Genomic DNA, 57671 nt, shown 5'->3' with positions numbered 1-57671 from the left:
CAGTTTAATTAACCGCGCGAACCTTTCATCAAATCACGCTTCATATCGATGATGTTCTGGTAATCAGCCACGGTTGCAGGACCGATGTGCTGCGCACCGCCAACCGCTTTAACAAAGCAGCTGTGCTGTTCTTTATCCAGCTTCTTGATGGTCGCAACCACTTTCTCTTTGAAATCAGCTGGCAGATTGTTGCTGACCAGAATTGGGCCGTTTGGAATCAGCGGCGACTGCCAGATGATGCGGATTTGCTTCATCAGATCTGGGTGATCCATACGAATCAGACGACCAAAAGCACCTGAGGTATAACCGGTTTCACGATCGCCGATCAGTGAAGTCCAGGTGACCGCGCCTTCGAACTGACCGTTCAGCACACCAAGGATGTCCTGCTCGTGGCCGCCAGAGAAGGTCACGCTAGAGAAGGTGTTGTTGTACTTGTCATCAACTGTGCCGCCGAACTCTTTCTTAAAGGCCTGGTTTGGCATCAGGAAGCCCGAAGTAGAATCAGGATCGGCCATACCGAACGATTTGCCTTTCAGGTCTTCCAGCTTTTTGTATGGGCTGTCGGCTTTCACGATCACTACCGAGTGATAACCTTGTGAACCGTCTTTGTCGTCTACCACGATACCGACCACATCAACTGCTTTCGGGTTTTGCAGGTAAACAGAAGCGTAAGAGGCCGGTGACATGCTCAGCACCAGGTCAATTTTGTTACCCAGCAAACCCTGAATCACGCCTGAATAGTCAGACGAGTTGCGCAGTTTGGTATCAACCTGCAACTCCTTGTCGAAGAAGTCTTTCACACATTGGTTATCACCAATCTGCTGCGTGGCGTTCTGGCCACCAAGAATCCCGAGGTTCAACTCTTTTGGTGCATCCGCTGCGTTTGCGCCAAATGCCATCGCAATAGTCAGTAAAGCTAAAGAAGTCAGTTTCATTCTTAGGTTTTCTCTTGCCGTGGGAGTTAGTGGAGCTGGTTAATTTCGTCGCCGTACAGCTCATGCATCAAGCCATCGGTCAACTGGGAAGGATGTCCATCGAACAGGATTCTGCCGCGCTGAATGCCAATCACGCGGGTGCAGTAACTTTTCACCAGTTCGATGGAGTGCAGGTTCACCATCACGCTGATGCCCTGCTCGCTCACCTGACGCAACACATCCATGATGCGCTTGGTGTTTTTCGGATCGAGTGACGCCACCGGTTCGTCGGCCAGCAAGATGCGCGGGTTCTGCATCAACGCACGGCAAATCGCCACACGCTGCATCTGACCGCCGGACAGGTTTTCGGCACGTTGCAGCGCCTGCGGCAGCATGTTCATCCACTGCAACAGTTCAATGGCGCGCGCACGGTCGGTTTCGGAGAACACTTTGAAAAACGATTTCAGCGTTGAGGTTTGGCTCAAGCGACCGAGCAGCACGTTGGTCAGCACGTCGAGGCGCGGCACCAGGCAGAAATCCTGGAAAATCATGCCGCATTCGGTGCGCCATTCGCGCATCTGACGGCTATTGAGCGTCACCACATCGCGGTCGGCTTGTCCCTGATGAATGCTTTGAATCGCGCCTTGCGAAGCGCTTATGGTGCCATTCAGCATATGCAGCAGTGTCGATTTGCCTGCGCCAGAGCGACCAATCACGGCCACCAGCTCGCCCGCATGCAGATCGAAACTGACATTATCCAGCACCTTGTTTTCACCGTAGGCTTTGCACAATCCTTGTACCGACAGCACCTTGCTGCTCTGGCCTACAGGCGGGAACGGATTGTCGACGACGGTCTTCAGTAATGCCTGTGCCATGTTGCGCTCCATCTCTTCTGAGGTGTTGATTGCCCGCTATTACGGCCAAATCGGATGAAAGCTTGATGACAGTAAAGTGATTAAACCGTGACAGCGTGTCATCGCGCACACGCCGTCGAATAATCGTCAGCGGTTAATCGGCGAGCCATTGTCGTAGTTGACGCAGCGTGTCGCTCAGCGCGCCATCGTTGCTCAGCGCATGGCAATGGGCGGGCAGCGGCTCGGCAGCACGCGCCAGGCGTCTGGCGATTTCGGCATCATCTTCGCGGCCACGCTGGCGCAGACGCGCTTCCAGCACCGCAGGCGACACCTGCAACACCAAGGGCAACAGCTGCGCGCCATAATGCTGCTGCACAATCGGCAGATGCAGCCGCGATCCGTTGACCAGCACATTCAAACCGCGCGCCAGCCACAAGTCGATCTCCTCGCCCAGGCCGTAATACAAGCCATGCGCCTGCCAGCTCACCGCAAACAAGCCCAGCGCCTCACGCCGTCGGAACTCGGCTTCGCTCAGCGCCACATGGTTCTCGCCACCGGCATCGGCGGCGCGGGTTATGTAGCGATGGGCGATCAGCAGATTGTCCGGCGGCGCTTCACGCAGCGCATTCAACAGGCTGTCTTTTCCCGAGCCCGAAGGCCCGGTTAGCCAAATCAGGCGCGCCATCAGAACACCAGCTTGCCTTGCGACCAGACGTGACGAATATGCGGATGGCCGTGCGCGGTGTGTGCCAGCACCAAGTCGGCGCGCATCCCTTCGGCGATAGAACCGCGATCGTGCAGGCCAATGGCACGGGCCGGATTGCGCGTCACCAACGCGGCGGCTTGCGGCAGCGTCAGGCTGTTGCGCTCATCGGCCACTAAGCGGAATACCGCATCGAGCAAGCTGGCTGGATAGTAATCCGACGACAGAATATCCAGCAGCCCGTGGCTGGCGAGATCGGCCGCCGCGACGTTGCCGGAGTGCGAACCACCGCGCACGATGTTCGGCGCGCCCATTAACACTTGCATGCCGCATTCGCGTGAGGCGCGTGCCGCCTCGATGGTGGTCGGGAACTCGGCAATCGCGCTGCCCACCTCGTGCGATTCCGCCACGTGGGCGGCGGTGGCATCGTCATGGCTGGCAATTGGAATACCGCGTGAACGACACAAGCTGGAGATGGCGTTGCGGTTCGGCGTGGAGAACTCGGCCGCCAGCGCCAGTTGCTCGCGCTCAAACTGATCCATCTGCTCGTCGTTAAGCTGATATTTGCCCTGATAATAGGTGCGATACATCTCCAGCGAGGCGTACTGGCGCTGGCCCGGCGAATGATCCATCAACGACACCAATGACAACTCTGGCGTGCTCATCAGCTTTTCAAACAGCGGCAAAGTAGTGTGATGCGGCAACTCGCAGCGCAGATGCAAGTGGTGATCGGCGCGGTTAATGCCTTTGCGATTACTGTCCTGAATCGCCTCGATCATCTTGTTGAGATTTTCGATGCGATGCCCGCCATCGCGCACGTCGCCGACACCAATCGCATCCAGCACCGTGGTGATGCCGCTGGCGACCATCAACGCATCGTGACTGCTCATCGCCGAATGCGCAGGCCAATCAACTTTCGGACGCGGAGTAAAGAACTTGTCGAGGTTATCGGTGTGCAACTCGACCAAACCCGGCAGCAGGAAGGCATTTTCGCCATCCAACGCGCCCGGCAACTGGCTGGCGCTGTCGCTGAAGCTGGCAATACGACCGTCACGGATCTCCAGGGAGCCGCTCACCACTTCCTGATCCAGCACCAGCTGGACGTTATTCACGATCATGCTTCTGCTCCTGTGTTCACTGGCTGCATGACGTGCAGGCGATCGGCAACGCGGCTGCGCACCACTTCGTCATGGAAAATACCTACGATGGCGGCACCGCGAGTGCGGGCCTGTTCAATCAGTTCCACCACAGCCGCGCTGTTGGCGCTGTCGAGTGAGGCGGTTGGTTCATCCAGCAGCAGCACCGGATAATCGGCGATGAAACCGCGTGCGATATTTACACGTTGCTGTTCGCCGCCGGAGAAGGTCGATGGCGCCAGCGACCACAAACGCTCTGGCACGTTGAGACGCGTCAGTAGCTCTTTGGCGCGTTTCTCACAGAAAGCACGCTCCACGCCGCGTTCCAGCAACGGCTGCATGACGATCTCCAGCGTGGGCACGCGCGGAATCACGCGTAAAAACTGGCTGACCCAGCCGATAGTGTGGCAACGAATCGCCAGAATCTGCCGCGCTGGCGCTTGCGCCATGTCGATCCATTCGCCTTGATGTTGCAGCCAGATGTGGCCGCTGTTGGCCTGGTAGTTGCCGTACAGTGCGCGCAGCAAGGTGGATTTGCCGCTGCCGGAACGTCCGTGCAGCACCACACATTCCCCGCCGTTGACTTCAAGATTGGCGTCCTGCAACACCGGCAGCGCGGCGCTGCTCTGGTTGTGCAGCACAAAAGTTTTGCTCAGATGCTCTACGCGCAATAAAGGTTGCATGTTGATGTCCACCATTAATTAAGCACCGACGAAACCAGCAGTTGGGTATAAGGATGATGTGGATCGTCCAACACCCGGTCGGTCAATCCGCTCTCCACTACGCGGCCCTGCTTCATCACCAACAGGCGATGCGCCAGCAAACGCGCCACGCCGAGATCGTGGGTGACAATCACCACCGCCAGATTCAACTCACGCACCAGCGTGCGCAGCAGATCCAGCAAGCGTGCCTGCACCGACACATCCAGACCGCCGGTCGGCTCATCCATAAACACCAGCGTCGGCTGCGTCACAAGGTTGCGCGCAATCTGTAAACGCTGCTGCATGCCGCCGGAAAAGGTGGTGGGCAGATCGTCGATACGGTTGGCGGGGATCTCGACATCCTGCAACCAGCGCATCGCTTCTTTGCGGATGTCGCCGTAATGGCGTTGTCCCACCGCCATCAAACGTTCGCCAATGTTGCCGCCCGCCGTCACTTGGGGACGCAAACCGTCGAGCGGATGCTGATGCACCACGCCCCATTCGGTGCGCAGCAATCGGCGACGATCGCTCTCACTCAGTTGATAAAGATCCTGCGCACGATAAAGAATGTTGCCCTGCTGCGGCGCCAAACGTGCCGACAGGCTGCGCAGCAACGTGGTTTTCCCGGAACCGGATTCGCCGACAATACCTAACACTTCGCCGGGATAGAGTTCAAAGCTGACATCTTCAAAACCTTTGCCTGGCGCATAGAGGTGCGTCAGATTGTTGACCGCGAGCAGCGGCTGTTCACTGTGCATGCTGTTGTTCCTGCTGCTGGTGGCAAAAATCGGTATCGGAGCAGACAAACATGCGCGTACCGGCATCATCCATGACCACTTCATCGAGATAGCTGTGACGTGAACCGCACAGCGCGCAGGGTTCTTCCCAGCTTTGAACGCTGAACGGATGATCGTCAAAATCGAGGCTTTCGACTTTGGTAAACGGCGGCAGCGCATAGATGCGTTTTTCACGCCCGGCACCAAACAGTTGCAGCGCCGGCATCATGTGCATCTTCGGGTTGTCGAATTTGGGGATTGGCGACGGATCCATCACGTAGCGATCATTGACCTTCACCGGATACGCGTAAGTGGTGGCGATGTGGCCGTAGCGGGCGATATCTTCATACAGTTTCACCTGCATGATGCCGTACTCTTCCAGCGCGTGCATGGTGCGGGTTTCGGTCTCACGCGGCTCGATAAAGCGCAGCGGTTCTGGAATCGGCACCTGGAAAATCAGGATCTGATCTTCTTCGAGCGGCGTTTCCGGGATGCGGTGACGCGTCTGGATCAGCGTGGCATCGTGCGTCGATTCGGTGGTTGCCGCGCCGCTGACGCGCTGGAAGAAGCGACGAATCGACACCGCGTTGGTGGTGTCATCCGCGCCCTGGTCGATCACCTTCAGCACATCGGCATCGCCAATAATGCTGGCGGTGATCTGAATGCCGCCGGTGCCCCAGCCATACGGCATCGGCATTTCACGTCCGGCGAACGGCACCTGATAACCGGGAATCGCCACCGCTTTCAAAATGGCGCGGCGAATGGTGCGCTTGGTCTGCTCGTCCAGATAACCGTTGTTGTAGCCGGTTAACTCACTCATGGTTCTGCTCCTGATGCTGTTGGCGCAGCCGTTTCAGCAGCTCAAGCTCCGCCTGGAAATCGACGTAGTGCGGCAGTTTCAGATGCGAAACAAAGCCCGCCGCTTCTACGTTGTCGGCATGCGACAACACAAACTCTTCATCCTGCGCCGGGCCAGCAATGCGCTCGTGGTACTCCGGCGCTTGCAACGCACGATCAACCAGCGCCATCGCCATCGCTTTGCGTTCGGAGCGACCAAACACCAAACCGTAACCGCGCGTGAAGTGCGGCGCGCTGTCTGTTTCAGTGGTGAAGCCGTTGACCATTTCGCATTCGGTCAGCAGGATTTCGCCAATCTCGATATCGAAACCGAGCTCTTCCGGGCAGATCGATACGCTGAGATAACCGGTACGGATTTCACCGGCAAACGGATGGTTGCGACCGTAGCCGCGCTGCGTTGAATAACCCAACGCCAGCAGGAAACCTTCGTCGCCACGCACCAGCTGTTGCAAACGGGCAGCACGCGTCGCCGGATAACCAGGCGGTTCGCGGGTGATGTCGCACGGCTCGCTGCCGTCATCTTCTTCACGCGCCGCCAATCCTTCGTTTGTCATCATGCTGAACACATGCGGACAGCGCTCAGGCAGCGCCTGATCGTCACGCGGTGCTGCAGGCGTTTCGCCATTGGCGAGTAAGGTGAAATCCAGCAGACGATGGCTGTAATCGGAAGTCGGGCCAAGCACCTGGCCGCCGGGCAGATCTTTGTACACCGCCGAGATACGACGTTCGATGCGCATCTCATCTGTTGCCAGCGGCAAGCTGTCGGCGAGGCGCGGCAACGTGGTGCGGTAGGCGCGCAGCAGGAAGATCGCTTCGACCAAATCACCGCTGGCTTGTTTAATCGCTAACGCCGCCAGCTGGGGATCAAAAATGCCGCCTTCGGTCATCACGCGATCCACCGCTAAACCGAGTTGTTGCACGACCTGATCGCAACCCAGTTCAGCTACGTCGCGGTCACCACGGCGTAAATCCGCCTGAAGTTCATGGGCGCTGGCAATCGCCTTTTCGCCCCCTTTAACCGCAACGTACATCAGCACACCTCCACGTCGGTGGTGCGCGGCAAGGCCATCATCGCTTCACCACAGGTGAAAATCAGATCCACGCCCTGTGGGAACGGATGCGGGCGCTCGCGCAGATAATGCAGAATCGCGTCTGGCAGTTGTGGCGCGATGGCGCGTGATTCACGCAAACCCGGCCCACTTAAACGCAGCGTTAAGCCGCCATTCAGTGAAGGCACTTCGACAATCAGCGTGGTGCTTTTTTCCGGTGACATATTGTCGCCCGCCGCGAACAGCGCCGGATCGGGATTGGCGGCGGCATGCGTCAAAGCAAACGGCGCATCGCGCTCATCCACAATCGGTACGCCGGTATGGAAACGCAGGTTGTTGCGCACCACTTCATTATCAATGCGGCTATCCAGCCACAGCGCGCTCTCTTGATCGACCAGCGTCAGCAGCACGGCGGTGGCGGCAGGCGACAGATCGCCCCAGCCTTGTTGGAGCGGCAGCGACACCATCACGCCCGGCTCGCTCATCGCTTTGAGAATGCGGCGGAAGGCACGTTGTGCATCAGCAACCGGATGGTTAAAACTTGCCAGTAATGTCATTAGTTATCTCCGCGAACCAGCGTAAAGAAATCCACTTTGGAGCTGGCGATTTCACGCGCTCGCAGCTGACGCTGCTCTTCACGCAGTGCCGCCAGCGGGGCAATCAATTTTTCCTGCAACAGCGCCTGGGTTTCCGGCTGTTGCAGCAGCGCATCAATCAGTGCACAACGTTCGGCGTGCGGCTTATCGCGTCCCAACACATAGCTAAAACCCAGCGTGCCATCGTGCAGTTTCACTACTGCACGCGTCACCGTGGCGTCGCCCATCACGAAGCGTTTGCCGCTGCCGCCCATGCGCGCTTGCAGGCGGGTTAAGCCGGTTTCTGCCGGGCGAATCGCTTCAAAATCGGCATGCAGATTCAGCGGCTGCCAATGCGCTTCAAGCGTGCTGGCATCGCTGTGTGCCAGCACCGAGAGCCAATGTTGGCGGGCGGTTTGCTGTTTCATTCGTGCTCCAGAGTCAGTTCAATCATGTCGCCACGCGTCAGGCTGACGGAGTATTCCGCTACCTGGCCGTCGCTGTGTTTATTCAGGGTGCGCACGCACAACAGCGGCGACTGCAACGCAATCTCCAGCTGCTTGCACTCTTTGGCCTGTGCGCGGCGGGTGCTGATGCGCGTTTGGCTGCGCGTCAGGAATAAGCCGAGGTTTTTCTGCATATAGTCGTGCAGCGAACCGCTGTGGAACTGTTGCAGCGTTGGCCACCAGCTGAGATCGGCGAGGAAGTGGTTGATCACGCACACCGCCACGCCGTTGACGCGACGCAGCGTGCGCAGATGAATCACGTTGTCGCCTTCATTAATTGCCAAAGCGCTCGCCACATCGCTACTGGCCGGACGCACCACCGCCAGCAAACGTTCGCTGGTTGGATGGCTGCCCTGCTCCATCAGGTTCTGACTGAAACGCGCCTGCGCATGCAGCGGATAATCGTAAGGACGCATCAGCACCAAAATGCCGACGCCGTGACGACGTTGCAGCAGCCCTTTATTGACCAACTCATCGACGGCGCGGCGCAAGGTGTGACGATTCACTTCATAGTGATCGGCCAGCTGTTGCTCGGAAGGCAGATAGTCGCCACAGCGATAACGTTCCTGTAGCGCCTGTTCGAGTTGCGCGGCGACTGCCTGATAGACAGTGGTCGGATGTCTGGATATCTCCATCACGCTCAATACCTCATTCACATTGGTTGAGGAGCGCAGCGAGGGTTGCTGCGGGATGGCGATTACATTGCGCGAGCCAGATGACAGCGCCGTGACGGCTCAATGACGCGCTGATGAATTTGCTTTAAGACAGGAGGATGTGAGCGAAACGGCAACCAATTTAATAAAAAATTTTTAACTATCACCTTTGTGACAGTGTTCAAAAATTTACCGCTTAATTACATCTCTTTTGCACTGCCCTTACATCACGCAGCTTAAGAAAAGTCTGCTAAGTTAAAAGATGAATCCTATTTGTTAAGCGAATATTAAAATGATTAACGCGTTGAAACTATCGGATGGTTTTCGCCGCAACTTTGTTCGTGAAGTTATTTTGCCCTTGATGGCGATTCTTATCCTGACCTTTGCCGGTGCCGGCATGGGTTTGTTCTGGGGCACTTCGCTCACCAATAATGAAGCGCGCGATCAGCAGCAGCGCATGATCGAAGCCTCTTTTACCCAAAGTTTGTCGGAACATTTGCGCCAATTGCGCAGCCTGACGCGCTGGTCGCCGCTGGCCGATCAGCTGGCGCTGGCCCATCCCGATGAAAGCTGGCTGACACAAAATGTCGGCGGTTGGCTGTATGACATGTTTGATCATCAGCTGGTCGTTTTGTTGGATCGCGATAATCAACTGGTGGATGTGTGGCGCAACGGGCAAACCGTGCCGGACAAAAATATTGGCCCGGTGATGCAGGACATCCTCAATAATCCGCTGGTGCAAAACAGCGATGTGGTGGTCGGCCCCAACGATCACGCTGATTTCGTGCGCATTGGGCAACGCGCGGCAGCGCTGGCGGTGGGCGACATCAGCAGCACCAAACAGGCCGGACGCTATCGTTTGGTCAGCATCAAATTCCTTGATGATGGCTATTTGCAAAACCTCGCCGATCGCAGCCAGTTACGTGAACTGACTTTTACCGACGCCGAACCGGCAACACCTACCAAAGCGCGCTATTTACTCAATTCGCAGCAAGGCGAACCGGTGGGCTATCTCAGCTGGCAGCCGGATAAACCCGGCGCGCAGATGCTGCGTACCATCGGCCCCACCACGTTGATTTCGGTGCTACTCATCACCTTGCTGTGCATGTTTATGGTGAGGCGCATCTGGACCTCTTCGCTGAAGCTGTCGCAATCGATGCTGAAACTTGGCGCCAGTGAAGCGCAGGCGCAGCATCTGGCGTTTCATGATGTGCTGACCGGTTTGCCGAATCGTTCATTAGTCGAAGACCGTTTAACCCAGGCGCTGGCGGCGGCTTCACGTCACGATCATCGCGTGGCGCTGCTGTTGCTGGATCTCGATCGTTTTAAGAACATCAATGACACTTACGGCCATCACGCCGGTGATGAGTTGATTATTGAAGTGGCGCGCCGTCTCAATGAGATTGTGCGTTCCAGCGATACCGTCGGGCGCATCGGCGGCGATGAATTCATTATCGTGATGCCGGATGTCGATAATATTGGGCAAGTGCAATCGCTGGCGAAGCGCATCATTACGCGCTTAAGTGAGCCGTATCCGTTGGTCGGCAGCGAGTTGTGGGTTGGCGTTAGCGTCGGTTTAGCGCTGGCTCCGAAAGATGGCATTGACCGATTGGATCTGATGCGCAAAGCCGATATCGCGTTATACGAAGCTAAAAACCACGGACGCGGCCAATATCGCCAGTTCGAAAAAGTGATGGATGAGTCGCTGCGCACCCGCCAGCAAATGGCGGCGGATTTACGCCAGGCGATTTTGAATTTTGCCGGGTTGGCGGTGTGGTATCAACCGTTGATGGATATCAGTGGACAGCGCGTTGTCGGCCTCGAAGCGCTGCTGCGCTGGCATCACGCCGAACGTGGCGATGTGGCGCCGGGTGATTTCATCGCCATCGCCGAAGAGACCGGCATGATCATTCCGCTCGGCGAATGGGTGCTGCGCGAAGCCTGTAAAACCTCGCTCAAGCTGCCGCAGATTGTGGTAGCAGTGAACGTCTCGCCGGTGCAGTTCCGCGCCAGCAATTTTGTCGAGCGCATTATTGAAATCGTTGAATCGGAAGGCGCCAATCCGCAGCATATGGAGCTGGAGATCACCGAAGGCGTATTGATTGAGGATGAACATGAAGCGCGCAATAACATCATCGCGCTGCGTGCCGCCGGTTTCCGCATTGCGCTGGATGATTTCGGCACCGGCTACTCCAGCCTCAATTACCTCAGCACCTTCCCGGTGGATAAAATCAAAATCGATCGCTCGTTTACCCAGTCGCTCGGCGTGGCGCAAAATTCCACCGCGATTGTTGAATCCGTGGTGCGTTTGGGTCACGCAATGGGCTTGACCGTCACAGCCGAAGGTGTCGAAACCGAAGGGCAAAAAAACGCGCTGGCCGATGCCGGGTGCAATCAGTTGCAAGGGTATTTGTTCAGCCACGCCGTGCCGTTCAGTGAGATTGAGAAGATGATGTGATGAATGTAAGTGCAGATGTTGAGTCGTCATTTACTTACCGCAGAGACTTGTAGCGGCGCGATTTATCGCGTTTTGTTGACCTCTAAAGGCAAACTGAACGCAATAAATTGCGCCGCTACGGTATGTGCGGATGTTGAGTTCATCATCGACTTAACGCAGAGGTTCGTAGCGGCGCGATTTATCGCGTTCTTTCGTTATTGAGCGTTAATTTGGAAAGCAGCTCGTAATAATAAATGTTAAATCTGACAAATAATCCTTTTTGACAGATTCTCCATAAAAAGGAGACTTCATTGAAAGGACGAACGAATACCCGCATACCGCATTATGATTACACTTCTCCCGGTGCTTATTTCATTACGTTGGTCACGCGGTTACGCGCACCGCTTTTTGGTCATATCGAATACTCAACCCTGGTCTGTTCGCCCATTGGCATTATTGCTGAGCAGGAGTGGCAAGCTCTTCCGACACGCATCGTTGGTTTAAGATTGGATGCGTTTGTTGTGATGCCTAATCATGTGCATGGCATTCTCTGGTTAAGCGAGGCAAATAAATTATCTCTGGCAAAAATTATTGCGCTCTTTAAAGCCGGTGTGAGCCGCCGTTGTCAGCAATCAATCTGGCAACGCAATTTCCATGAACGTGTTATTAGAGATGAACGGGAATTGTTTTTTGCCAGACAATATATTCAGCAGAACCCGTTACGTTGGGAATGTGATCGTTATTATTGAGCGTAAAAATGCACATTACCGTAGCGGCGCGATTTATCGCGTTTATTTGAATTTAAAAGGTCAACACAACGCAATAAATTGCGCCGCTACAGTGTGTGCGGCTATTTAGCTATTAAGACGGGAAATCGGTATCAATCGAGGTCTGTTTCCATGCCTCGATCTGCGCTAAACGCTCTTTCAATTTGGCGGTCACCGCATCATAGCCCCATGCGCCCATCACTAAATGACGTGGTGGGTTGTCGTGCTCGGTGATGGCGATCATCGCTTTGGCTGCACGTGCTGGATCACCCGCCTGAGTGCCGCTGTATTCCGAGGTGGCTTTCATGCGGGCTGCGGCCGTTTCGGCGTACTCCGTCAAGGTGCTTGGCGTTTGATGCAGCGAACGTCCTGCCCAATCGGTGCGGAACGGGCCGGGTTCGACGCAGGTGACGTGAATGCCGAGCGGTGCGGTTTCCAGTGCCAGCGAATCCGACCAACCTTCCACCGCGTGTTTGCTGGCTGAGTAATAGCCCGAACTGGCGAAGCCAATAAATCCCGCCACCGAGGTGATGTTGATGATGTGGCCGCGGCGTGCTTTACGCATCGATGGCAACACCGCGCGCGTCAAGGCAAACAGGCCAAACACGTTGGCATCGAACTGGGCGCGGATCTCTTTTTCATCGCCCTCTTCCACCGAACTTTGATAACCGTAACCGGCGTTGTTCACCAGCACATCCACGCCGCCGAATTTCTCCAGCGCGGCGCTCACCGCCTGACCGATGCTGCTTTGATCGGTCACATCCAGCGCTAGCGCTAATGCGTTTTCATGTCCGGCGACCAGATCCTGCACTTTACTGGCATCGCGCGCCGTGACCACCGTTTTGAAGCCGCGTGCAATCGCCTGCTGTGCCAGCTCGCGGCCAAAGCCGGTTGAGCAACCTGAAATGAACCATACCGGAGTGTTTGCTGAAGCCATGATGACGTCCCCTTCAATCACGCCCAATGAACCGCCATCGGGCAAAGAGAGTAACTATGGCAAACGCCTTCCGTGGCGATTAGCGTTGCGTGCGCCTATGGCGTCATCGCCGGATAACGCTGCTTAAGCTGGTCGAAGATGGTCTGCATTGGCCTGTCGTTATCCGCGGCAACCGCCGTAAACACCTGCTGCTTGAGGAAGTGACGCCAGCCGATCGGCGCTGCCGCCAAAAACGCGGTGAGCAGGCGATAACGTTCCGGCGTCCAAATCGCTTCGAATGCGCTCCGTGCCGCACCATGATCGAAATGCTGCGTAGTACGCGTCGGCATCTCCGCGCGCAGTTGTTCGGTGGCGGCATGATCGATCTCGCCATCGCGCAGCGCCACGCCGTAACTGTCGCGCGCCCTCTGTTCCGAGAGGAACCCACAACGAATATCCTGCAACACCGCGTTTACATCACGCTCTACCGGCAAACCGTAACCGCCAGCGCCAGGGCCGCGTACTTCAACGATATCGCCCGGCTGGCAGTGGATCACATCGGTGTTGCCATGCTCAATCGCCACGCCGTTGCGTAAGGTGCGGAAATCCGACAGGCCGCCCGCCTCGCCGCCCAGCACGCCCGCCGAAGCAAATACCGAGCGATTGCGATTACGTGCGGTGACGGTGGTATTCGGCGCGAAGATTTCAAACGCCATTTCAGTGGCTAATCCACCGCGATAACGCCCGGCCCCGGCGCTGTCGGCGGCTAGACCGTAGCGATGGAAATGGATCGGCACTTCCGCTTCGTTGATCTCAATCGGCGTGTTTTTCAGGAATGCCGACAAGCCACCCGATCCATCCGGGCCATCATGCCGTGGCGTACCGCCCGCGCCGCCGCCCACCGGGCCGAGCGACGCCACCACGTTGCGATTGGCGCTATCGCTGGTGCGAATGTTCATGATCGAATTGCCGCCAGGCGAGTTGGCGGGCAAACGCTCGGGAATCGCCTGTGAAAACACCCCGAGCGTGGCGATTTGCGACAGCGCGCAGGTCAGCGATCGCATACCCACTGCCGCTGGCGCTTCGCAGTTCATCACCGTGCCCGGCGGCAGAATGGCGCGCGTTGGCCGCAAGGTGCCGGCATTCAGCAGCAGATTGCGATCCAGCGTCGAAAGCACATACGTCACGCCAACCAGCGCCAGCGGATGCCGTTCGCGTCCACCGGTCGGCATGTTCAGTGACGAAGCCAGTTGCGGATCGCTGCCGGTGTAATCAAGTTCCAGCGTGTCGCCGTTGACGCGCAAGGTAATCGCCACGCGGCAGGGAAAACCGCCTTCGCCATCTTCATCAGCAAAATCCGCGTAGAAGTATTCGCCATCAGGAATGGTGGCGATGATGCTACGCGCCTGCGCTTCGGCGTAATCGAGAATGCCATTAATGCCTTGCAGGAAATCATCGATGCCAAAGCGCGCAATGATGTCGTGAATCTTACGTTCGCCGACGTTAACCGACGCGATCTGCGCTTTGAAATCGCCCCAGTTTTGCTCCGGCGCACGCACGTTGAGACGCATGATGCGCGCCACTTCTTCATTCAATTCACCGTTACGCACGATTTTCAGCGGCGGAATGCGAATCCCTTCCTGCACGATATCGGTCAATGAACGCGACAGCGATGCTGGCACTGCGCCGCCGACATCGGTGTTGTGAATGTGTCCGACCACAAAGCAGACGATCTCGCCGCGGTGAAACACCGGTTTCCAGATATGGATATCCGGCGAATGCGTCGCCACGTTTCCGGCGTAGGAATCGTTGGTGATGCAGATATCGCCCTCTTGATAGCTGTCGATTAGCGCCAACACCGGGCCGTAATCGATGCCGCTGTACCACGGCGCGCCGAAGCTGCGCGGCGAGGCAAATGCCAAACCGTCACGGCTGACAATCTGACAGGAGAAATCTTCCGTCTCTTTGACGAATGTCGAATGCGCGGTGCGCATCAAAGTGAAGGCCATGGCATCCGCCGCCGCCGCGCAGTAGTTGGCCAGAATTTGCAGGTTACGTCCGTCAATCGCCATGTTAATGCGCCTCCGTTGGCGTGATCAGCAAGTTGCCAAAACTATCCACGTCCACTTTCATCTTCGGCGGCACGCAGGTGGTGCAATCGTCTTGCGCGATGATCACCGGGCCGATCAACTGATGCCCAGCACGCAACGTGGCGCGACGCACCACATCCACCTGATGCGTGGCACCATCAATCCACGCGCTAACCTGCTGCGCCACTTTAACCGGCGCATCGGCGACGGCGAGCGGATTGAGCGTCGGTTTCGGCGTCGGCGAGGTGATGACCAAGCGCAGATTGATAATTTGTACCGACGCATCGCCATCACAATGACCAAATAGCTGCTGATGCTGGCGATCAAACGCCGCGTGCAACGCGGCAACATTGGCCTGCGCTAACCATGCTGGTTCCAGCGCCACTTCGATTTCAAATGACTGGCCGCGATAACGCATATCGGCGCTGTAATGCAGCGTAAATGGCATGTGTGCGCCATGCTGCCCGCTGAGCCAATGGCGCGCGCGTTGACTGAGCGCATCGGCTTCGCTCGCCAGACGATCGGCCAGAGTGGCATCGAGATCGCTGTATAGCGTGCGGATAAAATCATTGCGGATATCCGCCACCAATCCGCCCAGCGCCGACAGCACGCCCGGCGTCGGCGGCACAATCACCCCTTTCATATTCAGCTCGCGCGCCAGAAAGCAGCCCATCATCGGGCCCGCGCCGCCAAAGGCGAGGAACCAGAATTCACGCGGATCGAGGCCGAAACGCGACAGCAAGCCGCTGGTGTCGCCATACATGCTGGAGATCGCCAACTCAATGGCGGTTTCCGCGGTCTCTTCAACGCTGATGCCCAGTTGCTCGGCCAGCGGTTGCCAAGCCGCGCGTGCCGCCGCGACATCCACTTGCACCGCGTTATAACCGAGATTGCCATGACCAATCATGCCGCAGGCAGCAAACGCATCGGTGGCGGTCGGCTGCGTGCCGCCACGCTGGAAACACACCGGACCGGGCAGCGATCCGGCGCTGTCTGGCCCCATTTGCAGTACGCCTTGGTTATCGATCCATGCCAGCGATCCGCCGCCTTGTCCGACCGATGTCACCGCGACGGAAGGAATATAGATCGGGAAATCACCGATGATTTCGCCGTTGCCCTGAGCCACTAGCCCATCAACGATCACCGCCACATCGGCGCTGGTGCCGCCAATATCGAGGCTGAGAATTTTATCAAAACCGCAGGCGCTGGCGAGGAAGCTGGCACCGATTACGCCCGACGCAGTGCCGGATAACACCATCTGCACACATTCGCTTTTCGCCTGCTCCACGCCCATCACGCCGCCGTTGGATTTGGTGATGCGTGGCGGCGGACGCACGCCCTTCTCTTTTAATGCACGCTCAAACGATTCCAGATAATGGATCACCATCGGCTGCACGTAGGCGTTAATGGTGGCGGTGATGGTGCGCTCGTATTCACGAATAATCGGCCAGATATCGGCGGAACAGGACGTCAGTAATTCCGGCGCATGCTGATTGATAATGGCCTTCACCGCCGCTTCGTTATGGCGATTGCGATAGCTGTGCAAAAGCGACACCACAATGCCCTGACAACCGGCGGCGCGCGCGGCGGCGATGGCATCCAGCACGCTTTGCGTATCCACCTCGGTTAACACCTTGCCGTGGCGATCGGTGCGCTCTTTAATGGCAAACACCCTATCGCGCGAAATCAGCGGCGCCGGTCGGCGTGAGAACAAATCGTGGATGTGTGGGATCTTCAGACGTGCCAGCTCCAGCACATCGCAAAACCCTTCAGTAGCGAACAGCGCCAGCCGCACGCCACGACGCTGGATCACCGCATTGATGCCGACCGTGGTGCCGTGCGTGAAGTAATCAATCTGCTGCGGCTCAATGCCATCGCGCTGCTGCAACTGCGTTAACCCAGTGAGGATTTCACTGCCCGGCGCATCCGGGCGCGACAGCACTTTTAGCGTGTGAATCTGATTTGTCTCTTCATCCAGCACGGCGAAATCGGTAAACGATCCGCCAATATCGACGCCAACGCGGTAACCCATGTCAAAACTCCAGTTTCAGGAGAGAGGAAATTCCATCAGCTTGTGTGGATCCTGCACCACGCGCCAGCCGAGGCGCTGATACAGCTGATGGGCATCATTGGTCGAGAGCATCCAGCGATGGACCGTCGCCAGTTCCGGGTGCTCGCGCACACAGGTCGCCAACCAGGTTCCTAATCCATGTCCGCGCCAGTTTTCATCAATCATCACATCGCATAACCAGCCGAAACGGGTGTAATCGGTCACCAGCCGGGCGAAACCGATTTGCTGGTTTTGGTGATACAGGCCAAACGGCAATGAACCGGCGAAGGCACGCTCGGTTTTGGCGCGCGGCTGATCCTTGGCCCAGTATGATTTTTCCATTAGCTGGCAGTGGATGTAATCAAAATCCAATTTGGCGCGCTCGGTGGAGAGCGTGAATGCGTCGCGCTGCCAGATGTGATCGGGAATATGAAGTGTGCTCATAACAACTCCTTGTATCGGATGGATTCAGTGTAAAAGCGTTGGGTTTTACCGCGTGGCTGAAGCATGGGTGAAATCCAGCAGGATCAGGGGAATTTCGTGATGGCAAGAAATTTTATGCTGTGAACCATTTATACACTCAGCTCGCATTTTCCTATCCAGCTTTAAGACCTTTCTCGTCAGCAGAAATTACATCTTCTATTACCTTTCACGCCTGGATTGGTGTTTTCACTTTACGCCTCGCTGCGCAGCAGGCTCGCCACTCATCCTCTTAAACCCAACTTATTGATAACCAGGACGTTTGAACATGAACACAATAAATTATACTGGCACAGCTTATGCGCAGAGGGATACATCGCTGCCCACCATCAACGCCACCGCGTCATCCGAGATCGGTAAACAAGGCTCTATTGCGCTAATTACCGTTGGAGGTGAATCCTTTGAAGTTGAGATTGATTCAGTAACCGGAAAATATTCCTGGACGTCTAAAGTTGCTATGCCAGATGGTGATTACAGTGTCTCAATGGCGATCAAAGATCGTGCAGGCAATGTGGGAAAACCAAATCTCTTTACTTTGCGCATTGATACAACCCCGCCAGAAGCACCCGAGTTGCTTAATCTGTTTGATGATCAGGGCGCGATTACTGGCAGTTTCGATGCAGGTAAAACCACTGATGACAAACGCCCAAGACTCACCGGCATAGCACAAGAAGGGACTACCGTTTATCTGCGTGACGAAAACGGCAATAAAATTGGCAGCGCGGTAGCCGATAAAGTCACCGGTAAATGGGTGATGGAGCCAAATGTGGACCTGAAAGATGGCGCCAATAACCTCACCCTGGTTGCCGAAGAGACTTTTGCAGGCAAATTGCGCACTGGCACAGCTTCATCTCCCTTCACTATCGTAATTGGCGCTGACAGTGCGGTAATACCGCCAAATCTCATCACCATTAATGACGCGATTGATGATGCCGGAGCCGTCACGGGTAAGCTCACCAGCGGTGCACTGACCGATGACACCACGCCAACGTTAGAAGGTAACGTTTCTGCTGGCAGCACGGTGACGGTTTACTACCGTCTTGCTGGCAGCAATACCTGGATTGGCAGCGCGACCGCAGCCGTTAATGGTACAGAGTGGAGCTGGACACCAGCCAGCGCACTGCCTTTTGGTGAATATGAGTTTCAGGCCAGCATCGGTACCTTCAGCAGCAGCCTATTTAAATTAGACATCGCTTCCGCTGCCGATATTGCACTGAAGACCCGAATTGAGTCGGTATATGACGATTTCGGCGCATGGCAAGGTCACTTAAGCAGCGGTGCAATTACCGATGATGCTACCCCGACCTTTAGCGGCCGTGGTGAAGCCAATAGCAAATTGGTGTTCCGTTTCACCCAAACTGGCCAGGTCCCAAACACTGTGGTAATTGACGTGGACAGCAGCGGTAACTGGCAATGGACGCCAGCCTCAAACCTGCCAGCGGGTAACTGGATATTTGACGTTCAGCCGCAGGGCCAAAATAGCTGGTCAGACAGTTTCAGGTTGGGCATAACAGACTCCATCGGCCTCATCCCAGTGATCACCCATGCTTATGATGATGATGGCGTAACGCAAAATTTAGCCCGCGGAGATACTACTGATGACAGCACGCCGACTTTAAAGGGAACCGGAATTGCAGGAAGTTTAGTAAAAGTAGAATATGCTCAGTCGGGCGGAGCATGGAAAGATGCGGGTTCAGTCATCGTAGATGCTAATGGTAACTGGCAGATAGACTCCCCCGCATTAAGTACATCGGGTAAATATGATTATCGGGCAAAGGCAGTGAGCCAAACTGGCGAAAGTGGCTGGTCCGCTGTATTTGACCTTAATTTCACCTATGTGCCTGATGGTGGCGTGGAAGGATTTTTGGAACAAGAAGGAGCTGTTCCTGCAGGATTCACTAAAACCTTTGAATCTGGATTAACTTTAAAAATATTGAAATATGCGACAGAAGTTGTGAGAGGTAAGTTAACTATGCCTGGGTTCACTAACGTTGACACAGGATCGGCTCACACTGGTTACCACGTAATTGATGGTTCGCTAACAAGCTTCACATTCCCGAAACCAACAAACATATTTTCAATAAAGGCTATTTCTGTTATCAGCTCATTTTTAAATTATTATGACGTCAATGGGAAATTATTAGGCACTGAATTGGTTGGGAACACCACAGGAAATACAATTCAAGATGTGACCATCAGGTCTCCAGCGCTAAATATCGCCTATTTCACGCTTACTAGCTCAGATGGCCCTGATGATTCAGGTTTCACATTAAATAACGTCAAATGGGGAAGCCAAATCAACTCATTCTTTAGCCATATTGAAGAAGCTCAACAAAGCCATGATGAGTTCACGGACTCTTCACAAATGCTCGACGATGAGAAAAGAACTGACTTTATTGATAATGAAAAATATTTAAATAAAGACGAAAAAACTGATAATCATCCGAAGATGGATATATTTAAAGTTACTGGAAAAGATGAAGTAATAGATCTTACCTTGGAAGGCAATGAAATTGAGGCTGCTGAAATTTTTGATATCACGGGTTCAGGTAATAACACCTTAAAACTCGATATCAATGCGTTAATCCATCATGGTGAAAAAGATCTTTTCATCGAAGATGGTAAAATTCAGTTAGTTGTCAAAGGTAATGAAGGTGACACAGTTGAACTTAGAGATATCTTGCCGGAAGATAGCGAAATCAGTGAATGGAAACATCAGGACGGCACAGTCACCGTAGCGGGCGTGGAATATAACGTCTATAGCCACGGCAATGACGCGGAACTGCTGGTTCAGCAAGGCGTAAAAACTGAACTGGTTTAATAATTAACTGATCCTTTCGCCCATAAGTTAAATTCAGACCACCGTAATAATTGCGGTGGTTTTTTTAATCACAAAATAAAATTTCGCACATATCGTAGCGGCGCAATTTATCGCGTTCAGTTAATTTTTTTCAAGGTCAACACAACGCGATAAATCGCGCCGCTACGAATTGTGCAGTTATTTATTCCGAGGGCTACATATACTTCTGGTCACCATAAATGGCGACCGTTTAAAGAAATCAACCAAACTCCACCGAGTTCTGTTTCGAAATTAACGATCTCAGCGGCACGCTGCTTTTCATTATTGGCGATTTGATCACGATATAGCTGAAATACTTATCGATGCCGATCTGCGCATCCAGCATCTTCTCAATCACTTCCTGATAATGCTCAATGCTACGGGTAATAAAGCGCAGCAAATAGTCATAGCCGCCGGTAATCAGATGGCACTCCATTAATTCATCCACTTCACGCACCGCGTTCTCGAACTTCATAAAATCTTCGCGGCGATGGCCCGATAACGTCACTTCGGTGAATACCGTCACAGAATCAGTGATTTTGGTGAGATTAATATGGGCTTCATAGCCATTGATGAACCCGGCCTGCTCCAGTCGTTTCACTCGTTGCAAACACGGGCTGGGCGACAGCCCAACGGCATCGGCAAGATTGACGTTGCTAATACGGCCATCTTTTTGGAGTTGCACCAGGATATTGATGTCGATGCGGTCGAGTTTCATTAAGCCGTTCATAGCACCCCTCATTGTCAACCAATTAGGTTTAACCTCCCGAAGATATACCACGCTTTAAGGCAATTGTGCTATCTCGTTAACTGGTTCTACCAGCGGGAGGTTTTCAAATTATTACAGCAATTTCAATGAGGAAGCGGATTTTATCCCAGACGACCCGTAGCGCGTGCCAGCGCGATATCGAAAATATGCAACGCCTCTTCCAACTGCGAATCGGTGGTCACCAGCGGCGCGAGGAATCGCACGGTGTTGCGATGAATGCCGCACTTAATCAGCAGCAAACCTTCCTGGCAGGCGCTATCGAGGATCTTCTGCGTTAAGGCCGCATCCGGGCGTTTGGTTTCGAAATCAATGATCTCGACCGCCTGCATAAAACCAATGCCGCGCACATCACCGATGCAGGCATATTTCTCCGCCAGTTGCTGCAAACGTGCGTTGAGTTGCTCGCCCAACTGGTTGGATCGCGCTAACAGATTGTCATTTTCCAGCAGATCCAGCACCGCCAGCGCCGCTGCACAAGCCAGCGCGTTGCCGCCGTAGGTGCCGCCCAAACCGCCCGGCTGTGGCGCATCCATGATCGCCGCTTTACCCACTACACCAGAAATTGGCAAGCCGCCACCGATGCTTTTTGCCACCGTCACCAGATCCGGCGTGATGCCGAGATGCTGGAAGGCAAACATCTTGCCGGTGCGACCAAAACCGGTTTGCACTTCATCGAGAATCAGCACGATGCCGTGTTTCTCGGTGATGCGGCGCAGCGCCTGCATGAAGTTAGCGCCGGCTTGCAGGAAACCGCCATCGCCCTGCACCGGTTCGATGATGATCGCCGCCACACGTTCCGGCGCAATTTGCACCGCAAACAGCTGATCCAGCGCTTGCAGGCAATCGTCATCACTCACGCCATGAAACGCATTCGGGAACGGCAAACGATAAATGTCACTCGGGAACGGGCCGAAATTTTGTTTGTACGGTGCTGACATGCCGGTCAACGTGGTGCCAAGCAAGGTGCGACCGTGGAACGCGCCGTCGAAAGCAATAATGCCGCTGCGTTTGGTGTGCGCACGCGAAATCTTCACCGCATTTTCTACCGCTTCCGCGCCGCTGGTGAAGAACACGCTTTTGAAATCTTCGCCGCCGCCGACCAGCGTATTCAGGCGTTTTGCCAGCTCGATGTAACCCGGATACGCCACCACCTGGAAACAGGCATGCGACACCAAACCGAGTTGTTTGGTCACCGCATTGACCACCGCTGGATGATTGTGACCGACGTTGAGCACGCCAATGCCGCCCACGAAATCGAGGTAGCGATTGCCCTCCACATCCCACACTTCGCTGCCTTTCGCTCGCTCGATCACCAGCGGATGCGCGGTGACCACGCCACGTGGCACATGCTGCTCACGCGCGTCCAGTAACAGGCTGTTATCGGTATATGTTTGCTGCTCCGCCATGACATTCTGCATTTTCAAAAACCCCTATCCACGTAACGTTCGGTTGGCTCAAGTATCGCAATCGGTTGGTTTCTCACGCTGCCGTAATCCACCAGACAGCGGTATTTCCTGTCAAAATTAGAGGCTAATCAGCAGGGAAATTTGGTGTGCTGCGTCAGTAGCCGCGGCTGCGGTCAATCACGCCAACCATCGGTTCACCACGCTGAAAACGGCGCAGATTGTCGAGCAGTGCCGCCACCGCGCTGTTGGTTTGCGTGGAGCTGGCGATGTGTGGCGTCAGCCAAATTGCTGGATGCTGCCAGAATGGATGTCCGGCCGGCAGCGGCTCAGGATCGGTGACATCAATCACCGCCGCGCTAAGTTGCCCGCTGGACAGCGCAGCCAGCAAATCCTCTTCATTGAGCTGCGGACCGCGCCCGACTTGCACCAGCGCCGCGCCCACTGGCAATTGGGCAAACAGCGCTGCATTGAGCAAGCCACGCGTGCTGTCGGTGAGCGGCAGCAAGCACACCAGGATGTCGCTGTGTGCGAGGAAATCGGCTAACTGATCGCTACCGTGCCAGCAGCGCACGCCAGCGATGTCACGCGGTGTGCGGCTCCAGCCAGCGCAATCAAAACCCAGCGCCACCAGCTGCTGCAAAGAGGCTTGCCCCAATTCGCCCAAGCCCATCACGCCAACGCGGCGCTGATTGGCAGTGTGAATCGGATGGGTTTGCCACTGTTCGGCACGCTGCTGCTGGAAGTAGCGCGGCATATCGCGATGCAAACCCAGCACGGCAAAAGTGACGTATTCGACCATGCCTTGCGTCAGGCCAGGTTCGATCATGCGTACCACCGGCAAATCGGGCGGCAATTGGCTGAGATCAAACTGATCGGCCCCCGCGCCGACCGAAAGCAGCGCTTTAAGATTGGGAAAGGTAGTCATCAGATCTTCTGGCGGCTGCCACGCCACCAGCAGTTCCACCTGGTTGGCATCGCCGATATCTGGCCAGATGTGCATTTGAATGTCTGGCGCATGTTCAGCCAGCCAACGCTGCCAGCTGGCACCGCGCGTCGGTTCGGATTTATAGACGATATGCATCAGGCCATCGCCTGGGTCATCAACCCAAACGCCTGCATCTCACCGGCTTGCGGCGACCACGGCGTTCCCCGAATCATGGTGGTTGGCGCATCGACCTGCACCAAACCCAGCGTTTCCAGCCACGCGGCCAGCGGCAGCGCGCCATCGGTATCAATGCGCACAAACTCGCCGCGCAGACCTTGCATTAAAGCGGCAATCAGCATTTGTGCGCTGTCGAGATTAAGCGCGATCACCGGACCAATTGCATAACCGTGACCGAAGCGGCGCAGGCTGGCAAAACCCTGCACGCGTTGGTTGGCATCTTGCAGCAACACGGTTTGATATTCAGCGATCAGGCTGTTGATCAATGTTGGCCGCCACATGCCGTGCGCTTGCTGATCCAGTTTGGTGAGTAACTCGGCATCGGCCGGTTGCGCATTGCGCAGCGTGAGATCGGCAGGAATGTGAACGCAAGGCACCGCCGCCAACTCACGGGTTTGATGCTGCTGAATGTGGCCAGTGACTTTGAAGCCGAGCTTTTCGTACAGCCCTTTGCCCATTTCGGTAGCGTGCAAGCGGATGTTGGAGTCGGGGAATTTTTCCATCACCGCCAGCATCAGCTGCTTGCCGATACCGCGTCCCTGGAATTGCGGATTGACAACCACCAAACCGATGGTCGCCGCCTGCTCGCCCCAGCGCCAGCCAAAGGCGCTGCCGACGAATGCACCGTTTTCTTCGGCGACTACGCCTTCGCCCAGCGTGAGCGCTTGCAGCCAGTCTTCGCGGCGATGCGGCCATTGCAGTTGTTGGGTGATGGCATAGCCGTGTTCAATGTCGTCTCGCGTCATGGCGCGTAATGTAATCATGGTTGTTCCTTTAGTTCGGAGTGAGGTGGCCCTCACCCTAGCCCCCTCCCAAAGGGAGAGGGAATTGTCTGCTGCGGTCTGGATGGTCGGCACTTTACAGTCCCCTCTCCCACTTGTGGGAGAGGGTTAGGGTGAGGGAAAAAGCGCACCGCACCCAACTACTCCGCCTTCAACACATCCTCGTGCTCATCCAGCCAGCCTTGGCGCAACTCCGGCACCGCACGTTTCAGGCGTTCGAAATAGAGCTCGCTGGTCGGCTTATCATAGTCGGCACGCGCAATCTGGGTGACAATCTTGCCGGATTGCATCACCACGATATCGTCGCACACCGCTCGCACCGCATGCATGTCGTGGCTGATAAACAGCACCGACAACCCCAACTCGCGCCGCAGTTCGCTGATCAAATCCAGCACTGCCGCCGCCACTACGGTATCCAGCGCCGAAGTCACTTCATCGCACAGAATCAGATCCGGCTCTGCCGCCAGTGCACGCGCCAGATTGACGCGCTGCTTCTGCCCGCCAGACAACGCCCACGGACGTCGCCACAGCACGGTGCGCGGCAGTTTCACCAGATCCAGCAGTTGATGCAGCCGCGCCTTGAGCGCCGGGCCTTTCAGGCCATGGAACAGCACCAGCGGGCGCGACAGAATCTGCTCGACGCTGTGCGCCGGATTCAGCGCGGTGTCGGCCATCTGGAACACATATTGAATGCGGCGCAGCTCATTGTCCGGGCGCTTATGCATGTCGCCGTTAATGTAGTGTCCGTTAAACAGAATATGACCGTGGCTCGGCGCATTCAGCCCAGCAATGGCGTGCGCCAGCGTGGTTTTACCCGAACCTGATTCGCCAATAATACCTATCGCCTGGCCCTTCCACAGCTTGAGGTTAATGTCTTCGAGAATGCGGATTTTCTGCTGACCCTTGTTGTCACGCGGACCATAACCGGCGCTGAGATCGCGCACTTCCATCAGCGGTTGCATCTCGGCATCGGCACAGGTCCAACTGCTTGGGCGCTCTTTCTGCCGCGCCGCATCCATCAGCAGTTGGGTGTATTCGGCCTGCGGCGCGCCAATCAGGCGCTCGGTGGTGCCATACTCGGCCATTTGTCCGCGCAGCAGCACCAGAATGCGGTCAGCCATTTGCGCCACCACCGCCAAATCATGGCTGACATAAATCGCCGTCACACCACGTTGCGCTACCACACGGCGAAACGCCTTCAGCACTTCCACTTGGGTAGTCACATCCAGCGCGGTGGTCGGTTCGTCGAGGATCACCACATCTGGATCGCCAATCAGCGCCATCGCCGTCATCAAACGCTGCAACTGTCCACCGGAAACCTGATGTGGAAAACGATCGCCGATGGTTTCTGGATTCGGCAGCGCCAGTTCGCGGAACAGGGCAATCGCCTTCTGTTTGGCATCTTTGCGCTTCATGGTGCCGTGAATCACCACCGGCTCAATCACCTGATCGAGAATGCGCATGCCGGGATTGAATGAGGCCGCCGCACTCTGCGCGATGTAGGCCACTTTATTGCCACGAAACTCGCGCAGTTGGCCGGGCGTCAGGCTGCGCACATCAGTGCCCGCCATGTGAATATTGCCGTCGGCGATGCGGCAGCCGTGGCGCGCGTAGCCCATCAGCGCCATGGCGATGGTGGTTTTGCCGGAGCCGGATTCACCAATCAACGCCAGCACTTCCCCTTTTTGCACCGTGAAGCGGATGTCGGAAACCAGATCGATCTCTTCGCCTTTATCGGTCTGCGCGGTAACACGCAGGTTCTCAACCGAGATCACCGGCATGGCGGTATGTGGCGTCACGTTCATGCTCCCTCCTTCACCAGCGTCAGCGGACGCATCTGCTGCAAGCTGTCGATAAACAGGTTCGCGCCAATGGTCAGGCTGGCGATCGCCACCGCCGGCATCAGCACCGCAGGTGAACCGTTGAACAAGCCCTGGATATTCTCGCGCACTAACGTGCCCCAATCGGCGTACGGCGGCTGCACGCCAAGGCCGAGGAAGCTCAAGCCGCTGAGCAGCAACACGATGTAGACAAAGCGTAAACCGAAATCGGTCAGCATCGGATGCACCATATTCGGCAGGATGTCGTGAATCGCCACGTACCAGCGGCTTTCACCGCGTAGCCGTGAAGCACGCACGTAATCCATATTGCGCAAGCTACTTGCCATGGCAAACGCGATGCGAAATGCGCCGGGCCAGTAAGTGAAGATGGCGGTTAGAATCAACATCGGCAGCGATGAACCGAACACCGCGACAATCATCAGCGACAGCACTTTGCCCGGCAGCACCAATAACGCATCGTTGATGCGGCCAAGTAACTCTTCCAGCCAGCGTCCAGCCACCGCCGCCAGCAGCGCCAGCAAGGTGCCAATGATGCTGGCGCACAGCGCGGCGGTGAGCGCCAGGCCAATCGAGAACTTCGCGCCATACAGAATGCGGCTGAGGATGTCGCGTCCGAGATAATCGGTGCCGAGCAGGTTGGCGTCAGTCATGCCACCCAGCATCGGTCCGCCGCCGATATCCTCCACGCTGTGCGGCGCTAACTGCGTGCCAAACAGCGCCATGCACAGCCAAAACAGCGAAATCAGCAGCCCAATTCGGCCCGAGAGCGACAGCGCCTGAAATAAGCGCACAGGAAGCAGTAAGCTATTCATCAGCTTCTCCATTTCGGGTTAAAGGCGATAGTCAGAATGTCGGCCACCAGCAGCAGTACCAGATAACAGGCGGCGAACAGCATCACGCACAATTGCACCACTGGCAGATCGCGGTTGCTGACCGCATCGACCAGGGCGCTGGCTAAACCGGGATAACTAAAGATCGATTCGATGATGATCACCCCGCCGAACAAATACGACAGGCTGAGTGAGATGGCATTGGCAATCGGCCCGACCGCATTCGGCAGCGCGTGACGTAACACCGCGCGCAGCGGCGACACGCCTTTCAGCAGCGCCATTTCCAGATACGGGCTGTCGAGCTGATTGATGATGGCGGAACGCGTCATGCGCGCCATTTGCGCCACCAGTACGCAGCATAAGGTCATCACCGGCAGCGCGTAGGCTTTCAGGTAGCTGATCACATCCATGTTGGGGCTGCCGAACGACATCGCCGACACCCAATGCAGTTGCACCGCGAAGATCAGTACCGCCACGGTAGCGACTAAAAATTCCGGTACCGCCACCGTTGCCATGGTGCTGATCACCAGGAAGCGATCCAGCGCCGATCCCCGATTCATCGCCGCCACAATGCCGATAATCAACGCCAGCGGCACACAAATCACCGTGGTGATGCCCGCCAGTTGTAGCGTGGCGGGAATGCGTTGTTCCACCAGTTGCAGCACCGGCAGATGGCTGGCAAATGAGGTGCCGAAATCACCCTGTAGCATGCCGGTGAGCCAGGTGAAGTAACGCACCAGCAGCGGCTGATCCAATCCCAATTGTTGACGTAACGCCGCCACCGTTTCCGGCGTGGCGTTTTGTCCCAGAATCATCTGCGCCGCGTCGCCGGGCAGCAGGCTGGTGATAAAGAACACCACCGCCGAGACGATAAGCAAGGTCAGGATGCCAGCACCAGCGCGGCGGGCAATCAGGAACAACATGTATCGGTTCATCGGCGATCTCCTTGTACAGAATCATCAGGCACAGGCGAATCGGTCACCATAAATGACGACCCTACAAACCCATGGTCAGGCATTCAGCCAGGCGAATTCATGGAAGCGATAGCCCATCATCATGCCGCTTGGCCAGGCCTCAACGCCGCCGACTTTCTTGCTGTAACCGTCGGTTGAGCTGATAAAGGTCGGGATGATGGTGCCGCAGTGATCGTAAATCAGCTTCTGCATGTCGCCGTACATCTGCTTGCGTTTGCTCTGCTCGCGTTCGCCGCGTGCCGCCACCACCAACTGATCGAACTGATCGTTCTTCCAGCCGGATTCATTGTTAGATGCTGTCGAGAGATAGAACTGCGAGAACAACATATCCAGCGTCGGGCGCGGGTTAATCGAGCCGTAACCCACCGGATCTTTGGTCCAATGCGTTGACCAATAACCGTCGTACGGCACGCGGCGCACTTTGATGTTGAGTCCGGTGCTGCGTGAAACCTGCTGAATTAACTGACCGCCTTCCACCGAACCTTCGATGTTCGGCGTGGTGATGATCTCCACCGTGGCGCCTTTCATGCCCGCTTTCTCGATGTGGAACTTGGCTTTCTCGGCATCCAGCGGACGCGGTTTGAGATCGGCGTTATACAGCGGATGCCACGGCGGTACTGGCGTATCGTTACTGACGTCGCCGTAACCTTGCAGCACGGTTTTCACCAGAATGTCGCGCGGTTGCAGATACTTCATCGCCAGCACGAAATCTTCGTTGCTGCCCGGCTTCACATCGGTGCGAATGATCAGGTTGGTGTACATGCCGGATTTACTCTCCAGCACCGCGAAATCCGAGGTGGCTTTGATGCGATTGCAGTCAGCCGCGCTCAAAGTGGAGACGATGTGCAGATCGCCAGACATCAGTGCATTGACGCGTGCCGCTTGATCGGTGACGCCCAGCAGTTCCACTTCGTCAAGATGCGGCAAACCCGTTTTGTAGTAATTCGGGTTTTTCACGCCCACCGAACGCACGCCCGGCGTGAACTCTTTCAGCTTGAACGGCCCGGTGCCGATGCCTTTGCTGAAATCTTTGGTGCCATCCTGCACGATAAGGAACGGCGCGCTCGCCAGCATAAACGGCACGTCAAAGTTGGCCTGGCTGAGTTCCAGCGTCACTTCGTTGTCGTTGACGGCGGTGAAGGTTTTGAATTGATCCGCCAGTTTGAAGGCGTTAGAGGCGACCGCCGGATCTTTGTGGCGGCTAAGCGAGTAAATCACGTCTTTGGCGGTCAGCGGTTTGCCGTCGTGGAAAGTGACGCCTTTGCGCAGTTTGATCTGCCAGGTAATGCCATCGCTGGAATCAATCGATTCTGCCAGCGCCGGTTGCACCGCGAGGCTTTTATCCAGCTCAGTCAAACCGCTATAAACCATAAACTGACGGGTGTAATCGCCGCTGTTGTTGCCTTTCGCCGGATCCAGTGTATCGGTGGCTGAGGCGTTGGACATCGCGGCGCGCAGCTTGCCACCTTTCACCGGCGTGGTGGCGGCGAAACTCATTTGCGGGAAACCGATAATGCCGCTGCTCATCACCGCACCGGCAGACAACAACTTCATCAGGCCACGCCGCGACATCGATCCTTCGGTCAACATACGCGTTAAGGCCGGATTTACAGCGTCAGACTCTTTATCGAATTTACTCATCTGCACACCCTCAATATGAATTGTTGTTTGTTTGGTTCTGCGCGTTTTGCCTGGTCACCCTAAATGGCGACCCTACAAGCCATTAGCGTAGGGTCGCCATTTATGGTGACCTTCCCGATGGACGCGCGAACCGTTACGACACCCCTGAAATCACGACAACCGATCCTTGGCTTTGTAATACAACCCCGCGAGGGGCAAAAACCACGGTTTCCCGTGATAACCGGGCAGCGCAGGCCATGCGTCGCGCTGCCAGGGATTTTCGTTGCGTTTCTCGGCCAGCAGATCGGCCATCACACGGCCCATCCACACCGACATCTGCGTGCCGTGCCCGCTGTAACCCATCGAATAAAACACGCCATCTTGCTCACCGGCATGTGGCAGGCGGTCGGCGGTCATATCCACCATGCCGCCCCAGCAATAATCGATGCGCGCTTTGCCCAACGGCGGGAATAGCGCGGTCATCGCCGCACGCAGCACGTCGCCGCTGCGGGTGTCCGAAGTGGGATTGCTGACGGCAAAACGTGCGCGGCCACCAAACACCAATCGACGATCGGCGGTGGTGCGGAAATAGTTGCCGATATTCAGCGAGGTCACGTAGGTACGGTCGCGCGGCAAGATCTGCTCAATCAATTCATCACCCAGCGACGCGGTGACCACGATAAAGCTGCCAACCGGCACGATACGGCGCTGGAACCACGGGAATGGCCCTTCGTTCGACACGCCAGTCGCCATCATCACTTTGTCGGCAATGATCTCGCCTTTGGCGGTGGTGACGCGGTGACGATAACCGTCGAGACGGGTTAAGCCAGTAACCGCATGATGCGGGAAGATCTTCGCCCCGCTGCGTGCCGCCGCTTCCGCTAGGCCAACACCAAATTTGCCCATGTGCATCTGCCCGCCGCGTTTTTGCAGCAGGCCGCCGTGGAAGCTGTCGCTGCCCACTTCGCGGCGAATCTCATCTTTGCCAATCAGTTCGATTTCCGGATCAACGGTGTCGCGCATCAGTTGCCATGCGCTGCGCAAACCGGGGAAATGCGACGCTTTGCTGGCGAGCTTGAGCTTGCCGCACAGGCGGAAATCGCAATCAATCTTCTCTTCGCGTACCAACTGCTCGACGTAGCTCACCGCATCGTCATACGCCCGATAGAAGCGGCTGGCCTGCTCGATTCCCTGGCTCTCCACCAGCGAGGCAAAGTTCTGCGCCACGCCGGTGTTGCAGTGTCCGCCGTTGCGCGCTGACGCCTGGCTCATCACCTCGCCGCTCTCCAGCAACACCACATTGATACCACTGCGCGCCAGGTTGAGCGCCGTCGAGACGCCGGTAAAGCCACCGCCAATCACCACCACGTCCGCCACGCTGGGCAGTTCGCCGGTGGCAGCCCCGCTGAAGGCGGGCGCGGTGGCTTGCCAGAATGATTCGAGTTTCATCGCCGCCTCCGGGCTTAGAGTCCAACCACAGCGGGCAGGCCGCCGATGTCTTTGATTTCGGTGTATTCGTAGGCCGGATTGGCCGGATCGTGGCCGCGATTGACCCACACCTTGTTCTTGATGCCCATGTCGTAGCAGGTCATCAGGTCGTAACGCAGGCTTGAGGAGACGTGCAGAATCTCTTCCGGGCCGCAGTTCAGCTTGTCCAGCATGTACTCGAAGCCTTTCATCTGCGGCTTGTATGCGCCGACTTCCTCGGCGGTGATGGTCATATGAATCGGTGCGCCGAGACGCGGCACGTGATGTGGGATCAGGTCATTCATCGAGTTGGTGAGCAGCACCAGCGGAAACTCTTTGGCGACCTTGGCTAAGCCAGCTGGCACATCGGGATGCGGTCCCCAAGTGGCGCAATCGGTGTAGATAAAGTCACTGTCGGCTTTGCTCCACTGCACGCGCCACTTTTTGCAGGTGCGCTCAATCGCATCGCTGACCACGTCGTAATACGGTTTCCACGCGCCAAGCACTTCATCGCGGCGGTAATGGGAAAAATCGGTGGTGAAGGCCAGCATATCTTGCGCGGCTACGCGGTCGCTAAAGCAGCGCGTGGCAGCACCCGCCATGTCAAAGTTGATCAGGGTGCCGTAGCAATCAAAGGTGATGAATTTCGGTTTAAACAGTGCCATGACGCGACCTCGTGGTGGTTTGATACGTGAATTAAAAATCGATTAAGACGCTTTTCTGACGCTGACAAGCCTGGAATGCCTGACGTCCCAGATCCTTGCCGATACCGGAACCGAGGAAGCCGCCGGTGGGAATGATGAAATCGCCGGAACGACCGTAGCGATTGACCCACACGGTGCCGGATTCCAGCGCGCGGATCGCCCGCATCGCGCGTGGCAAACTCAGCGTGTGCACGCCGGCGCACAGGCCGTAGGTTTCATGCGCCGCCAACGCCAGCCCTTCTTCTTCGTCGTCAAATTGCTGCACGGTGAGCACCGGGCCAAAGATCTCCTGCTGCACCGCCGGATTGTTGTTGGCTACGCCGCACAGCAAGGTGGGCTGCCAGAACCAGCCTTCGGCGGTATCGGCAAATCGTTCGCCGCCGACTAACACCTCTGCGCCCTGCGCTTTGGCCTCGGCAATCACCGACGCCACTTTGTTACCCTGACGTTCGTCGATCAGCGGCGCATAGCGGCTGCTCTCCAGCCAGGTGGCGCCCGGACGCGGCTGCTGGCATAGCGCCACCAGGCGATCCAGCAGCGGCTGGGCAATAGCGCGTTGCACGATTAAGCGCGTTCCGGCGACGCACGCCTGGCCGCCGTTGGCGGTGAAGCCGCGCAGAATGCGTTGCGCCAGCGCATCGATATCACCGGCATCGTCGAACACCAGCTGCGGGCTTTTGCCGCCCAGCTCCAGCGTGACCGGTTTCATGCCGTGCTGCGCCACATCGCTCATAATGCGCGAGCCAGTGACGGTGGAGCCGGTGAAGGAAACCTTGCGCACCAGCGGATGGGTGACTAACGCGTGGCCGGTGACCGCGCCGCTGCCCTGCACGATATTCAGCACGCCCGCCGGTAATCCGGCTTGTACCGCCAGTTCCGCCATGCGCACGGTGGAGAACGGCGTCAGTTCTGACGGTTTCAGCACCACCGCGTTACCCGCTGCCAGCGCCGGGCCGCATTTCCATGACGCCATCGACAGCGGAAAATTCCACGGCGTGATGGCACCGATCACGCCATACGGCTCGGCAATCAGCATGCCGAGGCTGCTTTCCTGGGTTGGGAACAGGTCGCCACTGTATTTGTCGGCGCACTCGGCGTAGAAACGAATGGCTTCGGCGGTAAAGGGAATTTCATGCTGGATGACATCGCTGATCGGACGCGTGGAGCCAAGGGATTCCAGTTGCGCCAGCAGCGCATCACTCTCAATAAGATCGGCCCAGCGACGCAGAATTTTACCTCTGGCACGTGGCGCGCAACTGCGCCAGCCGCTGGTGATTAATGCCTGATGGGCGCTGGTAACCGCGCGATCCACATCCTCGATGGTCGCTTCGGTTAGCTCGGCATAAATTTGGCCATCGGAAGGACGTTTCACCGCAAAACGCGCGCCAGCGGTTTTAACATGTTGGCCGTCGATATAATGTCCCGCCGGCAATAAAACTTTTTCAGGGTCGAAACTTAACATGGAAAATTCCTTATTTGTTACACCCATCACAGACGCGCTAATTAACATTTTGCAATGCGCATTTCTGTCTCGCTAATAAGCTAATGCAGAAAGTATGCCAGCCCGCTAAAAAATAAAAATGCGTAAAAAACAGCGCAAAAAAATTTTCTGCCGTATTGGTGAGCGAAATTTTGCGGAATTGCCGAAGGAATAAACAGATGATTTAGCTCACAAATTATGTGCATCGCAGCGGTGCAGTGCGCATGAAACTTGCACTAAAACAGGGATGGACGGCAAAAGTATGACGAGACGCACAAAATAAAAAACGCCGCGTAAGGAAACCTGGCGGCGTATTTAATGACTGCACATATTTGTAGCGGCGCGATTTATCGCGTTGTGTTGACCTTATAAAATCAACTGAACGCGATAAATCGCGCCGCTACGAAATTGTGCGGTAATCATCTATTGTGTTTACAAACTGCCAATATGAAACGTTTTCTGTTCTAAATATTCTTCAATACCGTAACGCGATCCCTCACGGCCTAAACCCGATAATTTAATTCCACCAAAGGGTGCCGCATCTAATGATATTGCGCCGGTATTAAATCCGACCATGCCAAATTCTAATGCTTCTGCGACGCGCCATGCACGACGAATATTTTCGGTAAAGAAATAGGCACCAAGTCCATATGGCGTGTCGTTCGCCATGCGGATCGCTTGCTCTTCATCGTCAAACACAAACAACGGTGCTACTGGGCCAAAGGTTTCTTCATGCGCAATACGCATGCTGCTGGTGACATTACCTAACACCGTGGGTTCGACAAAAGTGCCATTCGGCGCGCTAATACCACCGCGTAATAAGGTTGCGCCCTGGCTCAATGCATCATCGATATGGCTGTTAACCTTCTCCACCGCCCGTTGGTTGATCAACGGGCCGATGGTGCTATCGGGCGCAAAGCCGTCGCCGACTTTCAACGCTGCGACCGCCGCCAGCAAGCGTACGCTGAAGCGTTCATAGATGCCACGCTGCACCAGAATACGGTTGGCACAGACGCAGGTTTGTCCGGCGTTACGGAACTTGCTCGCCGTTACGCCCGCAATGGTGATATCGAGATCGGCGTCATCGAACACAATCAACGGTGCGTTGCCGCCAAGTTCCAGACTCAAGCGTTTAATGCTGTCGGCACTTTGCTGCATCAGCAACTGACCGACGCGCGTCGAACCGGTAAAGGAGATTTTGCGCACCGTGCGGCTGGCGGTTAAGGTGCTGCCGATCTCGGTCGGCAAGCCAGTTAGCACCTGCAATACGCCGCTGGGAAAACCCGCGCGTTCGGCGAGCACCGCTAAAGCTAATGCCGACAACGGCGTCAGTTCTGAGGGTTTGACAATGATCGGACAACCCGCCGCCAGCGCAGGTGCGACTTTGCGAGTGATCATTGCAATCGGGAAATTCCACGGCGTGATGGCCGCCGCCACGCCGACCGGCTGCTTCAGTACCAGAATGCGGCGATCTTCGCTGGGTGCAGGAATGGTGTCGCCATAAATGCGGCGCGCTTCTTCAGCAAACCACTTCACAAAACTGGCACCGTACAGCACTTCGCCTTTGGCTTCCGCCAGCGGCTTGCCTTGTTCGGCGGTCATGATGATCGCCAGATCGTCAGCATTATCCAGTATCAGCTGGTGCCACTTCTCCAGCAGCGCCGCGCGCGTGGCGTTGGGCGTTTTGCCCCAGCTAACGCGCACCGATTCGGCATAATCTATCGCCAGCTCGGTTTCCGCCGCACCCAATGCCGGGATGGTGGCAATCGCCTGTTGTGTGGCGGGATCGATCACCTCCAGCGTGGCGCCCTGCTGCGCATCCTGCCAGCGCCCGGCAAAGAGCGCCTGCTGGCGCAGTAAATCCGTATCTTTTAGTTGAATCCGCGACATGGCTATCCCCTGTTTCACTGTCTTTTCACTGTAACGTGCGGCGACAGCGCAGGATGTTTTTCTGGCGCGGGGAAGCGGTTTCGGTGGCTGTTTTGCGGCGGGAAAAGAAATTTTATGCTGTGCGGCTCAGACGAACCGCACGGGGAAATTAAATCTGGAAATCGATAGCCGGTTCGTTCTCGGTTTCATACGAGAGCGCCTGACGCTTGATCTCCTCCAGCGACAGATTGGCGTTACACAATTCGAGGAACTGCCAGACGTAATTGCGCTGCAATTGTCCGCGTTTCAAACCGAGCCACACGGTGTTGGCATCGAACAGATGGTGGGTATCGATCTTCACCAAATCTTCGCCTTCATAGATATCGCAGGCTTGATCGGCCAGAATCCCAACGCCTAAACCGAGTTCGACGTAAGTTTTCACCACGTCCGAATCTTGCGCACTGAGCACGATATCCGGTCGCAATCCCGCCGCCTGAAATGCGCGATCAACCTTTGAGCGGCCGGTGATGCCCTGCCGATAGGTGATCAATGGATGGCGGCTGAGGCTGGCAAGCGTCACCGGTTGCTGCTGCAACAGTTCATGATCGTGCGGCACCAGTAACGAGTGATGCCAGCTAAACCACGGGAACGCCGCAAGGCTGCTGTTATTCACCAGTTGCTCTGAGGCGATACCGATATCAGCTTCACCGGCCAGCAACATGGCGACGATTTCCTGCGGCGAACCTTGATTCAGTTCCAGACGCACGTTGGGATAGAGCTGACGGAACGCTTTAATCACACGCGGCAAACTGTAACGCGCCTGGGTATGCGTGGTGGCGATGGTCAGCACGCCGCTGGTTTCATTGGTAAACACATCCGCTAAACGGCGCACTTTGCCCGCTTCATCGAGGATGCGTTCAGCAATGGTCAACAGCGCCTTGCCCGGTTCGGTCATACCTAATAGTCGCTTGCCACGACGAATAAAAATTTCCACGCCCAGTTCATCTTCTAAATCGCGAATATGACGACTGACGCCTGATTGCGAGGTGAACAGCGTATTTGCCACTTCGGTGAGGTTGAACTCGCAACGGGCCGCTTCACGTATAATTTTAAGTTGTTGGAAATTCACACCCTTTTCTCCTGATTCCTGCCCTGTTTCATCCATGTTATGAACTTGGTGTCATCGCAACAAATAATAAAAAACGGTGTGTTATGCGGAATAGTAATAAGGCGGGAGTTTGAGCGAATGGAAGGTGAGGTGAACGATTTAGCTTAGAACGGGCGGGATCGGTCCCCTCTCCCATTTATGGGAGAGGGTTAGGGTGAGGGAAAGCGCGTACCGACTTATCCCACCAACATCAATTCGCGATCTTCCACCATCGGCTTATTGAGCAGCGACAGCAGAATATTCTTCACCGCCTGCGCCGATGGCGACAGCGGCAGACGCGCCGAGATGTTCAGCGACAGCGGCAGATTCAGCGATGGGCTGTTAATCCGCGCCATCCAGGCATGCGTTGAGCTAACCAACGCACGTGCCGCAGATTCTGGCAACACCGTCACGCCCATACCGCTGGAAACCGCCGCAGTCAGCGTGGAAATCGACTCAATTTCACCGATGATGCGTGCACTTAAGCGACGCAACGAGAAGGCTTCATCCACACGTTTGCGCACCGCGCTGTAATCACGCGGCAGGAACAGATTCATCTGCGCCACTTCCGCCAGATCCACCGAAGCCCCCGGACACGCGGTCGCACCGACCAAATACAACTCTTCTTTCATCAAAGGAATGCTGTTGATGCCGGCGGTTGGCGCGCGGTCATACAGCACCGCCATATCCAGTTGGCCGTTCATCACTTTTTCGTTCAGCGAGGTGCCGCTGTTTTCATGCAAATACACCAGCACATCCGGGAATTGTTCACGTACGGTTTGCAGCAGCGGCATGGTCAGCGACGAGGCGGCGGTGCCTGGCGCTAAACCAATCGATACCTGGCCATTTAACGCTTGTCCAGCGTTGATCACCGCGGTTTGCGCCTGTTCACACTGGCGCAAAATAGTCCGCGCATGGGCATACAGAATTTTACCGGCTTCGGTTGGCGTCACGCCGCGCTTGGTGCGGATCAGCAATTGCTGATCGAGTTCATTTTCCAGCGTAGCGACTTGCTGGCTAAGCGCAGGCTGCGCGATGTGCAGCACTTCTGCTGCCTGAGTCAGGCTGCCGATATCGACGATTTTTACAAAGTACTTGAGTCGTCTTAAATTCATGTTGCCTCCGTCAATCCCCGAATACCCAGGTTGGGCGTCTCAGCCTGCTGGCTTGTGAAGTTGATTTTGCAATATGCAGGCCAGGTTTGTTCGAGGTGCGAAAAAGCATTGCCAGATTTTTCCTAAAGGCACGAAAAATAAGCGTTTGTGATTACCTCTAACGGGTTAATAAGCATGGACGATGACACAGGAGGTTTAGCAATTCATCGCTTCGCACTGGATTGGTGCAGGAAATGCGAGTCAGGCGTGCAAAAAAGTGATGACGTTTTGAGTCGCGCTGGTGCAGAAATAGCAAAAATCAGGCATAAACGGCGATTACGAAAGCAAACGAGCAGAAAAGAACGAGGTTGGTCAGTGGGAAAACTTATGTGGAGGTACGGGCGATGTGGGTAAGAAAGTGCGCGCTGTGGATGACTCGGTGCGCGCTTTCCCTCACCCTAACCCTCTCCCACAAGTGGGAGAGGGAGCCGATCGAGCAAACACTGGTGTTCAGAGCTCGATTATCACTACGCTATGGCATTCGCGCTGTAACAAGGCGGCAAGATTGCTCAGCCCCGGGAGCATAGATCACTATGTGACCGGGGTGAGCGAGCGCAGCCAACGCAGTTACAGCACGAAGGACGACGCGTATTAGCGTTTCTTACGGTTACGGTGCATATCGATGGAAACTGCGGCCACAATGATGATGCCTTTAATGATGTCCTGCACGTACGCATCAACACCGACGAAGGTGAAGCCGCTTTTAATCAGGCCGAGAATCACGGCACCAATCAGCGTACCGGTGATGCGTCCAACGCCGCCCATCAGGCTGCTGCCGCCGATGACTGCTGCGGCAATCGCATCCAGTTCGTAGGCCATCCCCATACTTGATTGGCCGCTACTGACGCGCGCCGCCAGTACCACACCCGCCAGGCCAGAGAGCGCACCGGCGATGGTGTAAACGATGATCAGGTATTTGTTAACGTTGATGCCCGACACTTTGGCGGAGGTCATGTTGCCGCCAATCGCGTAAACATATTTGCCGTAGCGGGTGTGTTTCAAGGCGATATGGAACAGGAACGCCACCACCAGGAAGATAATCACCGGCATCGCGCCCTGGCCAATGGAGGTGAAGCCATCTGACAAGAAGCTGATCGGATTACCTTGCGTATAGTACTGCGCCAGACCGCGCGCCGACACCATCATGCCCAAGGTGGCAATAAACGGAGGAATACCGGTTTTGGTGATCAGCACGCCGTTCATCACGCCGCACAACAATCCCACGCCAATCCCGGCCACAATCGGTATCACCGCTGGCAGGTTAACCAGCGACGGATACATCGGCGTTAAGCTGTCCGAGGTTTGCGCCAGACTGGCCGCCACTACCGCGGTTAAAGCGATGACCGAACCGGAGGATAAGTCGATACCGGTGGTGATAATGACTTGCGTCACGCCCACCGCGATGATGCCGATGATCGCCACCTGTAAAATAATCAGCACCAAACGGTTGGTGTTTAACAGGAATGACTGATCGCGCACATACCAACCGGCAATTTCAAAAATCAGCGCAATGCCCACCATCACCACGAAAATGCCGGTATCTTTTGGCAGCTTATGACGCAGGTTACTGAAGAAAGAACTCTGTTGTTCCGCGGCCTGCGGGGCCGTAATTTTTACGTTACTCATAGATGTCTCACGCCTCACTCGGATGCCAACGACAAAATGGTTTCCTGATTGGCCTCTTCTTTATCGAGGATGCCGGTTATACGTCCGCCGTGCATGACCATCACACGGTCGCTCATGCCGAGGATTTCGGGCAACTCAGACGACACCATGATGATGGCGACGCCACGGTTTGCCAGTTCACTGATTAAGCGATAAATCTCTGCCTTCGCCCCCACGTCGATGCCGCGCGTCGGTTCGTCAAGGATCAGGATCTTCGGTTGCGCCAGCAGCCAGCGTGCAATCAACACTTTCTGCTGATTCCCGCCGCTGAGGTTGTTGATGATCTGATCCATGGTCGGCGTTTTGATGTTCAGCTTACGAATCTGATCCATGCAGTCCTGCGCCATTTTGATGTGGCTGACAAAACCGCTTTTATGGGTGTAATCCGGCATGTTGACGATGCTCATGTTCTCCATCACCGACAACACCAGGAACAGGCCGGACTTTTTACGGTCTTCGGTGAGGAACGCCATGCCCTTTTCAATCGCCGTGGAAGGCGAATCGATCTTGACCGGCACACCATCAATCAGGATTTCGCCGCTGTCGAAACTCTCCATGCCGAACAGGCTTTCCATCACTTCACTGCGCCCGGCACCGACTAAACCGGCCACGCCGAGGATTTCGCCTTTGCGCACCGTAAAGTTGATGTCGGTGAAACGGTCCTTGCAGGTCAGATTGCGCACCGTCAGCACATCGCCGCCGATTTCGCCGTTGAATTTTGGGAACAGCTGCGTTAACTCGCGCCCCACCATCTGGGTAATCAGCGATTGGCGGGTGAATTCGCTGGTGTTGTTGCTGCCCACCCAGGTGCCGTCGCGGAAGATGCTGATCTCATCGGTGATGGCGAAAATCTCGTCCATCTTATGACTGATATAGATGATGGCTTTGCCCTGCTCACGCAGATCGCGAATGATGGTGAACAAGTGCGCCACTTCGGTTTCCGTCAATGCCGAGGTCGGTTCATCCATAATCACGATGTCGGAGTTCCACGATACCGCTTTGGCAATCTCCACCATCTGCTGAGCAGCGATACTCAGCTCGCCGACCATGCGATCCGCTTTGAGGCGGATATTCAGTCGATTAAGCAATTCCTGGGTCTGCTTGTTGAGCTTGTTGTGATCAACAAAGCCGTACTTCATCGGTTCGCGACCGAGCCAGATGTTCTCGGCCACGGTCATGTAAGGCACCAGATTCAGCTCCTGGTGAATCATGGAGATGCCCGAACGTAAGGCATCCATGGTGTCCTGAAACTGCACCGGCTCCCCTTTAATGCGAATGGTGCCCTTATCGGGACGATACATCCCGATAAGGCATTTCATTAAAGTGGATTTGCCCGCGCCATTTTCACCCATCAGGGCATGTACCGACCCCGGTTTGATACGCAGTGAGACATTGTCGAGTGCCTTCACTCCGGGGAAGAACTTGCTGATGCCTTCGGCTTCAAGCGCAAAAGCGGTCATACATCACCTCCGTACGGCTGAGTCGGGAACGGTTTATTTCTGATTCTGGTTGGCGAACTTTTCGTAGTTTTCTTTGGTGATCAGCTGGAATGGAATGTCGACCACTTTCTGCACTTTTTCGCCGTTGATCAGTTTCACCGCTGTTTGCACCGCGCCTTCGCCCTGACCTTTCGCATCCTGGAATACGCTGGCGACCATTTTGTCGTTCTTGATCATCTGCAATGCATCGGGCGTACCATCAACACCGGCTACCAGAATGTGATTCGGGTTTTTACCCAGCGCTTGCAACGCACCAATGGCCATTTCGTCGTTGTTAGAAGCAATGGCCTGGATGTCATCGCCTGCTGTTAACCAGTTACTCACCACATCAACTGCATCATTACGGGTGAATTTCGCAGTTTGTTTCTGTACCACTTTGATGCCCGGATATTTAGCCACCACCGCTTCCACACCTTTGGTGCGTTCGCGGGTGGATTCGTTAGCCAAATCGCCCAGCAGAATCGCTACGTTGCCTTTGCCATTCATTTTTTTCGCCAGCGCTTCCATCTGCAAACGTCCGGCCAGTTCAGAATCTGAACCAACAAACGCCATTTTGTCTTTCAGCTCGCCCGCCGGTTTGCGGTTAACAAACACCAGCGGCACGCCCGCTTTCGCCGCAGCTTCGACCAGCGGTTTCACGGCGTTGGTATCAACCGGGTTCACGATAATTGCGTCAACCCCCTGGCTAATGAAGTTTTGTACCTGCTGCAACTGCTGTGAAACGTCACCTTTCGCATCTTCGATCGGGCCTTTGATGCCATCTTTGGCCATCTCATTCTTCATTGCGGTACGCAGAATGGTGAGGAAGTTGTCGTCAAACAGCGCCATAGAAACGCCCACCTGAAGGTCTTTTGCCATGACTGCGGCAGGTAACATGCAAGCTAACAGGGAAGTCACTAACGCTTTTTTGAATTTCATAGGTAACCCTTCTTTTTCGTTAACATGCTCAGGTTGGCTGAAACCGCGAATGAAAAATATCTTTTACATTCATTCAACGTCGCTGGCGTTTTTTATGTGGTTGTAGAGGTAAGGCTTCTGGTATAACGCTATCGATTATAAACATCCGTATTGAACAATTTATTCCTTATCAATCAGTTGTTTTCAAAATCACATTTCCGATGAAGTAACTTGTTTCGCGGGTGATGATAAGCAGTTCATTTATTTCATCTGATGTTCATTTGAAATTTTCATCATAAAAGCACTGAAATGATTGTTTTAAAATCGGCAAATAACAAAACTTTGACACGCCTCTAACATCTCAAAGGAATTGCGTTTAAAGTGAGATCTTGCTGGCAGTTTAGAATCTGCTCATTCAAGGCAGAAAAGCACCATTCCGCTGCTTTTCCGCGCACTTAAACCAGAAGTGTGCAGTCGGGCTTTGACATTAGAGATCGGCATCGCTAATATGCGCCTCGTTCACACGATTCCTCTGTAGTTCAGTCGGTAGAACGGCGGACTGTTAATCCGTATGTCACTGGTTCGAGTCCAGTCAGAGGAGCCAAATTCAAAAAGCCCGCTCAGGGAAACCTGAGCGGGCTTTTGTCATTCTGCGGTTAACCTTTTTACGTAACTACAGATCGCACTATCCGTAGCGGCGCGATTGATTGCGCATCGAGATGGCGGCGCCTTGCCCCTCCAGGCATTGCGCAATAAATTGCGCCGCTACGGTTCGCAGAATTTTTCAGGTTTTATGCTAAACCATGAAGGCGTAATGCGAGCCGTCGGGTAATTCGATATCCAAACGCAGTTTACCGCCCGCCGCTTCGATATAGCGTTTAAGCGTTGAAAGCTTCAGGTCGCGGCCTGGCTTCTCCATTCCTGCCACTGTTGGCTGCTTGATGTTCAGCGCCTGCGCCATCTCAACCTGAGTTTTCTGCACCTTCTCACGCAATTCAGCCAGGTGGATATTCAGCAACGTCTCTTCTGCCAGCGCCTTGGCATTAGCCACCACTTCCGGTTTCTCATCGGCAAGGATTTGTTCCAGCGTTCTGCCCATCGCGTTACTCCTTTTCATCTCTCTCATTTAAATACGCAGTAAATTCCCGATCGGCTAATGGAATCATTTCGGCATAAAAGCGCTTTTCGTTACCGACCTTACGGCCAGCACACAGCACAATGCCGGTTCGCCAGGGATCAAAGGCAAAAAATGCTCGAATGGGATCACCTTTGCTCTGCACGCGCAGCTCTTTCATATTGCTGTAGCCAGACCCTTTAATCGTGTCTGCGTATGGCCTGCATAAACCGGGCCCCTTGTGTTGCAACACGATTAATCCAGCCAATACACAAGCGCGGTCAGTGTCATCTAACAGCATCAGCCAACGATCAAATCTGTCGGTCGTTTCTATCTTCCACACGATTACCTCCCCTCAATATAGGTCTAAAGCTATATAGATGTAAAGCGATAATCGCAGTGTGCAGGGATGTCATCAGAGTTGCAGCTGGCATGAAATGAAGTGTGGAGAGGGATTCCAAAAAAAGCCCGTTCAGGTTATCCGAACAGGCTTTCAGGCTTTGTAGGGTCGCCATTTATGGTGACCGCGTGTTGCCGCGTGCAATTATTTCAACGCTGGCAACTCCAAACTGCTGCGGAAATCACTGCCAACATAATCGCTATCAATCAACTGGCGACGACGCAGTTCCGGCAGCAAGCCGTTGAGCAGCAAATCTTGTTGATCGGGCTGACCGAGGCCGTGCAGTGAAATCACATCCAGCACGCCAGCCTGGTAACGTTGTTCGATGGCATCGGCCAGCGTTTCTGGCGTACCTGCGACAAACCAATGCCCGGTCTCTTCGGCTTTGATGATCAATTCGCGCAGCGTTAATCCCTCTAACGCATAGCCTCGGAAAATGGCCGCACGTCCCTGCCGACGCTGTACTTGTGTAATCTCTGGAATCAGCGCCGCCGGTAACGGCTGGTCCAATGGCACCTCGCGCAGATCCACTTCACCGCCCAGCATATCCGCCACGCGCAATCGACCTTGCTGATAGTTGATGCGTTCATGTTTCTCACGCAGGCGACGAGCCACGTCGGCCTCGCTGTCACCAATGATGGCGTGGAACGAATTCATGATCAGCGGTGGATTTTGCTCGCGGCCAAAGCGGCGCGCGCGTTGCTGCACATCAGCAACAAAACGCTGCGCCGCGTCGAAAGTGGGCTGCGAGGTGTAAATTACTTCGGCATAGCGCGCGCCAAGCGTGACGCCGGCTTCGGATTGTCCTGCCTGGAACTGTACCGGACGCCGTTGTGGCGGCGGTGGCACATTCAACGGGCCCGCCACCTGGAAATAGTCGCCACGATAGTCAATGGCATGCAGTTTCTGGTGATCGAGACGAATACCGCCGCTGGCTGTTCGCTGCACCGCCGCGGGATCATTGGCGTCATACAACGCGTTCATTACCTCAATAAATTCAGTGGCGCGTGCGTAACGCTCCTGCGGCGGCGGCAATGGACTTTCGCCGAAATTTTCTTCGCCCACCGAAGAAGTTACCGCGTTCCAGCCCGCACGTCCGCCGCTGATGTGATCGAGCGTGCCGACCTGGCGCGCCAGATTATACGGATGCAGCCAACTGGTGCTGACAGTGGCGATCAAACCGATATGCGAAGTGACCTGACTCAAAGCCGCCAGCGCAATCAACGGATCTTGCGTACCCGTGGTACCCGCCAATCCAGCGGGATCGGCTTGCAGCAAATCGGCCGTGAATAAACCGGTGATTTTCTCGCGTTCGGCAATCTTCGCCTGTTCGATAGCGCGCGCGATGCCCACGCCTGGCTGCGGATCATTACCGGCAGAAATTACGCTGCTGGCACCGACCAGAGTTTTCAATTTTCTACGATAGCTTTGCGACACAGCCTTCTCCTTTATGGTTGTCGCGCGAAATCCGCTTTGACGTCATGTAACGCATCGGCATCCGTCAGCAGACGCAGCCCCGTGCGCGCCAATACGCGAGCGCCAATCAGCAACGCCTGGTAACCGCGTTCCGAATTGGCAGCTTCACGAAATGGCACAGTATGAAAAATCAAATCGTCGGGGCCGATCTTCAGCCAAGGATGCGCCGTTGGCACCGCATGGCTGATATCACCGGCATCGGTGGAAACTTTGTTCTTTTGCGGCGACACATCGACCTGCTCGCCTGCCAGCGTCAGTTCCTCCAGCAGCAAGGCATCAAGCGCAGTATTCAGCTTGAAATCACGCGGGCCAATCTGGTGATCGATCTCCACGCGCGTGCCCGTTGCCAGCGCCACACCTTGCGCAATCGCGCGTAAACGCGGTTCCAGCGCTTCGACTACTTCACGACTGTCGGCACGAATGTAGTAATGTGCTGAGGCATATTCCGGGATGACGTTGGGTGCCTGGCCGCCATTGGTAATGATGCCGTGCACCCGCACGCCATCTGGCAGTTGCTGGCGCAGCACGCTGATGCCGTTGTACAGCAGCACCAACGCATCCAGCGCATTAATGCCTTCATGCGGCGCGCTGGCAGCATGCGATGGCTTGCCGTAAAAGTGGAAATAGAGGTGATTGTTGGCCAGCGTGGCTTCTGTCAGGCGCGTTTTACCAGCGGGATGCACCATCAGTGCCACATCGACGTCGTTGAGCAATCCGGCTTCAACAAAGCGTTTTTTCACGTTGCCTTTTGGCCCGCCGGGCCCGGCTAATCCGCCCTCTTCAGCTGGCGTGCCCAACACCACTACGCGTCCGCCGGTTTCCTCCAGCACACTGGCAAGCGCGATGGTTGCCGCCACACTGGTGGTGCCGATCAGGTTGTGACCACAAGCATGTCCGATACCGATTAACGCATCATATTCCGCAAGGAACGCAATAGTCGGCCCAGGTTTGTGGCTGGTTTTCAGTGCATAAAAGGCCGTTTCATGTCCGGCGACGTGGCGCGTGACGTCGAAACCTTGCGCGCTGAGCAGCTGCGTGAGCTGTTCGCTGGCAAAGTATTCGTTGTTGCCAGTTTCGGGATTTTGGAAAATGGCTTTTGCGACAGTGATGAAGTTGGCGCTGTGCTGTTCGAGTGTATTGTCGAGCGTGAGCTGAAGCGTGTTTAGCGGCATAGGTATTCTCCCTGGAAAGGCGGTCACCATAAATGGCGACCCTACGAAACACATACGGCGCAGCGGGTTTTAATGACGTTTATCAATGCGCTGCACCAATCGATCGCCAACAAACTGGATGCCGCACACCAATACGATCAGCACCGCGATCACCGCGATCATCACTGAGGTTTCAAAGCGTTGATAACCGTAGCGAATCGCCAGATCGCCTAAGCCGCCCGCGCCGATAGCTCCCGCCATCGCCGACGCGCCAATCAACGCCACCAGCGTGACGACAAAACCAGAAACAATGCCGGGTAGCGCTTCCGGGATCAGCACCTCCCAGACAATACGCAACTTGCTGGCGCCCATCGCGCGCACCGCATCTATCAACCCGCGATCAACATCGCGCAACGATACTTCCGCCACGCGGGCGAAATACGGCGTGGCGGTAATCGACAGCGGAACAATCGCCGCCCAGGTGCCAAGCGACGTGCCGACCAGAAAGCGGGTAAACGGAATCAACGCCACCAGCAGGATAATGAACGGCAGCGAACGGAAGCCGTTGATGATCAAGCCGAGCACACGATGCACGCCGCGATGTTCGGCAATTCCGCCGGGGCTGGTTATCACCAAAATCAGGCCGAGCGGCAAACCCGCCACCAAAGAAAACAGGCCGGAAATCGCCGTCATCAATAGCGTTTCACCGAGTGCGTTAAGCAACATATCAATCATGACTGGCGACATAGCCCACCCGCTCTACCTGCGCCTGCTGCGTGTGCAGCCAGCTGAGAATCTGTTGCTCGTCGGCGATATTGCTGGCCGGGAGTGCAATAAAGAAACGCACCACCGCGTAATGCTGGATGTGCTCAACGCCGCCTTGTAACAAACGGAATTTTCCCGGCAGCGCCGCCGCAAAACGCGTTAACAAATCGCCCTGCGCATCATCACCGGCAGCGTGTACGCAATAGATCACTTCCCCCTGCTTTTGCTGGCTCAGACGCGCGGCAAGGTTGTCCGGCAACTGTGGTAACAATCCGCGCAGCAGCGTGCGCGTCACCGCAGATTGCGGATCGGCAAATACCTGCCAAACCGGCCCGTGTTCAATGATTTCCCCGCCATCAATCACCGCCACGCGATGCGCCACGGATTTGATCACTTCCATTTCGTGGGTGATCAGCAAAATAGTGATACCGAGTTTTTGGTTGAGCGATTTGAGCAGCGCCAGAATTGAGCGCGTGGTTTCAGGGTCCAGCGCCGACGTGGCTTCATCACACAACAGCAGCGCCGGGCTGGCCGCCAGCGCACGCGCAATGCCGACGCGCTGTTTCTGTCCGCCGGATAACGCCGCAGGATAGTGTTGCGCCTTGTCGGCCAATCCCACCAATTCCAGCAGTTCCGCCACCCGTTGCTGCCGTTGGGCTTTATCCATGCCAGCAATTTTCAGTGGTAGCGCCACATTCTGCGCCACGGTTTTTGCCGACAATAAATTGAAATGTTGAAACACCATGCCAACGCGGCTGCGCACTGCTTGCAGCTGTTTTTCTGACAAGCCAGTGATGTTGCGGCCTTCGATCTCAATCACGCCGCTATCCGGTTGTTCCAGTCCGTTAAGGCAGCGGATCAAGGTCGATTTGCCCGCGCCGCTGCGCCCTATCAGGCCGAGAATTTCGCCTTTTTGTAACGTTAATGAGACATCACGCAGCGCCTGCGTGTGCCCAAAGCGGCGTGAAATGCCCTGCAAACGCACCACGTTGTTTTGCGCTCGCAGAGGCGAATGCGCCGATTCCGTCACCCCGCGCAGCAGCGCAGTATCAGGCGTGGCGACTTCAAACAATTGCGTCATGGCTTTTCCTTCCCAACAGTTATCATCACCATGCTAAAATTTCGGCCGATGTTGGATTTGTTGGCAGTATATCGACATGCTTATTCCAGCATTATGATTTGTTCGGGAAAGCTATTCCTAAAAAGCATAATGCCGCGCGCCGCTCGCATCGCCACAAGCGAAAATTGCGCTGTGTTACCATGCCCCTTTTGCTGGACTTAATATTGAGCGCTATGTCGGACACTACTACTAAACGAAAAAATGACCCTGAAGGGCTGAAGAAACGTATTCTTGCCGGCGCGCTGAAGATGTTTGCCGAATTCGGTATGCAAGGCGCGCGATTGGAGCAGATCGCCGAACATGCACAAACCACCAAACGCATGGTGGTGTATCACTTCGGCAATAAAGAGCAGCTGTATATTGAGGTGCTGGAGCAGGTTTATCAGGCGATTCGTCAGCATGAAACCGGCCTGAATCTGGCGGCGATGGAGCCGGAACTGGCGATGACCAAACTGGTGGAAGCCAGCTTCGATTATCACGTTTCGCATCCCGATTTTATGCGCTTGGTGTGTACCGAAAACCTGCTGCGCGGGCGTTACATCATGCAATCGGAACGCATCAAATCACTGAATAAAAGCGCGCTCGATCTGCTGGATGACATTCTTACCCGCGGCCAGCAGCAAGGACTGTTTATTGAGGGGCTCGATACCGTGGACGTACACCGCTTGCTGAGCAGCATTTGCGTGCACCACGTTTCTAATCGCTACACCTTCCACACGCTGTTCACCCCCAACGATAGCGAAGAGGACAGCATCCGCCGTAATCGCCAGTTGGCGGTCACCGCGACACTGCGTTATATCCGCAAAGCCCCGTAATCCGCGGCTTCTCTGTGATGGTCTACGCTTAAAATCTTGGGACCGTCACAGACCTCAGATTAAGGAACGCCGTAGTGAACAAAGACTCCCACCTTTATCCCTTACGCCATACGCACAATACTGACCAGGACAGCGCACTGTGGAACTGGGCGCAAAACACGGTGGTCGGTCAACGTCAGCAACTGCAACAGCCGCAAAATGAAGACGAGCTGCAACAGTTACTGCGCACATCCAGCGGCAAAGTTCGCGTGCTGGGTAGCCGCCTGTCGCCGGGCCGCATGCTGCAAGTGCACCCGCAAGATGTGTTGCTGGATCTCAGTGCTTTTAATGGCGTGATCGCCGAAGAAGCCGATAGCGTGACGTTTGCCGCGGGAACACCGCTTGAGCAGGTTTACAACCATCTCACTAAAATCGATCGCATGCTGGCCTCTTCGCCGGGTGTGATTGCGGTACAAACGCTGGCCGGAGCGATGGCAACCGGCACCCACGGGCAGGGCTTAGGGCAAAGCTCGTTAGCCGATGAAGCACTGCGCATTCGCATGGTGCTGGCCGATGGCAGCGTGCGTGAGTTTGTGCGCGGTGAGCCGGATTTCCCCGCCGCACAAGTGTCACTCGGCACGCTGGGCATCGTCACCGCCGTGACATTGCGCACTCAACCTTTCCGCCTGTTTACCTGCCACAAATTTGCCGTTTCGGCCGATTCGCTGGAAGACGATTTGATGGCGTGGAATCAGCAATATGAGATGAGCAAAGCCTGGTGGTTTGTCGATGACAATCTGATGCACGTGTGGAATGCCCAGCAGGCCAGCGAGGCGGATGCAGCAGACTATTACGCCAATCAACGTGAAGTGATCGAACACGGCGACGACACCGACAGCAGCCTGAACGACACCATTGATCAGACATTAGCGCAGATGCACCGCGACACGCAGATCCACGGCAAAGGCGGCAAACAGTTCCGCACCGTGACGCGCTTCCGCGACTTCACCGACATCAGCGGCGATATCTATCAGCTGTTCTGTCGTGGTATCGCGGTGCCGCAAATTAATGTCGAGATCGGCGTGCCGCTGGAGAAAACGCCGCAGATTATCAGCAAGATTAAAGCGTGGTATGCCGAGAATCATCCGCATATGCACTATCCCATTATCCTGCGCTGCACCGGCGCCTCTGAAGCGTGGCTGAGCCCGGCTTATCAGCATCCCACCTGCTTTTTCGGCTTCGTGGTTTATTACGCCGATGACGGCTCGCTGTCGCAAGATGGCCTGCATTTCCTCACCGAAGTGGAGAAATTGCTGGTCGCCGAAGGTGGACGTCCGCACTGGGGCAAATACTACGATCCACAGCATTATCAGTGGCGCGACATTTATCCGCAGTGGGATGCGTTCCGTGCGGTGCGTGAACAGCTCGATCCACAGCGTCGCTTTAGCAATGACTATGTCACGGCTTTGTTTGATTAAGTTTGAGGGGAGAAAACATGTTTGCATGGGTAACGCTGTTAACGCAGCCCGACTACTTTATTGGCGTTAAGGCGCTGCATCGCTCGTTGAAGCGCAGCGAAACTAAGTGGCCGCTGATTGTTATGGTGACCGAGGCGATCGACCTGGAAACGCGCGAAGCCTTACAGGATCTGGGCTGCGTGATCCACCCGGTTGAACCGCTGATGCCCAATGCTGAATTAGAGCAGCATTATGCTTCAGCGCAATTTGGTGAAGTGTGGAGCAAACTGCGCGCGTGGGAATTGGTGGATTGCGAGCGCGTGGTGTTTCTCGATGCCGATATGCTGGTGCTAAAAAACATGGACGAACTGTTCACGCTCGATCTCGGCAAATACGCTTTAGCGGCGTGCCACGCTTGCCGCTGCAACCCGAATAAAATAGCCAGTTATCCCGCCAGTTGGCAGCCGGAGAATTGCCATTACACCTGGCAGGATCGCGGAGAACCTGCGCCAAAATCGCTGGATCGTTATCTTAACGGCGGATTTCTGGTGCTGAAGCCAGATTTATCAGTGTTCGAATGGTTGCAGCAGAAAGTGGCAGAAATCAGCGATCTGCGTCGTTATCCTTTTTCCGAGCAGGATCTGCTTAATGAAGTGTTCGAAGACCGCTGGCTGCCGCTGCCGTACATCTACAATGCATTGAAAACCTTGCCGTTCCAACACAGCGCGATGTGGCGCGAGGACGAAGTGAAGAATCTGCACTTTATTCTGGCAAAGCCGTGGAAACGCGATCTCAACCAGCCCGAAGCCGAACGCGACCGTTATTACGCGCTGGATAAGTTGTGGTGGGAAATGTCAGCTAATTAGCACCAACCGTAGCGGCGCGATTTATCGCGTTGTTTAGCAGGTGAACTGCTGTAAAGGAACGCGATAAATCGCGCCGCTACGAATCGCAGAAGCATCAGCAATTAACTGGTTTTGGCGATTCTCTCCAGCGCGACCTGCGCAAGAAAACCTGACCGGGTTTTGAATTCGGGATGGGTTGCCACGCAACGATCAATACGGTCAATCAGCAACTTTGGCAATGTCACATTGATTTTTTCGGACCCGCCAAAGATACGCGTGACGTCGACATCAACAAGTACCCACACATAACCAACATAATCTGGCTCTTTCATCAGCGATTTCAATTCTGACACCGCTGGAATGTCGTGACCCAATTCAACCATCAATTCCAGATGTCCAGTGATCGCCTCTTTGGCATTTTTCACCGCTTCTTCCAGCGTTTCACCGGCAGAAAAACAGCCTGGCAAATCAGGGACAGTGACACCAAAAGCGCTGGTGTCATCACCGGCTTCAATTGCGATGGGATAGAACATATTGACCTCTTTCAATTTAATGGACAGTCAGTCCAGCTTGTTTCCTGATACTTTTCACCGTTTTGAACGGTAAATCTTTTTTTGGGTGCGGTATCGTCACCAATCCCTTTTTGACGGGATGCACAAAATGATGATGGCTACCGTTTATGCGTATCAGTTCCCAACCGTCGGCCTTAATTTCGGCCATTAATGATCTGCTATCCATGTCGATGCCCTACTGCATCCTGAAAGCAAAAAGATAACCCCAATAACTCTGCATTGCAAGAATAAGAGTTATTGGGGTTATTTTATGATGTGGTGATTTTGGCAGGTCACCATAAATGGCGACCTTACGAAAGGCGGTGCGGATATCCGCACCGTGGAGATTAACGCCAACCCAACTCGGGTGCGACGTGGGTGAGGATGCTTTCGATCACGTGCGCACAGTAATCCACGCCTAACTGGTTCGGGATGGTCAACAACAGCGTGTCGGCTTCGGCAATCGCTTCATCCTGCGCCAGCTGCTTGATCAACTGATCCGGTTCCGCCGCATAGCTACGACCAAAGATAGCGCGGGTTTTCTCGTCGAGGAAACCGACCGAATCCTGATCCTGTCCACTGCGACCAAAGTAGGCGCGGTCGATGTCATTGGTCAGCGCAAAGATGCTGCGGCTGACTGAAACGCGCGGCGTACGTTGATGACCCGCCGCTTCCCACGCCTCGCGATAGGCACGAATCTGTTTCGCCTGCTGCACATGGAACGGTTCGCCGGTTTCATCATCTTTCAGCGTCGAGCTTTGCAAGTTCATGCCCTGCTGTGCCGCCCAAACGGAGGTGGCGTTGGAACCCGAACCCCACCAAATACGCTCACGCAAACCGGCTGAGAACGGCTCAAGACGCAGTAATCCCGGCGGATTAGGGAACATCGGCTGCGGATTCGGTTTGGCAAAACCTTCACCGCGCAGCACTTCCAAAAACTCTTCGGTGTGGCGGCGGCCCATATCGGCATCGCTTTCACCGTTTTTCGGATCGAAGCCAAAATAGCGATAGCCTTCAATCACCTGCTCCGGTGAACCACGGCTTAGGCCGAGCTGCAAACGCCCATTGGAAATCAAATCCGCCGCGCCGGCATCTTCCGCCATGTACAGCGGGTTTTCGTAACGCATATCGATCACGCCGGTACCGATTTCAATCTTTTTAGTGCGCGCGCCGACTGCCGCCAGTAACGGGAATGGCGAACTCAACTGACGTGCAAAGTGATGCACGCGGAAATAGGCACCATCAGCGCCGAGTTCTTCGGCAGCTACGGCTAAATCAATCGATTGCAACAACACATCTTGCGCGGAACGCGTGGCGGACTGGGTTGATGGCGTCCAGTGACCAAAGGATAAAAAGCCAATCTTTTTCATGCGGAAATTCTCCTCGTGGGCAAAGTCGGCCCAGATGTTTTCGATGAAGAAAGGTTACGCCAGACACGAGGTGACTGATAGCCAATAGATTTCGCGCGCATCATCAACTTTTTTGCATAAGTCATAAAAAGAGGATCTTTGTCTTCCGCTGCGTAATAGCGCATTTTCAGCGCAATCTCTTTTGCAGCAGGTTAATCATGGCGAGCGAATATCTCAGTGCGCAACAGCGCGAAGTGGTGCACCAATTGGCACGCAGCTGGCTGTGGCGCAGCGAGCTGCCCACCTGGCTGCTAATTGCGACTGTGTATGGAGGCTGGTTCGCCAGCGTGATTTACTGGCAAACGCTGGGATTGGCGTGGAGTACCCTGCTGCTGGTGCTGTTCACCACCTGGTATTTGTCGCTGCAACATGAGCTGATTCACGGTCATCCGACGCGCTGGCCGCGCCTGAACCAACTGTTCGGCACGCTGCCGCTGGCGGTGTGGTATCCATATGGTTTATATCGCGATTCGCATCTGGCGCACCATCGCAACCACACCTTGACCGATCCCGATGAAGATCCTGAAACCTATTACCTGTCGCCAGCGCGCTGGGCAAAGCTCAAGCCGTGGCAGCAACAGGTGATCCATCTGCGCAATACCTTTCCTGGCCGTTTGCTGATTGGTCCGCTGCTGGATATCGCCGCCACGTTGCAAACGTTGCTGCGCGCTTTTATCCAGCGCGATAAACCGGCGATGGCGATGTGGGCGATTCATCTTAGCTTGCTCAGCGCCGTGTTTTACTGGATGACGCTGCAAGGATTTTCGCCGCTGTGGTTCGTGTTGACGGTGAGTTATCCGGCGCTGATGCTGACCAAAGTGCGCTCATTCTACGAACATCGCGCTGAAGACGATCCGCTGGCGCGCTCGGTGAATAACGAAGCTGCGCTGCCTTGGCGTTTGCTGTTCCTGAATCTCAACTATCATTCTGTACATCACGATCTGCCCGGTTTGCCGTGGTACGGCCTGCGCAAAGTTTATTTGCTGTATCGCGATGGCTATTACCAACGGAATCACGGTTTTCGCGTCGCCGGTTATGGCGAGTGGATAACGCGCTTCTGGCGCAAATCGGTCGCGGTTAACGCCCATCCGGCAACACAAAAGGATGCACAGGATGCCCTCTCTTTCGTTACCGATGTACGACATCAATCATCAGGCGACGCTTGGCCTGACCTCAGCGCTAACGACGCTGTTGCAACAACGCGGCGTGCCAGCTGAAGTCGAGTGGCCACAGGATTTATTACCACACTGGCGCGCGGATGATTTGCTGTTGAGCCAAACCTGCGGTTATCCGTTGGTGGCGTTATTGCCGGACGTGCAGTTAGTCGGCAGCTTTCAATCCAGCGCGCAAGGTTGCGATGGCCTGCGTTATCGCAGTTGGTTGGTGGCACGTAAAGAAGATGATCATTTAATGATCAGCGACTTCCGTGGACGTCGCGCCGTGTGCAACAGCGATGATTCCCACTCCGGCTACAATTCGCTGCGTTACGTGATTGCACCGTTGGCGCAGGACGGTAAATTCTTTAGTACCACGCGTTTTAACGGCAGCCATCGTCAATCGTTGGCAGCTCTGCGTGCGAATGAAGCCGATATCGCGGCGATTGATTGCATCACCTGGGCGCTGCTGCGACGTAATTTTCCGCAGGAATTGGCCGGATTGGAAATTATCGGCGAAACGCCATTGTGTGCCGCGCTACCGTTGATTACCTCGGCAAATACCAGCGCAGAAACCTTGGCGAAGTTGCGTAGCGCGTTGCAGGAATTGACCAGTGAAAAGCGTTATAAGGATCTGCTGGCAGAAAATTTGATCAGCGGTTTTAGCGTTACCGAACGGGCATTTTATGATGAAGTGCTGACGTGGGAAAAACAGGCCGCCGCGTTAGGCGTTACGGCACTGTAATAGCGGCCCCTCCGGAAATCGGTGGCTTACGCGACCTGCTGATTACGGCGTTGCGCCGCAAACTGATTTTCTGGCGCGGGCAATCCGAGATTTTCGCGCAATGTCGCACCGGCATATTCGCGGCGATAAATGCCACGCGCTTGCAACAGCGGGATCACCTGCTCGACAAAATCATCAAAGGCTGTTGGCGTGCCGCCGCGCACGATAAAGCCATCGGTCGCGCCTTCAAGGAACCATGTCGCCAGGCCATCCGCCACTTGCTGTGCCGTGCCGAGAAAACTGGGGCGCGGCGTGGCTTCTTCCAGTGCCGCCTGACGCAGCGTTAATCCGCGTGCTTTGGCGTTCTGTTTGATCTTATCGGTGGTGCTGCGGAAGCTGTTGCTGCCCAACTCGCCAATCTCCGGGAATGCTTCATCCAGCGCATATTGGCTGAAATCATGATGTTCAAAGTAGCGGCCCAGATACTCCAGCGCTTTCTCAATGGTCACCAACTCGGCGGTTTGCTGATAGCGACGTTCTGCCTGTTCTTCGCTGTCGCCGATAATCACACTGATGCCCTGAAACACACGGATATCATCCGCATCCCGACCGCGCGCCACCAGACGACGGCGTACGTCCGCGCGGAACTCGCGAGCTTCATCCAGCGTTTCCTGCCGCGTGTAGATCGCATCGGCGGCTTCGGCGGCAAAAGCTTTACCTGCTTCTGACGCGCCCGCCTGGAACACAATCGGACGGCCTTGCGGCGAGCGCCCAACATTCAGTGGCCCTTGTACCGAGAAGTATTTTCCTGCGTGATTCAGCGTGTGCAGCTTATCGGCGACAAAGAATTCCCCGCTCTGTTTATCGCGCACAAACGCATCTTCCTCCCACGAATCCCACAGCCCTTTGGTGACCTGCAAATATTCGCTGGCAACGCGATAACGCTCGTCATGTTCAGGATGAGACGCGCGCGAGAAGTTTTTTGCCGAACCTTCCAGCGGCGAAGTCACCACATTCCACCCCACGCGCCCACCGCTCAGGTGATCGAGGCTGGCAAACTGGCGTGCCACGGTGAACGGTTCGCTGTAGGAAGTCGATAGCGTGGCGACCAAACCGATATTTTTCGTCACCAGCGATAACGCTGACAGCAAGGTGATCGGTTCAAAACGATTGAGAAAATGCGGGATCGACTGCGGTGTGATGTATAAACCGTCCGCGACAAACAGGAAATCGATCTTCGCCTGCTCGGCCTTGCGTGCCAGATCCAGCACGTAATCCACATTGATGCTGGCATCGGCAATCGCATCCGGATGGCGCCATGCCGACATGTTGCCCGATACGCCCTGAATAATCGCGCCCAGCCGAAGCTGGCGTTGTGTCTGACTCATGCTGCTCTCCTTAGTAGACGTTCGCGGGCTGCCAGTCGGGAATCACCGGCAGCGCCTGTAACAGTTTTTGTGTCCACGGATGCTGCGGCGCGGCAAACACCTGTTGCAGCGCGCCGCTCTCCACCACGTGTCCGTTCTGCATCACCAACACGCGATCCGCCAGATGCTGAATCACGCCGAGGTCGTGAGAAATAAACAGCAACGCTGTGCCGTGTTCGGCTTGCATTTCCGCCAGCAAATCCAGCACCTGCGCCTGCACCGACACATCCAGCGCACTCACCGGTTCATCGGCCACCAGCAGCGCGGGATTGGGAGCAAAAGCGCGCGCAATCGCCACGCGTTGTCGCTGACCGCCAGATAATTGCTGCGGATAGCGTTGCAGGAAGCGGTCGCCTAGCTGCACCTCATCCAGCAACTGACGCACGCGCTGGCGGCGTGCATCACCGTAAATCCTGGCGCTGTCGAGGCTTTCGCCAATAATCTTTTCCACCGTATAGCGCGGATCAAAAGAGCTGAACGGGTCTTGGGCGATCAGCTGCAAACGCGCACGACGAGCGCGGCGCGCTTTCTCCGGTAGACGATCCCAGCGTTCACCTGCCAGCAGCAGCGTGCCGCTATCCGGTTCGCTTAATCCCATCACCAGTTTCACCAGCGAAGTTTTGCCCGAGCCCGATTCACCCACCACGCCGAGCGTTTCCCCGGCGTGCAGCGTAAAGTTGATGTCATTGAGCACCCGGCGATCGCCATAGGTTTTGTGCAAACCGATGCCTTGCAGCAACGGCGTTTCACTGGGTTTTGGCCGCGCTGGCAACGCGGTGGGTTCCGCCGCGCTGAGCCGAAATCCGCGCGTGGCGGGGGTTGGCACCGCGCGCAGCAGGCGCTGAGTCCAGGCATGTTGCGGACGTTGCAGCAGCGCGCCGCTGTCGCCCTGCTCCACCACTGCGCCATCGCGCATCACCAACACGCGATCCGCCAGTTCCGCCACCACCGCCAGATCGTGGCTGATCAGCAGCAAACCGTGTCCATCGCGCCGCCGCTGCGCCAGCAGTTGCAGGATTTGACGCTGCACCGTCATGTCCAGCGCAGTGGTGGGTTCATCGGCAATCAATAACGCTGGGCTGCCTGCCAGCGCGGTGGCGATTAACGCGCGCTGGCGCTGGCCGCCGGAGAGTTGATGCGGATAACGCGCCAATCGGCTTTCCGCATCATGAATGCCCGCCGCTTTCAGCAGTTCGAGGCTTTTTGCTTCGATGTTGCCGCGATAGCCGACGGCGCTTAAAGCATCTCCCAGTTGCTGACCAATCCGGCGCAGTGGATCGAGCGACACCAGCGCATCCTGCAACACATAACCCATGCGCCGACCACGCAACGCGCGCCAGTCACTGCGGCTGGCGTGGCGCATATCACGTCCGTCAATCGTGAAGCGATCGGCGGTTAAGGTTGCGCCCTCCGGCAGCAAACCCAACAGGCTGCGGGCGGTCAGGGTTTTGCCAGAGCCGGATTCACCGACCAACGCCACCGATTCACCTGGCCACACTTGCAGGTGCAGATTTTTCACCACCGGCTGTGCGCCAAAGCGGATCGAGAGATTGTGAATATCAATAAACGGTTGGCTCATGCGGAACGTCCTTCAAAACGGGCTTGCCAGTAGCGTCCCAGCGTGTTGACCGCAATCACCGTTAAGGTGATCAATACGCCCGGCCAGACGGCGATCCACCAGGCATTGCGCAGGTAGTTGCGCCCTTCTGCCAGC

Annotated in this window: 52 protein-coding genes and 1 tRNA gene (1 of these 53 only partly in view); 9 read left to right on the top strand and 44 right to left on the bottom strand. The window is 55.5% G+C overall.

Annotated elements, in window-relative coordinates:
- Positions 1–8 precede the first annotated feature (8 nt).
- From phnD to phnF, 11 genes are all read right to left on the bottom strand, one after another.
- The gene (gene phnD, locus ABDW13_RS04975; protein WP_343551321.1) at positions 9–935 is read right to left on the bottom strand and encodes a phosphonate ABC transporter substrate-binding protein; all 927 of its coding nucleotides are present in this window, start codon (positions 933–935) and stop codon (positions 9–11) included.
- Positions 936–961: 26 nt separating this feature from the next.
- A complete protein-coding gene (gene phnC / locus ABDW13_RS04970) occupies positions 962–1789 on the bottom strand; it encodes a phosphonate ABC transporter ATP-binding protein (RefSeq protein ID WP_343551320.1) in 828 nt (275 codons plus the stop codon).
- A gap of 133 nt (positions 1790–1922) precedes the next feature.
- The gene (gene phnN / locus ABDW13_RS04965; RefSeq protein WP_343551319.1) at positions 1923–2453 is read right to left on the bottom strand and encodes a ribose 1,5-bisphosphokinase; all 531 of its coding nucleotides are present in this window, start codon (positions 2451–2453) and stop codon (positions 1923–1925) included.
- Positions 2453–3589, bottom strand: a complete 1137-nt coding sequence (phnM, locus tag ABDW13_RS04960; RefSeq protein WP_343551317.1) for an alpha-D-ribose 1-methylphosphonate 5-triphosphate diphosphatase — start codon at positions 3587–3589, stop codon at positions 2453–2455. The genes phnN and phnM overlap by 1 nt, the downstream gene beginning before the upstream one ends.
- Positions 3586–4290 (bottom strand): phosphonate C-P lyase system protein PhnL, encoded by a 705-nt coding sequence (phnL, locus tag ABDW13_RS04955; protein ID WP_343551316.1) that lies wholly within the window; start codon positions 4288–4290, stop codon positions 3586–3588. The genes phnM and phnL overlap by 4 nt, the downstream gene beginning before the upstream one ends.
- 14 nt (positions 4291–4304) lie before the next feature.
- Positions 4305–5066 (bottom strand): phosphonate C-P lyase system protein PhnK, encoded by a 762-nt coding sequence (gene phnK, locus ABDW13_RS04950; RefSeq protein ID WP_343551315.1) that lies wholly within the window; start codon positions 5064–5066, stop codon positions 4305–4307.
- Entirely contained in the window at positions 5056–5904 is an 849-nt protein-coding gene (locus ABDW13_RS04945) for an alpha-D-ribose 1-methylphosphonate 5-phosphate C-P-lyase PhnJ (protein WP_343551313.1), read from the bottom strand. Before ABDW13_RS04945 ends, phnK begins: the two co-directional genes overlap by 11 nt.
- Positions 5897–6973, bottom strand: a complete 1077-nt coding sequence (locus tag ABDW13_RS04940; RefSeq protein WP_343551312.1) for a carbon-phosphorus lyase complex subunit PhnI — start codon at positions 6971–6973, stop codon at positions 5897–5899. Before ABDW13_RS04940 ends, ABDW13_RS04945 begins: the two co-directional genes overlap by 8 nt.
- A complete protein-coding gene (phnH, locus tag ABDW13_RS04935; protein ID WP_343551311.1) occupies positions 6973–7548 on the bottom strand; it encodes a phosphonate C-P lyase system protein PhnH in 576 nt (191 codons plus the stop codon). Before phnH ends, ABDW13_RS04940 begins: the two co-directional genes overlap by 1 nt.
- Positions 7548–7994: a phosphonate C-P lyase system protein PhnG gene (gene phnG, locus ABDW13_RS04930; RefSeq protein ID WP_343551310.1), complete on the bottom strand. Its 447-nt coding sequence runs from the start codon at positions 7992–7994 to the stop codon at positions 7548–7550. Before phnG ends, phnH begins: the two co-directional genes overlap by 1 nt.
- Positions 7991–8707, bottom strand: coding sequence for a phosphonate metabolism transcriptional regulator PhnF (phnF, locus tag ABDW13_RS04925; protein ID WP_343551309.1), 717 nt, complete (start codon positions 8705–8707; stop codon positions 7991–7993). Before phnF ends, phnG begins: the two co-directional genes overlap by 4 nt.
- A 310-nt stretch (positions 8708–9017) precedes the next feature.
- On the opposite strand from phnF, the gene ABDW13_RS04920 reads away from it, so the two are divergent.
- Complete coding sequence (locus tag ABDW13_RS04920; protein WP_343551308.1) at positions 9018–11183, top strand: EAL domain-containing protein; 2166 nt, start codon at positions 9018–9020, stop codon at positions 11181–11183.
- 290 nt (positions 11184–11473) lie between these two features.
- The gene (locus ABDW13_RS04915; RefSeq protein WP_343551307.1) at positions 11474–11911 is read left to right on the top strand and encodes a hypothetical protein; all 438 of its coding nucleotides are present in this window, start codon (positions 11474–11476) and stop codon (positions 11909–11911) included.
- A gap of 112 nt (positions 11912–12023) precedes the next feature.
- On the opposite strand, the gene ABDW13_RS04910 is transcribed toward ABDW13_RS04915, so the two are convergent.
- From ABDW13_RS04910 to ABDW13_RS04895, 4 genes are all read right to left on the bottom strand, one after another.
- The gene (locus tag ABDW13_RS04910; RefSeq protein WP_343551306.1) at positions 12024–12866 is read right to left on the bottom strand and encodes an oxidoreductase; all 843 of its coding nucleotides are present in this window, start codon (positions 12864–12866) and stop codon (positions 12024–12026) included.
- Positions 12867–12961: 95 nt separating this feature from the next.
- Positions 12962–14917 (bottom strand): hydantoinase B/oxoprolinase family protein, encoded by a 1956-nt coding sequence (locus tag ABDW13_RS04905; protein ID WP_343551305.1) that lies wholly within the window; start codon positions 14915–14917, stop codon positions 12962–12964.
- A gap of 1 nt (position 14918) precedes the next feature.
- Complete coding sequence (locus tag ABDW13_RS04900) at positions 14919–16967, bottom strand: hydantoinase/oxoprolinase family protein (RefSeq protein WP_343551304.1); 2049 nt, start codon at positions 16965–16967, stop codon at positions 14919–14921.
- 15 nt (positions 16968–16982) lie between these two features.
- Complete coding sequence (locus tag ABDW13_RS04895; RefSeq protein WP_343551303.1) at positions 16983–17429, bottom strand: GNAT family N-acetyltransferase; 447 nt, start codon at positions 17427–17429, stop codon at positions 16983–16985.
- Between the two features lie 304 nt (positions 17430–17733).
- Between ABDW13_RS04895 and ABDW13_RS04890 the strand changes: the two genes are divergently transcribed.
- Positions 17734–20286: an Ig-like domain-containing protein gene (locus ABDW13_RS04890; protein WP_343551302.1), complete on the top strand. Its 2553-nt coding sequence runs from the start codon at positions 17734–17736 to the stop codon at positions 20284–20286.
- A 238-nt stretch (positions 20287–20524) separates the two neighbouring features.
- Here the strand turns inward: ABDW13_RS04890 and ABDW13_RS04885 are convergent, their stop codons facing one another.
- From ABDW13_RS04885 to ABDW13_RS04805, 17 genes are all read right to left on the bottom strand, one after another.
- Positions 20525–21034 carry an Lrp/AsnC family transcriptional regulator gene (locus tag ABDW13_RS04885; RefSeq protein ID WP_008109584.1) on the bottom strand — a complete coding sequence of 170 codons (510 nt, stop codon included), beginning with the start codon at positions 21032–21034 and terminating at the stop codon, positions 20525–20527.
- 140 nt (positions 21035–21174) lie between these two features.
- A complete protein-coding gene (gabT, locus tag ABDW13_RS04880) occupies positions 21175–22491 on the bottom strand; it encodes a 4-aminobutyrate--2-oxoglutarate transaminase (protein WP_343551300.1) in 1317 nt (438 codons plus the stop codon).
- Positions 22492–22633: 142 nt separating this feature from the next.
- Complete coding sequence (locus ABDW13_RS04875) at positions 22634–23560, bottom strand: glyoxylate/hydroxypyruvate reductase A (RefSeq protein WP_343551299.1); 927 nt, start codon at positions 23558–23560, stop codon at positions 22634–22636.
- Entirely contained in the window at positions 23560–24405 is an 846-nt protein-coding gene (locus tag ABDW13_RS04870; protein ID WP_343551298.1) for a GNAT family N-acetyltransferase, read from the bottom strand. Before ABDW13_RS04870 ends, ABDW13_RS04875 begins: the two co-directional genes overlap by 1 nt.
- Before the next feature lie 158 nt (positions 24406–24563).
- Entirely contained in the window at positions 24564–26228 is a 1665-nt protein-coding gene (locus tag ABDW13_RS04865; RefSeq protein WP_343551297.1) for an ABC transporter ATP-binding protein, read from the bottom strand.
- Positions 26225–27076 (bottom strand): ABC transporter permease, encoded by an 852-nt coding sequence (locus tag ABDW13_RS04860; protein ID WP_343551296.1) that lies wholly within the window; start codon positions 27074–27076, stop codon positions 26225–26227. Before ABDW13_RS04860 ends, ABDW13_RS04865 begins: the two co-directional genes overlap by 4 nt.
- Positions 27076–28029 carry an ABC transporter permease gene (locus ABDW13_RS04855; RefSeq protein ID WP_343551295.1) on the bottom strand — a complete coding sequence of 318 codons (954 nt, stop codon included), beginning with the start codon at positions 28027–28029 and terminating at the stop codon, positions 27076–27078. Before ABDW13_RS04855 ends, ABDW13_RS04860 begins: the two co-directional genes overlap by 1 nt.
- A gap of 75 nt (positions 28030–28104) precedes the next feature.
- A complete protein-coding gene (locus tag ABDW13_RS04850) occupies positions 28105–29709 on the bottom strand; it encodes an ABC transporter substrate-binding protein (protein WP_343551294.1) in 1605 nt (534 codons plus the stop codon).
- Positions 29710–29859: 150 nt separating this feature from the next.
- A complete protein-coding gene (locus tag ABDW13_RS04845) occupies positions 29860–31137 on the bottom strand; it encodes an FAD-binding oxidoreductase (protein ID WP_343551293.1) in 1278 nt (425 codons plus the stop codon).
- 14 nt (positions 31138–31151) lie between these two features.
- Positions 31152–31820 carry a haloacid dehalogenase type II gene (locus ABDW13_RS04840; RefSeq protein ID WP_343551292.1) on the bottom strand — a complete coding sequence of 223 codons (669 nt, stop codon included), beginning with the start codon at positions 31818–31820 and terminating at the stop codon, positions 31152–31154.
- A 31-nt stretch (positions 31821–31851) separates the two neighbouring features.
- On the bottom strand, positions 31852–33321 hold the full coding sequence (locus tag ABDW13_RS04835; RefSeq protein WP_343551290.1) for an aldehyde dehydrogenase family protein: 1470 nt from the start codon (positions 33319–33321) through the stop codon (positions 31852–31854).
- A 450-nt stretch (positions 33322–33771) separates the two neighbouring features.
- On the bottom strand, positions 33772–35229 hold the full coding sequence (locus tag ABDW13_RS04830; protein ID WP_343551289.1) for an NAD-dependent succinate-semialdehyde dehydrogenase: 1458 nt from the start codon (positions 35227–35229) through the stop codon (positions 33772–33774).
- A gap of 148 nt (positions 35230–35377) precedes the next feature.
- Positions 35378–36337: an HTH-type transcriptional regulator Cbl gene (gene cbl / locus ABDW13_RS04825; protein WP_343551287.1), complete on the bottom strand. Its 960-nt coding sequence runs from the start codon at positions 36335–36337 to the stop codon at positions 35378–35380.
- 215 nt (positions 36338–36552) lie between these two features.
- The gene (gene nac, locus ABDW13_RS04820; protein WP_343551286.1) at positions 36553–37470 is read right to left on the bottom strand and encodes a nitrogen assimilation transcriptional regulator NAC; all 918 of its coding nucleotides are present in this window, start codon (positions 37468–37470) and stop codon (positions 36553–36555) included.
- A gap of 630 nt (positions 37471–38100) precedes the next feature.
- On the bottom strand, positions 38101–39135 hold the full coding sequence (locus ABDW13_RS04815; RefSeq protein ID WP_343551285.1) for an ABC transporter permease: 1035 nt from the start codon (positions 39133–39135) through the stop codon (positions 38101–38103).
- Positions 39136–39149: 14 nt separating this feature from the next.
- On the bottom strand, positions 39150–40634 hold the full coding sequence (locus ABDW13_RS04810; RefSeq protein ID WP_343551284.1) for a sugar ABC transporter ATP-binding protein: 1485 nt from the start codon (positions 40632–40634) through the stop codon (positions 39150–39152).
- 33 nt (positions 40635–40667) lie between these two features.
- Positions 40668–41591, bottom strand: a complete 924-nt coding sequence (locus ABDW13_RS04805; protein WP_343551283.1) for a sugar ABC transporter substrate-binding protein — start codon at positions 41589–41591, stop codon at positions 40668–40670.
- A 507-nt stretch (positions 41592–42098) separates the two neighbouring features.
- Here ABDW13_RS04805 and ABDW13_RS04800 point away from each other — a divergent pair.
- Positions 42099–42174 (top strand) — tRNA-Asn (locus ABDW13_RS04800).
- Between the two features lie 192 nt (positions 42175–42366).
- On the opposite strand, the gene ABDW13_RS04795 is transcribed toward ABDW13_RS04800, so the two are convergent.
- The 6 genes from ABDW13_RS04795 to ABDW13_RS04770 all read right to left on the bottom strand — a co-directional run bounded on the left by ABDW13_RS04795 (position 42367) and on the right by ABDW13_RS04770 (position 47557).
- Complete coding sequence (locus ABDW13_RS04795; RefSeq protein WP_343551282.1) at positions 42367–42669, bottom strand: helix-turn-helix domain-containing protein; 303 nt, start codon at positions 42667–42669, stop codon at positions 42367–42369.
- 4 nt (positions 42670–42673) lie between these two features.
- Entirely contained in the window at positions 42674–43027 is a 354-nt protein-coding gene (locus ABDW13_RS04790; protein ID WP_343551281.1) for a type II toxin-antitoxin system RelE/ParE family toxin, read from the bottom strand.
- Positions 43028–43228: 201 nt separating this feature from the next.
- Positions 43229–44521 (bottom strand): NtaA/DmoA family FMN-dependent monooxygenase, encoded by a 1293-nt coding sequence (locus tag ABDW13_RS04785; RefSeq protein WP_343551280.1) that lies wholly within the window; start codon positions 44519–44521, stop codon positions 43229–43231.
- An 11-nt stretch (positions 44522–44532) separates the two neighbouring features.
- A complete protein-coding gene (locus ABDW13_RS04780) occupies positions 44533–45732 on the bottom strand; it encodes a M20 family metallopeptidase (protein ID WP_343551279.1) in 1200 nt (399 codons plus the stop codon).
- A gap of 69 nt (positions 45733–45801) precedes the next feature.
- Positions 45802–46458, bottom strand: coding sequence for a methionine ABC transporter permease (locus tag ABDW13_RS04775; RefSeq protein ID WP_343551278.1), 657 nt, complete (start codon positions 46456–46458; stop codon positions 45802–45804).
- Positions 46439–47557 carry an ATP-binding cassette domain-containing protein gene (locus ABDW13_RS04770; protein WP_343551277.1) on the bottom strand — a complete coding sequence of 373 codons (1119 nt, stop codon included), beginning with the start codon at positions 47555–47557 and terminating at the stop codon, positions 46439–46441. Before ABDW13_RS04770 ends, ABDW13_RS04775 begins: the two co-directional genes overlap by 20 nt.
- Positions 47558–47769: 212 nt before the next feature.
- Here ABDW13_RS04770 and ABDW13_RS04765 point away from each other — a divergent pair, with 212 nt between their 5' ends.
- From ABDW13_RS04765 to ABDW13_RS04755, 3 genes are all read left to right on the top strand, one after another.
- Positions 47770–48411, top strand: coding sequence for a TetR family transcriptional regulator (locus ABDW13_RS04765; RefSeq protein WP_343551275.1), 642 nt, complete (start codon positions 47770–47772; stop codon positions 48409–48411).
- 74 nt (positions 48412–48485) lie between these two features.
- Positions 48486–49868: a D-arabinono-1,4-lactone oxidase gene (locus ABDW13_RS04760; protein WP_343551273.1), complete on the top strand. Its 1383-nt coding sequence runs from the start codon at positions 48486–48488 to the stop codon at positions 49866–49868.
- Between the two features lie 17 nt (positions 49869–49885).
- Positions 49886–50713 (top strand): glycosyltransferase family 8 protein, encoded by an 828-nt coding sequence (locus ABDW13_RS04755; RefSeq protein ID WP_343551272.1) that lies wholly within the window; start codon positions 49886–49888, stop codon positions 50711–50713.
- Between the two features lie 101 nt (positions 50714–50814).
- On the opposite strand, the gene ABDW13_RS04750 is transcribed toward ABDW13_RS04755, so the two are convergent.
- The 3 genes from ABDW13_RS04750 to ABDW13_RS04740 form a co-directional block, all read right to left on the bottom strand.
- Positions 50815–51225, bottom strand: coding sequence for a type II toxin-antitoxin system HicB family antitoxin (locus tag ABDW13_RS04750; RefSeq protein ID WP_343551271.1), 411 nt, complete (start codon positions 51223–51225; stop codon positions 50815–50817).
- 16 nt (positions 51226–51241) lie between these two features.
- Positions 51242–51430: a type II toxin-antitoxin system HicA family toxin gene (locus ABDW13_RS04745; RefSeq protein ID WP_343551270.1), complete on the bottom strand. Its 189-nt coding sequence runs from the start codon at positions 51428–51430 to the stop codon at positions 51242–51244.
- Positions 51431–51590: 160 nt separating this feature from the next.
- On the bottom strand, positions 51591–52613 hold the full coding sequence (locus ABDW13_RS04740; protein WP_343551269.1) for an LLM class flavin-dependent oxidoreductase: 1023 nt from the start codon (positions 52611–52613) through the stop codon (positions 51591–51593).
- A 197-nt stretch (positions 52614–52810) separates the two neighbouring features.
- On the opposite strand from ABDW13_RS04740, the gene ABDW13_RS04735 reads away from it, so the two are divergent.
- Together ABDW13_RS04735 and ABDW13_RS04730 are read left to right on the top strand one after the other, a co-directional pair.
- On the top strand, positions 52811–53869 hold the full coding sequence (locus ABDW13_RS04735) for a fatty acid desaturase (RefSeq protein ID WP_343551268.1): 1059 nt from the start codon (positions 52811–52813) through the stop codon (positions 53867–53869).
- Entirely contained in the window at positions 53757–54551 is a 795-nt protein-coding gene (locus ABDW13_RS04730) for a PhnD/SsuA/transferrin family substrate-binding protein (protein WP_343551267.1), read from the top strand. The genes ABDW13_RS04735 and ABDW13_RS04730 overlap by 113 nt, the downstream gene beginning before the upstream one ends.
- Before the next feature lie 26 nt (positions 54552–54577).
- Here the strand turns inward: ABDW13_RS04730 and ABDW13_RS04725 are convergent, their stop codons facing one another.
- The 3 genes in view from ABDW13_RS04725 to ABDW13_RS04715 are tightly spaced (at most 10 nt apart) and all read right to left on the bottom strand, a layout consistent with a single transcriptional unit that may run on beyond the window.
- On the bottom strand, positions 54578–55918 hold the full coding sequence (locus ABDW13_RS04725) for an LLM class flavin-dependent oxidoreductase (RefSeq protein WP_343551266.1): 1341 nt from the start codon (positions 55916–55918) through the stop codon (positions 54578–54580).
- Between the two features lie 10 nt (positions 55919–55928).
- Positions 55929–57536 (bottom strand): ABC transporter ATP-binding protein, encoded by a 1608-nt coding sequence (locus ABDW13_RS04720; protein WP_343551265.1) that lies wholly within the window; start codon positions 57534–57536, stop codon positions 55929–55931.
- Positions 57533–57671, bottom strand: partial view of an ABC transporter permease gene (locus tag ABDW13_RS04715; protein ID WP_343551264.1) — the 3' portion only. It continues 695 nt past the right edge of the window; the window shows 139 of its 834 coding nt (coding positions 696–834); its start codon lies beyond the right edge, outside the window; its stop codon occupies positions 57533–57535. The genes ABDW13_RS04720 and ABDW13_RS04715 overlap by 4 nt, the downstream gene beginning before the upstream one ends.

Source organism: Pantoea sp., from assembly GCF_039594315.1.
In the GTDB taxonomy this organism is placed as follows: domain Bacteria; phylum Pseudomonadota; class Gammaproteobacteria; order Enterobacterales; family Enterobacteriaceae; genus Pantoea.
This window is presented reverse-complemented; position numbering and strand designations above follow the sequence as displayed.

Bases quoted from the DNA above. Each gene is read 5' to 3' on its own strand.
- phnD (WP_343551321.1), bottom strand. From the start codon at position 935: ATGAAACTGACTTCTTTAGCTTTACTGACTATTGCGATGGCATTTGGC.
- phnC (WP_343551320.1), bottom strand. From the start codon at position 1,789: ATGGCACAGGCATTACTGAAGACCGTCGTCGACAATCCGTTCCCGCCT.
- phnN (WP_343551319.1), bottom strand. From the start codon at position 2,453: ATGGCGCGCCTGATTTGGCTAACCGGGCCTTCGGGCTCGGGAAAAGAC.
- phnM (WP_343551317.1), bottom strand. From the start codon at position 3,589: ATGATCGTGAATAACGTCCAGCTGGTGCTGGATCAGGAAGTGGTGAGC.
- phnL (WP_343551316.1), bottom strand. From the start codon at position 4,290: ATGCAACCTTTATTGCGCGTAGAGCATCTGAGCAAAACTTTTGTGCTG.
- phnK (WP_343551315.1), bottom strand. From the start codon at position 5,066: ATGCACAGTGAACAGCCGCTGCTCGCGGTCAACAATCTGACGCACCTC.
- ABDW13_RS04945 (WP_343551313.1), bottom strand. From the start codon at position 5,904: ATGAGTGAGTTAACCGGCTACAACAACGGTTATCTGGACGAGCAGACC.
- ABDW13_RS04940 (WP_343551312.1), bottom strand. From the start codon at position 6,973: ATGTACGTTGCGGTTAAAGGGGGCGAAAAGGCGATTGCCAGCGCCCAT.
- phnH (WP_343551311.1), bottom strand. From the start codon at position 7,548: ATGACATTACTGGCAAGTTTTAACCATCCGGTTGCTGATGCACAACGT.
- phnG (WP_343551310.1), bottom strand. From the start codon at position 7,994: ATGAAACAGCAAACCGCCCGCCAACATTGGCTCTCGGTGCTGGCACAC.
- phnF (WP_343551309.1), bottom strand. From the start codon at position 8,707: ATGGAGATATCCAGACATCCGACCACTGTCTATCAGGCAGTCGCCGCG.
- ABDW13_RS04920 (WP_343551308.1), top strand. From the start codon at position 9,018: ATGATTAACGCGTTGAAACTATCGGATGGTTTTCGCCGCAACTTTGTT.
- ABDW13_RS04910 (WP_343551306.1), bottom strand. From the start codon at position 12,866: ATGGCTTCAGCAAACACTCCGGTATGGTTCATTTCAGGTTGCTCAACC.
- ABDW13_RS04905 (WP_343551305.1), bottom strand. From the start codon at position 14,917: ATGGCGATTGACGGACGTAACCTGCAAATTCTGGCCAACTACTGCGCG.
- ABDW13_RS04900 (WP_343551304.1), bottom strand. From the start codon at position 16,967: ATGGGTTACCGCGTTGGCGTCGATATTGGCGGATCGTTTACCGATTTC.
- ABDW13_RS04895 (WP_343551303.1), bottom strand. From the start codon at position 17,429: ATGAGCACACTTCATATTCCCGATCACATCTGGCAGCGCGACGCATTC.
- ABDW13_RS04890 (WP_343551302.1), top strand. From the start codon at position 17,734: ATGAACACAATAAATTATACTGGCACAGCTTATGCGCAGAGGGATACA.
- ABDW13_RS04885 (WP_008109584.1), bottom strand. From the start codon at position 21,034: ATGAACGGCTTAATGAAACTCGACCGCATCGACATCAATATCCTGGTG.
- gabT (WP_343551300.1), bottom strand. From the start codon at position 22,491: ATGCAGAATGTCATGGCGGAGCAGCAAACATATACCGATAACAGCCTG.
- ABDW13_RS04875 (WP_343551299.1), bottom strand. From the start codon at position 23,560: ATGCATATCGTCTATAAATCCGAACCGACGCGCGGTGCCAGCTGGCAG.
- ABDW13_RS04870 (WP_343551298.1), bottom strand. From the start codon at position 24,405: ATGATTACATTACGCGCCATGACGCGAGACGACATTGAACACGGCTAT.
- ABDW13_RS04865 (WP_343551297.1), bottom strand. From the start codon at position 26,228: ATGAACGTGACGCCACATACCGCCATGCCGGTGATCTCGGTTGAGAAC.
- ABDW13_RS04860 (WP_343551296.1), bottom strand. From the start codon at position 27,076: ATGAATAGCTTACTGCTTCCTGTGCGCTTATTTCAGGCGCTGTCGCTC.
- ABDW13_RS04855 (WP_343551295.1), bottom strand. From the start codon at position 28,029: ATGAACCGATACATGTTGTTCCTGATTGCCCGCCGCGCTGGTGCTGGC.
- ABDW13_RS04850 (WP_343551294.1), bottom strand. From the start codon at position 29,709: ATGAGTAAATTCGATAAAGAGTCTGACGCTGTAAATCCGGCCTTAACG.
- ABDW13_RS04845 (WP_343551293.1), bottom strand. From the start codon at position 31,137: ATGAAACTCGAATCATTCTGGCAAGCCACCGCGCCCGCCTTCAGCGGG.
- ABDW13_RS04840 (WP_343551292.1), bottom strand. From the start codon at position 31,820: ATGGCACTGTTTAAACCGAAATTCATCACCTTTGATTGCTACGGCACC.
- ABDW13_RS04835 (WP_343551290.1), bottom strand. From the start codon at position 33,321: ATGTTAAGTTTCGACCCTGAAAAAGTTTTATTGCCGGCGGGACATTAT.
- ABDW13_RS04830 (WP_343551289.1), bottom strand. From the start codon at position 35,229: ATGTCGCGGATTCAACTAAAAGATACGGATTTACTGCGCCAGCAGGCG.
- nac (WP_343551286.1), bottom strand. From the start codon at position 37,470: ATGAATTTAAGACGACTCAAGTACTTTGTAAAAATCGTCGATATCGGC.
- ABDW13_RS04815 (WP_343551285.1), bottom strand. From the start codon at position 39,135: ATGAGTAACGTAAAAATTACGGCCCCGCAGGCCGCGGAACAACAGAGT.
- ABDW13_RS04810 (WP_343551284.1), bottom strand. From the start codon at position 40,634: ATGACCGCTTTTGCGCTTGAAGCCGAAGGCATCAGCAAGTTCTTCCCC.
- ABDW13_RS04805 (WP_343551283.1), bottom strand. From the start codon at position 41,591: ATGAAATTCAAAAAAGCGTTAGTGACTTCCCTGTTAGCTTGCATGTTA.
- ABDW13_RS04795 (WP_343551282.1), bottom strand. From the start codon at position 42,669: ATGGGCAGAACGCTGGAACAAATCCTTGCCGATGAGAAACCGGAAGTG.
- ABDW13_RS04780 (WP_343551279.1), bottom strand. From the start codon at position 45,732: ATGCCGCTAAACACGCTTCAGCTCACGCTCGACAATACACTCGAACAG.
- ABDW13_RS04775 (WP_343551278.1), bottom strand. From the start codon at position 46,458: ATGTCGCCAGTCATGATTGATATGTTGCTTAACGCACTCGGTGAAACG.
- ABDW13_RS04770 (WP_343551277.1), bottom strand. From the start codon at position 47,557: ATGACGCAATTGTTTGAAGTCGCCACGCCTGATACTGCGCTGCTGCGC.
- ABDW13_RS04765 (WP_343551275.1), top strand. From the start codon at position 47,770: ATGTCGGACACTACTACTAAACGAAAAAATGACCCTGAAGGGCTGAAG.
- ABDW13_RS04755 (WP_343551272.1), top strand. From the start codon at position 49,886: ATGTTTGCATGGGTAACGCTGTTAACGCAGCCCGACTACTTTATTGGC.
- ABDW13_RS04750 (WP_343551271.1), bottom strand. From the start codon at position 51,225: ATGTTCTATCCCATCGCAATTGAAGCCGGTGATGACACCAGCGCTTTT.
- ABDW13_RS04745 (WP_343551270.1), bottom strand. From the start codon at position 51,430: ATGGATAGCAGATCATTAATGGCCGAAATTAAGGCCGACGGTTGGGAA.
- ABDW13_RS04740 (WP_343551269.1), bottom strand. From the start codon at position 52,613: ATGAAAAAGATTGGCTTTTTATCCTTTGGTCACTGGACGCCATCAACC.
- ABDW13_RS04735 (WP_343551268.1), top strand. From the start codon at position 52,811: ATGGCGAGCGAATATCTCAGTGCGCAACAGCGCGAAGTGGTGCACCAA.
- ABDW13_RS04730 (WP_343551267.1), top strand. From the start codon at position 53,757: ATGCACAGGATGCCCTCTCTTTCGTTACCGATGTACGACATCAATCAT.
- ABDW13_RS04725 (WP_343551266.1), bottom strand. From the start codon at position 55,918: ATGAGTCAGACACAACGCCAGCTTCGGCTGGGCGCGATTATTCAGGGC.
- ABDW13_RS04720 (WP_343551265.1), bottom strand. From the start codon at position 57,536: ATGAGCCAACCGTTTATTGATATTCACAATCTCTCGATCCGCTTTGGC.